The organism is Embleya sp. NPDC050493 (assembly GCF_044458105.1).
Lineage (GTDB): Bacteria > Actinomycetota > Actinomycetes > Streptomycetales > Streptomycetaceae > Embleya.
On sequence record NZ_JBITHP010000004.1, the window covers coordinates 422502 to 480172 of the forward strand.

Sequence of the window (57671 nt, forward strand, 5' to 3'; positions counted from 1 at the left end):
GCGCCGGTCAACTCTCCGTGCTGAACTCCGCGACCTCGTTGGTGACCATCAGCATCGGCGGCAACGACGCGGGTTTCGTCGACACCATCAAGACCTGCGTGCTCGCCTCCGACAACGACTGCTCCGTCGCCGTCGCCAAGGCCAAGACCTACGCCACCGAGAAACTCCCCGCCGACCTCGACGCCACCTACGCACAGATCCGCAACCGCGCGCCCAATGCCCGCCTGATCGTGCTCGGTTACCCGCGCCTGTTCGAACTCGGCTCGTGCTTCCTGGGCCTGAGCAAGTTCAAGCGCACCATCCTGGACCAGGCCGCCGACACGCTGGCCGAGGTCACCCGGCAACGCGCCGCCGCCGCGAACGCCGATTTCGCCGACGTCCGTACCCGCTTCGCCGGACACGGCGTCTGCGCTTCCAACGCCTGGATCCACGGCGTCACACTGCCCGTCGAAGAGTCCTACCACCCCACAAGCAGCGGCCAAAGCCAGGGCTACCTCCCCGAACTCCAAGCCCAGACCGGAATCCGAGTCGGCTGATCCCGCAGCCCACCCGACAGGCGCCGGCCACTCCCAAGCCGCCGCGGCCGCCCCGATCGCCAACGCGCTCGGGGACGGCCGCGCGCCCGAGGGCGGGCGGCGCACACCCGGTCGCGCACGCCACCCGCGCGCCGGCTACCGGTCACCCGGTGCGCAGTGCCACCCTGGACGGCATGAGCGACCGACCGGTGATCACGACCGCCTTCCAGGGCCGGACCATCCAGCTGCCCGGCACCCTGGCCGACATCCGCGCCGCCCTTCCCGAAGACCGGCGTGCCGCCTTCGACGACGAGATCAATCACGCGCCCCTGCGGCAGATCGCCGCCATCGCCGTCCACTGGGCATCCCCGCCCGAGCTGAACGCCCAGGTCGAGGCCGACGCTGCTCGCGTCCGAAGCGGTGACATGTCCGGCCTCACCAACGCCGACGGCACACCCTTCACGCCATGAGCGGGTACCGGGTCGCGTACACCGACCTCGCCAGGTCCGGCTACGCGGCCCTCGACGCGAACCAGCGCAGGGCCTTCGATGGTGACGTCGCAGCCATGGCCCGCGACCCCTATGCCTGGGGCGACCCCATCCGCGGAAACCGCGACCGGCGCTCCGCCGCGCTCGGCGGTGTCATCACCGAGTACGAGATCAGCGCGGGCGTCCTCACCGTGACGATGCTCAAGGTGGTCGGGATCTGATTCACCCGCTCGCCGGTTCCGCTCAGCGGGCGAACCCGCGGGCGATCACCATGCGTTGGATCTGGTTGGTGCCCTCGAAGATCTGCATGATCTTGGCTTCGCGCATGTAGCGCTCGACCGGGAACTCGCGGGTGTAGCCGCAGCCCCCGAAGACCTGGACCGCGTCCGTGGTGACCTTCATCGCCGCGTCGGTGGCGATCAGCTTGGCCACGCTGGCCTGCCGGCCGTACGGGCGGCCCAGGTCGCGGCGGCGGGCCGCGTCCAAATAGGTGGCGCGTGCGGAGTCGACGGCGGCGGCCATGTCGGCCAGCAGGAAGCCCAGGCCCTGGTGGTCGACGATTCGGCGGCCGAACGTGGTGCGTTCGTTGGCGTAGTCCACCGCCGCGTCCAATGCGGCCTGGGCCAGGCCGGTCGCACACGCCGCGATGCCCAGCCGGCCCGAGTCCAGCGCGCTCAACGCGATGGCCAGACCCTGCCCCTCGGCGCCGATCAGGCGGTCCTGCTCCAGGACCGCGCCGTCCCAGAACGCGCTGGTCGTGGGCACCGCGTTGAGGCCCATCTTCTCCTCGGGTCGACCGAACTCCAGGCCCTCGACCGCTCCCGGCGCCAGGAAGCAGGAGATGCCCCGACTGCCCTCGCCGGTCCGGGCGAACAGGGCGTAGAAGTCCGCCTTGCCGCCGTGCGTGATCCAGGCCTTGGTGCCGTTGATCCGGTAGCCGTCGGCGACCGGGCGCGCCTTGCAGATGATCGCCGCCGCGTCGGAGCCCGCGTGCGGTTCGGACAGGCTGTAGCCACCGATCAGCCGACCCTCCAGCATCCGCGGCAACCACCGCTCGCGCTGGGCGGGCGAACCGTAGGTGGCCACCGGGAAGCAGGCCAGCGTGTGCACGCTGGTGGCGACCGCGACCGCAGCCCAGCGCGCGGCGAGTTCCTCCAGCACCTGGAGGTAGACCTCGTACGGCTGACCGCCGCCGCCGTCCTCCTCCGGGTACGGCAGGCCCAGCAGGCCCACCTCGCCCAGGACGCCGAACAACCCTTCCGGGTAGGACTCCTCGCGCTCGTGCCGGGCGGCCACGGGCGCGAGCTCGCGGTCGGCGACGGTACGGGTGAGATCGAGCAGGTCCTCGGCTTCCCGAGTGGGCAGGAGGCGGTCGACGGTCACGGCTGCTCCGGAGGTCGGGGAGGAGGCGGGGGAGGGGAGGAGGTGTGCGGGAGAAAGGCGGGCCGGCCCGGGTCGCCCGGGCCGGCCTCGGCGAACGGGCGGGTCAACCCGCCGTGACGAGCTCGGTGCCCGAGGTGCCCGAGGTGCCCGAAGCGTCCGAGTCGTCCGAGGTGCCCGCGACGGCCGCGGGTGCGGTCAGCGCGGCCAGCGCGGTCCGTACCGCCGTGCGGTATTCGGCGACCCGGGCGAGCTTGATCTCCTCGTAGCCGCGGATCGTCTCCGGGAGCGCCACCAGCTCGACCACCGCGTCGACGTTGGCCGAGGACAGCTCGCGCAGCGCCGTGCGGACCAGATCCCGGTACTGCGGCACCAGTTCGCGCTCCACCCGACGCACCTCGGCGTAGCCGAACAGGTCCCAGCGGGTCCCGCGCAGCCCGCGCGCCGCGCGCAGCGCCCGGAAGGCCGGACCTGCCGTGCGGCGCAGCCGGATCTTGCGGTTCATCCCCAGGTAGCGCAGCACCGGCGGGTGCAGCAGCACCGAGACCGCCGCGTCCGGACCGAACTCGGCGTCCCGCCGGGCCTGTTCCACCGGGTCCAGGTGCAGGCGGGCCACCTCGTACTCGTCCTTGTACGCCATCAGGTGGTGCAGCGCCTTCGCGTAGGCCACCGCGACCCGCTCACCCGCGGCCGCGCCCGCCCGCTCGACGGCCAGGGTCCGGATCGTGCGCACGTCGTCGGCGTACCGGCGGGCGTAGGTCGCGTCCTGGTAGCCCGTCAGGTCGGCGATCCGCGTGCCCAGCACCTCACGCAGCTCCGCGTCGCCGCCCGAGCCGTCGGCCAGCGCGACCGAGGCCGCGTCGACCTCGACCACCGCGCGCGGCGGCGCGGCGACGGCGGCGGCGAGCACCGCGGCCGGGTCCACGGCCATCGCCCGACCCCAGCGGAACGCCGCCAGGTTCTTGGCCACGGCCGCGCCGTTGAGGTTGATCGCCTGCTCGATCGCGTCCGCGCTCAGCGGCAGGCAGCCGTGCTGGAACGCGGCGCCGATCAGGATCATGTTGGCCGGCATGTGGTCGGCGAACAGCGCCTCGGACAGGCCCAGGGCGTCCAGGTACAGGTTGTCGGCCTGCCGGGTGGCCGCGTCGATCCGCTCCAGCGTCTCGGTCGGCGAACCGGGCAGTGCGATCTGGTTGGTCACCATCGCGGCGGTCGGCACGATCGCGGTGTTGACCACGGCGATGGTGCGCTCCGGGTCGGCGGTGGCCAGGTTGCTCGCCGCCGCGGTGCCGAGCAGGTCGAAGCCGATCAGCACGTCCGCGCCGGCCCGCGAGGCGCGCAGCGCGCCGTCGATCGGTCGGTTCGAGATGCGCAGGTCGGACACCACCGGGCCGCCCTTCTGGGCCAGACCGGTCTGCTCCAGGCCGGCCGCGTGCAGCCCGTCCAGGTGCGCGGCCATCTGCAGGATCGAGGACACCGTCACCACACCGGTGCCGCCGATGCCGGGCATCCGCACCAGCAGGTCGGTGTCGGCGAACCGGGGCTGCGGCAGGGCCGGTTCGAGTGGCAGGTCCGGTATCTGCCGGGCCTTGCGGGTACCCGGCTCGACCAGCAGGAAGGACGGGCAGTCACCCTTGAGGCAGCTGAAGTCCGAGTTGCACGAGCCCTGGTGGATGTGCGTCTTGCGGCCGAACTCGGTGTCCACGGGCTGCACCGACAGGCACGTGGACTTGTCGCCGCAGTCTCCGCAGCCCTCGCACACCCGCTCGTTGATCACCACCTTCTCGGCCGGCGTCGGCAACTGCCCACGCTTGCGCAGTCGGCGCTCCTCGGCCGCGCAGCGGTCGTCGTGGATCAACACGGTGACCCCGTCGAGCGCGGCCAACTCGACCTCGGCCGTCGAGAGTTCGTCGCGGTGCCGGACACTGGCGATCGGATCGAGCCGAACTCCGCGGTAGCTGCGCGGGTCGTCGGTGGTGACCACCACCCGGCGCACCCCCTCGACCGCGAGCAAGCGGGTCAACGCCGGTACGTCCAGGCGGCCTTCGGCCTTCTGACCACCCGTCATCGCGACCGCGTCGTTGTACAGCAGCTTGTAGGTCATCTTGGCGCCGGCCGCGACGGCGGCCCGGATCGCCAGCGAGCCCGAGTGGTGGAAGGTGCCGTCGCCGAGGTTCTGCACGAAGTGCTTGTCGTCGGTGAACGGCATCAGGCCGATCCACTGCGCGCCCTCGCCGCCCATCTGGGTCAGCCCGAGCTGGTGCCCTCGGCCCTTGCCGTCCAGCGCGATCATCACGTGGCAGCCGATGCCGACGCCGACCAGGGTGTCGTCCGCGGTGCGGGTGGACGCGTTGTGCGGACAGCCGGAACAGAAGTACGGGGTCCGCGAGGCCAGCATCGGCAGCGCGATTCGCGACGGGCGCTTGGGCGCGAGCGTGGCCAGGTACGCGGTCGCGGACGCCGGCAGGTTGTCCGCGCCGATCCGGGCGGCGACGGCGCGGGCCACGTCGTCCGCGCCGAGCGTGCCGCGCGCGGTGAGCAGCGGGCGGCCGGTGTCGTCCCGGCGACCGACGATGCGCGGCGCGTCGGGACGGCGGTACAGCGCCTCCTTGAGGCGGGCCTCCAGGAACGGCACCTTGTCCTCGACCACCAGGACCTCGTCCAGACCGGCGGTGAGCTCGGCCAGTTCGGCGTCGTCCAGCGGGAACGGCATGCCGATGCGGATCAGCCGCACGCCGAGCGCGTCGTCCGCGTCCAGGCCGAGGTCGGCGAGTGCGCGGCGGACCACCGAGAACGACACGCCCGCGGCGAGGATGCCCAGACGGGCGTTCGGGGCGTCGCGCACGATCCGGTTCAGGCGGTGCTCAATGGCATATGCGCGGGCCAGGTCGAGTCGACGGGTGATCAGGTCGTGCTCGGCGTCGAGCGCGGCCGGACCGACCATCGTGGGCAGCGTGCCGCGCTTGGTCGCCGCCGGGACCGGGATGTCCCTGCCCCACTCGGACACGTCCACCGTGGCCGACGCGTCGGCGATGTCGGCGACGATCTTCAGGCCGGTCCACAGGCCGCAGGCGCGGGACATGGCGACCGCGTGCAGGCCGAACTCGACGATCTCGCCGACCGTTCCCGGCGCGAGCAGCGGCATCGACAGGCTTTCCATCATCGGCTCGCACGAGCTGGGCACCGTCGAGGACTTGCTGCCCGGGTCGTCGCCGATCCACGCGACCGCGCCGCCGAGCGGGGCGGTGCCGGCCATCGTCGCGTGCCGGATGGCGTCCGCGGCCCGGTCCAGGCCCGGGTTCTTGCCGTACCAGAAGCCGGTCACCCCGGCGTGCCGGGCGCCCGGGGTCTGGTCCACCAGCTGGGTTCCGGCGACGGCGGTCGCGGCCAGCTCCTCGTTCAGGCCCGCCTGGAACACCACGCCGGCCGGGTCCAGGAAACGCTTGGCGCGGCCCATCTCCAGGTCCACACCACCCAGCGGCGAACCCTGGTACCCGCTGACGAAGACCCGCGTGTCCAGGCCGCGCGCGGTGTCCAGCCGGCGCTGCTCCAGGGTCAGCCGGATCAGCGCCTGCACACCCGAGATCAGCACCCGGCCCTGCTCGGCGGTGTACTTGTCGTCCAGGGACACCGAGGCCGCGGCGGGCGCCGCGGGGGACGGCGATTCGGGGGCCGGAAGCGAAGGCGAAGCCTGATCTGTGCGCACGAAAGCCTCCGTCGAAACCGGGTGGGGTGGGGTGGGGTGCGGTAAGCACACCAACGGCGCCGTCCGGACGCAAGTACCTTGCGGGATCTCGGGTGAAAGACGCAAAGATCTTGCCCCTGCGGCTGATGGGAGTGACTTAGTTTGCGCGCGAAGCAGGTTACCGACGAGTTGGGTTTCGGTGCGTCTCGTTCGACCCGGGTGCTCTCGGGGTAGCCGAGGACCCGGAACGAGTGCGCGCGGGGTGGCCGAAGACCCGGTGTGGGTGACCTCGGAGTGGCCGAGGATCCGGTGCGTCCGGCGCGCATCGCAGGCATCGTGGGTGCGGGCCGAGCGAAGGGCGGTGCGGACGGGATGGACGATCCGACGGTGCGGGAGCAGACGGTCGCGCAGGCGCGGACCCGGGCACCCGCGCAGGACGCGGAGGTACGGGAACTGCGTGCGCTCGGCGAGTTCCGCGATGTCGAGCATCTGTACGGCGGGATCTGGCCGGCCGTGCCGGGCCAGGGCCCGCCGGTGAGCGTCGAACTGCTGCGGGCCTTCGCACACGCCGGGAACTACGTCGCCGGGGCCTATCGGGACGGCCGGCTGGTCGGCGCGGCGGTCGCGTTCTTCGGCGCGCCGATCGGCGAGACGCTGCACTCGCACGTCACCGGCGCGCTGGCCGGAAGCGGCGTGGGCTTCGCCCTCAAGACGCATCAGCGGGAGTGGGCCCTCGCCCGCGGGCTGCGCCGGATCACCTGGACGTACGACCCGCTCGTGCGCCGCAACGCGCACTTCAACCTGGCCAAGCTGGGCGCGCGACCCGTGGAGTACCTGCCGAACTTCTACGGCGAGATGGTGGACACCGTCAACAGCGGCGACGCGAGCGACCGGGTTCTGGCGGTCTGGGAGCTGAACGACCCGAGGGTGGCGGCGGCCGTGCGGGGCGAGTGCATGCCGATCGTGCCGCCTGCGGACGCCGAATCGGCGCTGGCCGTGCGCGACGGCCGGCCGGTGCTCGCCGACACGGACGCCGAGGTCGTGCTCGTCGCCGTCCCGGCGGACATCGAGGCCCTGCGCCGGACCGACCCCGACGCGGCCCGATCCTGGCGAGAGGCCCTGCGCGAGGCACTGGGCGGGCTGCTCGACGGGGGCGCCACGGTCCTGGGCTTCGACCGGGAGGCGGGGTACGTGGTGTCCCGGGCGCGGGTCGGATGACATTGCCGCGAACCTTCGTCATCCGGAACGTGCGGGCCGCCGATCTCGACGCGTGCGCGGCGCTGCTCGCGCTGCACGAGGGTGGTTCCGTGGCCGCCGAACCCGCCCCGCGAGCGCGCGTCCGTGCGTGGTTCGACCGCCCGGACGGCTGTTTCCTGGTCGCCACCGAGCCCTCGGACCGGGCCGACCCGGTGGTCGGCTACGCCCGCGCGGTACACCTGGACCCGTCGCCGACGGCCCCCACCGGCTACTACCTGGCCGGAATCGTGGTCGCCCCCGACGCCCGCCGCACCGGCGCGGGCCTGCGGCTGACCCGAGCCCGCCTCGCCTGGATCGCCGAACGCGCGGATTCGGCCTGGTACTTCACCAACGCCCGCAACACCGCCTCGCTCCGCCTGCACGAATCCCTGGGCTTCCACGAGGAATCCCGCGACTTCGCCATCCCGGGTGTGTCCTTCGCCGGCGGCCGGGGCATCCTGGCTCATCTCACCCTCGACGGCTCCCCGTGTGCGATCGGGAGCCGACGGTAGCCCGCGCGTTACCCGCCGGGTGTGCGCTCCGGCGCCGGGGCGAAGGTCCAGGTGGGGTGTTGTTCGGTGAGGAGGGGGAGGTGGGCGGTCCAGTCGGCGGGCGCGAGGGGTCGGGCCTGGCGTAGGGCGATGGTCCGGGTGTGGTCGATGGAGAAGCCCCAGGAGAAGCCGGCGAGCGGGACGACGTGCGGTTCGATGGTCTCGGCCATCGGGGTCCAGGCCAGGAACGTGTGGGCGAGCCAGGTCATCGGGGCGCGGGTGTAGCGGGCCGGCGAGTCGAAGAGGGTGGGCGCGACGCCGAAGTAGCAGTACGGGGACCCGGCTTCGGCGAACAGCGGGAAGGGATCCATCTCGAACTCCGCGCCGGCGGAAGCACCGTCGGTGGAGCGGACCAGTTGCACCCAGCCGAACAGCGCGCCGTAGCCGCGGGCCGGATAGGCGATGTGCGCGGTGAGGCACGGGAAGTCGCGGGCCTCGGCGGTCTGTCCGATCGCAGCCGGGTCTTCCACGCGCTCGACGGTCACCTGGATCGAACCGATTCTGCCTTCGCGTACGAACGGGAGCCTCATCCCGTCAACCTGCCCGCACGCCGGGTGGGGGGCAAGGCCGAAAGTGGCCGGCGTGTGGCGGCGGCGCTCGGCGCGCGAGCGTGATGGTGGTCGTGGTCGTGGTCGTGGTCGTGCTCTCGGCGAGGGGAGGGAGGGGGGTGGTCTTCCGTCCGCTCAAACCATTTGGTTGAGTCCGTTGATGGTGCTTTCGAGTGCATGACTGCCTCGGATCTGCCCGAATTCGGGCAGATTCTTGCTGTCGGTGCCGGGCGGGTCCAGGATCGGGGTGTGGCCGATGGCGAACTGGTGGAGCGGATCGCGGCGACGACCGGACTGGCGCCTGCCGAGGCGGAGCGGATCGTCGAGGACGTGCTGGCCTGGTACCGCGAGCCGGTCGAGGAGTACGTCCGGCGGCGGCACCGGCATCACCGGGTCTACGGCAAGCGCAATGCCCAGATCTACCGCCTGATCGCCGCCGAACTGGGCGAACGCCTGGTCGCTCCACCGGAGTTGACCGAGCGCCAACTGCGCCGCGTCATCTACGGCTGAGCGGATCGGGCCCTCGCGGCCCGGGTGCCGTCGGCGTGGTTGGGAGGTCGGGAGGCCGGGCGAGGTGGCCGGGCCGTGCCGGTTCTAAGCCATGCCCGCCGGGCGTCCGGGAGCCGTCGGGCCGCCCGAACATGCCAACCCGCCCGAAACATCACGATCGACCGGAAACATACCGACCTGCCAGGAGCAAGGAGCGCAGCAACATGTGCGGAATCGTGGGCTACATCGGCGCGCAGCAGGCCGCCCCCATCCTGCTGGAGGGGCTGAGCCGACTGGAGTACCGGGGCTACGACTCGGCCGGCATCGCGGTGCTGGGCGGGCGAGGTGCGGCCAAGGTGTTCCGACGGGTGGGCCGCGTGCATGCGCTGGCCGCGGCCGTGCCGGCCAAGACCTCGGGGCGGGTCGGCATCGGACACACCCGCTGGGCGACCCACGGCGCGCCCTCGGAGGCCAACGCCCATCCGCACGCGTCGGCGGACGGCCGGATCCAGGTCGTGCACAACGGCATCATCGACAACGCGGCCGCGCTGCGGGCCAGGCTCACGGCCGACGGCGTCGAGTTGGCCTCGGACACCGACACCGAGGTGTTGGCGCACCTGATCGCCCGCTCGACGGAGGACACGCTCGAAGCCGCGGTGGTGGCCACGCTCGCACAGGTGACCGGTACGTACGCGATCGCCGTCGTGGACGCGGCCGATCCGGACCGGATCGTGGTGGCCCGCAACGGCTCGCCACTGGTGATCGGGGTCGGCGAGCGGGAGATGTTCGTCGCGAGCGACGTCTCGGCGCTGGTACGGCATACCAGTTCGGTCGTGCACCTGGACGACGGCGAGCTGGCCACGGTCACCGCGACCGGTTTTCGTACCTTCACCCGGGAGCACCAGGACGTCGCCAAGACGCCCACCACCGTCGACCTCACCGTCGAGGAGCTCGAACTCGCGGGCCACGAGCACTTCATGCACAAGGAGATCCACGAACAGCCGTCCTCGGTACAGCGCATGCTGGGCGGACGTCTGGACGACCGGTTCGGTTCGGCTCGGCTGGACGGGCTCCGGATGGAGCTGCGCGAGCTGCGCAGGTTTCGTCGGGTGAAGGTGCTCGGATGCGGATCCGCCTACTACGTCGGCCAGTTGGGTGCCGCGCTGATCGAGGACCTGGCCCGGGTGCCGGCCGACGCCGAACCGGCCTCGGAGTTTCGCTATCGCAATCCGGTGATCGAGCCGGACACGCTGTACGTCGCGGTCAGCCAGTCCGGCGAGACCGCCGACACGCTCTTCGCGGTGCGTGAGATCCAGCGCAAGGGCGGTCGGGTGGTCGGCCTGGTCAACGTGGTCGGCTCGTCCATCGCCCGGCAGTGCGACGGCGGCATCTACCTGCACGCGGGGCCGGAGGTCTCGGTGGCCTCGACCAAGGCGCTGACCCACATGTCGGTGGGCTTCGCGCTGCTGGCGCTGGCGCTCGGTCGGGTGCACGACCTGTCGCATGCGGACGGGGCGCGGATCCTGGCCGGCCTCCAGGCGCTGCCCGGTCAGATCGCCGAGATCCTGGCCGACGAGCAGACCGTGGCCGACGCGGGCCGGCGGCTCGCGGACGCGCACAGCCTGTTCTTCATCGGCCGGGTGCGGGGCTATCCGGTCGCGCGGGAGGCGGCACAGAAGTTCAAGGAGATCACCTACCGGCACGCCGAGGCCTACCCCACCAGCGAACTCAAGCACGGCCCGCTCGCACTGATCGACGCGGACCTGCCGACGGTGGCGATCATCCCGGACGACGACCTGGTCGGCCGCAACCTGGCGGCGGCACACGAGATCCGCGCGCGCGGCGGTCGGCTGACCGTGATCACCCACAAGGGCGTGGACCTGGGCAACCTCGAAGCCGACCGCATCGACGTCCCGCGCAACGAACCCGAACTCGACCCGATCCTCCTCACCATCCCCACCCAACTCCTCGCCTACCACGCGGCCCGCGCCCTGGGTGAGGACATCGACCGACCCCGAAACCTCGCCAAGTCGGTGACGGTCGAGTAGCCCGAACGCGGGCCCCCGAAGCCGCGTCGAGCCCGCCTTCGGAACAACCGGAGGCGGGCTCGCCCCACGCCCGCCGCACAACTCCCGGCACGGAATCGCCGGCACACCTCGGGCGACTTGCCCCTCGAGACACCCCACGCACGCCCCAGGCACACAGCACCACGCACGGCGTCCCGTGCTGCGCCGTGCCGCACATCGCGTCCCGTGTCGCGCCGCCGCACACCGCGTCCTACGCCGTGCCGCGCACGGCCTCCCGTGCTGCGTCGTACCGCGCATCGCGTCCCGTGTCGCGCCGCCGCACACCGCGTCCTACGCCGTGCCGCGCACGGCCTCCCGTGCTGCGTCGTACCGCGCATCGCGTCCCGTGTCGCGCCGCCGCACACCGCGTCCTACGCCGTGCCGCGCACCGCGTCCTGTGCCGTGCCGACGCCACGCCACGCCACATGCCGTGCCCAACACCACGCGCCCCAGCCCACCCCGCTTGGCGCCACCTCTCGTCTCGCACCCCCGTTGCACGCCTCGCCCCATGCCGGCCCGCCCCGCCTCACGCCGCACCTCCGTGCCACGTCGCGCCGCTCCCCGCTCGGCTCCGAGGGGCTCCGCGCACCGCTCCGCCCCCGCACCACACCCGCGCCGCACCGCTCCGCCCCCCGGGCCGCACGCCGCGCTCCGCACTGGTGCACCCCGTGCCCTGCCCCGGTCCGCTTTGCTTCGCGCCGACCCCTGCCCTGCCCCCGGGCCACGCCGCACCCGCACCCGCGCTCCGCGCCGCTCCGCCCTCGCCCCTCGCCCCGAGGCACCTTCTTTGCGCCCACCCCTCACCCGCCCCCGTGCCGCACACCCGTACCGCACCCGCGCCGCGCCGCGCACCGCACCCGCCTCGGTCGCCCGCCCCGCGAGGTGACCGTGTAGTGATTTGCGTGGATTGAGAGTGTCCCGGGCATGCGTCCTGGGCTGTTGCCCGGGAATCTATCGCGTTACATTGACTGTCGTCAGGATTGGTAGATACTGGCTCCGCGACTCCCGCTGACACCAGGATGAGGTGCGCGCACATGGAGCTGTTTCCTTCTGCTCACGTCGACACGTTCAGTCGTGATCGACTGCCACCGGCCGAGTTGTGGCCCGAACTGCGTTTCGAACTACCGGAATTGCGTTACCCGACCCGGCTCAACTGTGCTCGGGTCCTGTTGGACGACACCGTGGAACGGCTCGGGCCCGACCGGCGGTGTCTGGTCACGCTCGACGACCAGTGGACCTACGGTGACCTGCTGCTTCGGGCCAATCAGGTGGCCCGGGTGCTGACCGAGGACCTCGGGGTGGTGCCGGGCAACCGGGTGCTGCTGCGAGGGCCGAACAATCCGTGGCTGGTCGCCTGCTGGTTCGGTGTGCTCAAGGCGGGTGGCGTCGTGGTCACCACGATGCCGCTGCTCCGGGCGCACGAGCTGACCACGTTGTGCGAGATCAGCGCGCCCACGGTCGCGCTGTGCGACCACCGGTTCCTGGACGAATTGGCGTCGGCCCACGTGCCCGGGCTGACCACCCTCGCCTACGGCGGCGCCGAGCCGACCGACCTGACCAGCCGCTGTGCGGACAAGAGCGGTGAGTTCGAGGCGGTGGACACCTCGTGCGACGACGTCGCGCTGATCGCGTTCACCTCCGGGACCACCGGTCGGCCCAAGGCCACCATGCACTTCCATCGCGACGTGCTGGCCAACTCCGACACCTTCGCCCGGCACATCCTCAAGCCCACTCCGGACGACCTGTTCGCGGGCACCCCGCCGCTCGGGTTCACCTTCGGCCTCGGCGGCCTGGTGGTTTTCCCGCTGCACGTGGGCGCGGCCAGCCTGCTGCTCGAACACGCCACGCCCGAGCGGCTGGCCCGGATCATCGCCGAGTACGGCGTCACCGTGCTGTTCACCGCGCCCACCGCCTACCGGGCGATCATGGGCGCCGGCCTGGCCGACCTGCTCAAGGGCGTCCGGCGGTGTGTGTCGGCGGGTGAGTCGTTGCCCGCGGAGACCTGGCACGACCTGCACGCGGCGACCGGGATCGAGCTGATCGACGGCATCGGCGCGACCGAGTTGTTGCACGTCTTCGTCTCCGCCGCGGACCAGGACATCCGCCCCGGCGCGACCGGCCGCGCGGTACCCGGCTTCGAGGCCGTGGTGCTCGACGCGGACGGCCGACAGGTGCCGGACGGCACGCCCGGGCAGCTCGCGGTCAAGGGTCCCACCGGTTGCCGCTACCTCGACGACCCGCGGCAGACCAGCTATGTGCGGGACGGCTGGAACATCACCGGCGACACCTACATCCGCGACGCCGACGGCTACCTCTGGTACCAGGCCCGCAGCGACGACATGATCGTCTCGTCCGGTTACAACATCGCCGGCCCCGAGGTGGAACTCGCCCTGGCCGCACACCCGGACGTCGCCGAATGCGGCGTGGTCGGCGCGCCCGACCCCAGACGCGGTCTGATCGTCAAGGCGTATGTGGTGCTGCGCGAGGGGGTGGCCGCCGACGCGGAGACCGCCACCCGCATCCAGAGCTTCGTCAAGCAGGCCATCGCGCCGTACAAGTACCCGCGCGCCGTCGAGTTCGTCGCCGCCCTCCCGCGCACCGGCAACGGCAAGCTGCGGCGCGGCGAACTGCGCGCCTGGGCCCAGACCGGCGCACCGCCGGCGCCGGCCGGCCCGATACCCCCGGCCGCGGCCGCGAACTCCCTTGCCCCGGAAGCCTCGTGAAAGGCAACGAGATGCAGGACGCCCGCCCGACCGAGACCGACCGACCCGACCGACCCGACCAACCCGACCCGGCCGACCCGGTCGAGGACTCGGCCGACGCGGCGACGCTGCCGTCCGTGCTGATCGAGCGCCGGGTCGAATGGGTGGACACCGACGCCGCCGGCCACTACCACCACTCGGCCGTACAGCGCTGGGTGGAGGCGGCCGAGGCGGTCCTGCTGCGCCGACTGGGCGTGGCCGACCTGTTCGGCCGGATCCCGCGGGTGCACTACGAGGTGGACTACCGCGAGCGCTTGTGGTTCGGCGAATCCGCGCACACCGCGCTGCGGGTGGTGCGGGTGGGCGCCAGTTCGCTGCACTACGAGTTCGAGGTGCGTGGCACCCAGGGCGTGGCCGCGACCGGCCGCCTGTCCGTCGTGCACTGCCCGCCGGACGCGAAGGGCGCCCTGCCCTGGCCCGACGACATCCGGGCCGCGCTGTCCCGGGGCGGCCCGCAACGGCCGGAGTCGTACGCCTGACCGCACACCGGCACGAGGGCTCGAACGCCGCAACCACGAGCCCTCGACCCGGACCGGATATCGCGCCCTGTTGACGACCGTGGAATTTATTACATACGCTCGGGTAGGCCCGGAACATTGGAGGACGCTGTGCGCATCGCAGTCATCGGTGGCGGGCCGGGTGGGTTGTACTTCGCCGCCCTCGCCAAGCAGCTCTCGCCGGCGGCGGAGATCACCCTGTGGGAGCGCAACTCTCCGGACGACGTGTTCGGCTTCGGCGTGGTCTTCTCCGACGAGACCCTGGACGGCATCGCCCAGGCCGACCCGCAGATCTTCGCCGCGATGTCCGAGGGGTTCGCCCGCTGGACCGACATCGACATCCGCTACGGCGGCAGCACCCTCACCTCCGGCGGGCACGGATTCGCCGCGCTGGGCCGGGAGCGGCTCCTGCGCATCCTCCAGGAGCGGTGCGCCGCGCTGGGCGTGGACCTGCGCTACCGCACCGAGGCCCCGGACGTGACCGAACTCGCGCGCACCCACGACCTGGTGGTCGCCTCGGACGGAGTGCGCTCCACGGTGCGCGAGCGCTACGCCGACACGTTCCGGCCGAGCCTGGACGAACGCGGCTGCCGCTACATGTGGCTGGGTACCGACAAGGTCTTCGACGCGTTCACCTTCATCGTGGACAAGCACGACTTCGGCGTGGTGCAGGTGCACGCCTACCCGTTCGACGACCGGCGCAGCACCTTCATCGTCGAACTGGCCGAGGACGCCTGGCGGCGCGGCGGATTCGCCGAGTTCGCCGGCCGCGACCTGCCGCGCGGCGCCAGTGACGACGCGGGCATCGCGCGCTGCGAGGCGCTGCTGGCCGAACACCTGGACGGCCACCGGCTGATCCCGAACAACTCGCGCTGGATCAGGTTCAGCACGGTGCGCAACGCCACCTGGCATCACGAGAACGTGGTGCTGCTCGGCGACGCCGCGCACACCGCGCACTTCTCCATCGGTTCGGGCACCAAGCTGGCGATGGAGGACGCACTGGCGCTGGCCGCGTGCCTGAACGAGCACGCCGGCATCCCGGCCGCGCTCACCGCCTACGAGGCCGAACGCAAGCCGGTGGTGGGCTCCACGCAGCGCGCCGCGCAGGCCAGCCTGGAGTGGTTCGAGAACATCGACCGCGCGGTGGGCCAGGCACCCGAGCAGTTCGCCTTCAACCTGCTCACCCGCAGCCGCCGGGTCACCCACGCCAACCTGCTCGAACGCGACCCCGAGTTCGTCGCCCGAGTGGACGCGGCGTTCACCGCCGGCCGGCCGGACCGGGTGGACGCGGCGCCGATGTTCCAGCCCTTCCGGCTGGGTTCGGTCCGGCTGCGCAACCGGGTGGTGGTGCCGCCGATGGCCACATATGCCGCCCGCGACGGACTCCCGGGCCCGTTCGAGTCCGCGCACCTGGGCGCGCTCGCGCTCGGCGGCGCGAGCCTGGTCTTCGCGGGCATGACGGCCGTACTGCCCAACGGCCGGGCCACCGAGGCCTGCCCGGGGCTGTGGTCGGACGCGCACGAGGCGGCGTGGCGCGAGGTGGTTACCCGGGTCAAGGAACAGGCGCCGGACGGACCGCTGTTGGGCATCCAGCTCAGCCACGCCGGGCGCCGCGCGGCGACCACCGTGCCGGACGCCGGCGGTCGGAGTGTGCCGCTGGGCCCGAACGGGTGGCCGACGGTGGCCGCGTCGGCGGTTCCCTGGGACGAGAACAGCGACTTCCGGCCGCGCGAGGCGGACCGGACGGACCTGGACGCGATCACCGCGGCGTTCGCCGCCGCCGCCGCGCGGGCCGACCGGGCCGGCTTCGACGCGCTCGAACTCCAGTACGGCCACGGCCATCTGCTGTCCGGCTTCCTGTCCCCGCTGACCAACCTGCGCGAGGACGAATACGGCGGCTCGCTCGCCGGGCGGCTGCGCTTCCCGATCGAGGTGCTGTCCGCGGTGCGGGCGGTGTGGCCGACGAACAAGCCGCTGGTGGTACGGATCTCGGCGAGCGACTGGGCCGAGGGCGGCACCACCGAGGACGACGCGGTCGCGATCGCCCGGGCGTTGGCGGCGGCCGGTGCGGACGCGATAGACGTGTCCTCCGGCGAGGTGGTGCCGCGGGAGCGGCCCGCCTACGGCCGCGGCTACCAGACCCCGTTCGCCGACCTGATCCGCAACGCAACCGGCGTGCCGACCATCGCGGTCGGTGCGATCTCCACCTACGACGACGTCAACTCGATCCTGCTGGCGGGCCGCGCCGACCTGTGCGCGGTGGGCCGTGCCCACCTGTACGACCCGATGTGGACGCTGCACGCCGCCGCCGAACAGGGCTACTCCGGGCCCGGCGCGCCCTGGCCGAGCGCATGGCGTCCGGGCAGCCGCAAGCCGCCCGGCGCGGGCAGCGACCGGGTGCCGCCGCGGCTGCACCTGCTGCGCGAGAGCGTCGAAGCGGTGCCGCGGCGCTGGCGGCCGGAGCACCATTCCCCGTTGGTGGCCGCACCCGGCCGGCGCTGACCCGGACCACGAGGAGCCCGACATGGACAATCCCACCCCGCCGATCGTGCTGACCGGCGAACAGCGCGACAACCCGCCCAGGTTCAAGGCCGCGGCCGTGCAGGCCGCGCCGGTCTACCTGGACGCGGCCGCCACCGTGGCCAAGGCGGTCGACCTCATTCGCGAGGCCGCCGCCAACGGCGCCGAGCTGATCGTCTTCCCCGAGGTGTTCGTGCCCGGGTATCCGTACTGGAACTGGACGATGAATCCGGTCCAGGGCTCGCCCTGGTTCGAACGCCTGTACCGCTCCTCGGTCGACGTGCCCGGCCCGCACGTGGAAGCGCTGCGCGCCGCCGCCCGGGCGGCCGGCGCCGTGGTGGTGATCGGCGTCAACGAGCGCGGCCCGCACAGCATGGGCGTGCTCTACAACACCATGCTGACCATCGACGCGGACGGCGAACTGATCGGCGTCCACCGCAAGCTGGTGCCCACCTGGGCGGAGAAGCTGACCTGGACCGGCGGCGACGGCAGCTCGCTGCGCGTGCACCCGACCGGGATCGGCCCGCTCGGCGTGCTCGCCTGTGGCGAGAACACCAACACGCTGGCCCGCTTCACCCTGCTCGCCCAAGGCGAACTCGTACACGCGGCAAGCTACATCGCACTGCCGGTGGCACCCGCCGACTACGACATGGCGGACGCCATCGCGGTGCGCACCGCCGCGCACAGCTTCGAGGGCAAGGTGTTCTCCGTCGTCGCGTGCTCGACCATCTCGCCCGAGATCGTCGACGCCATCGCCGGCGACGACGCCGAGGTGCGCAAACAGCTCGGCCGCGAACGCAGCGCGCTGTCCGGCATCTTCGGTCCGGACGGCCGCCCGGTCACCGAACCGCTGATCGACGACGAGGGCATCGTCTACGCCGACATCGACCTCGCCAAGTGCATCCAGCCCAAGCAGATGCACGACATCGTCGGCCACTACAACCGCTTCGACATCTTCCGGCTGAACGTGGACAACCGGCCCCGATCGCCGATCACGTTCAGCCACGAGAACGCCCCCACGCCCGTCGCACCTGCCCCCGAGGAGGAGAAATGACCACCCAGGACGACAACATGCTCGGCCGGGCCCGCGTCACCGACACCCCGGAACTGAGCGCCTACTACGCCGAGTTGGCCGAACGTGAGGCCGGGGCGCTGTGGACCGTGGCGAACGAGATCGAGCCGTGGTACCCACAGCCCAAGTCGGTACCCACCCTGTGGCGCTACGCCGAACTGCGCCCGCTGGTGCGCAAGGCGCTCGATCTGGTCAAGGCGGACGACGCGGGCCGCCGCGTGGTGATGCTGGTCAACCCCGGGCGCCGGGACGTCAGCGCGGCGGCGGGCCTGCTCTACACCGGACTCCAGATCATGGGGCCGGGCGAGTCGATGACCGCACACCGCCACCAGGCCGCCGCACTGCGATTCGTGCTGGAGGGCACCGGCGCCTGGACCATCGTGGACGGCGAGAAGCTCAAGGTCGGTGCCCGCGATTTCGCGATCACCCCGAACGGGACCTGGCACGAGCACGGCAACGAGTCCGACGACGCGCCGGTGATCTGGCAGGACGGCCTGGACATCCCGCTGGTCAACGCGCTGGACGCGGGCTTCTACGAAGTACACCCCGATGTGTACCAGGTGCCCGGCAAGGTGGTGAACAGCTCGGTCCTCACCTACGGCGGCAACCTGGTGCCCTACGGCACGGAACGGTGGACCCGGCCGTATTCGCCGCTGCTGGCCTGGCCGTGGGAGCCCACCTACCAGGCCCTGCTCGACCTGGCGAAGGCGAGCGAGGGCTCGCCGTACGACGGCGTGATCATGGAGTACACCAACCCCGTCACCGGCGGCTCGGTGATGCCGACGATGAGCGCGCACATCCAACTCCTGCGCGCCGGACAGGCGACCAGGGCCCACCGGCACACCGGCTCGGTCGTCTACACCGCGGCCAAGGGCCACGGCGTCTCGATCGTCGGCGGGCAGCGCTTCGAATGGCACGAGGGGGACGTCTTCGCGGTCCCGGCCTGGGCCTGGCACGAACACGCCAACCTGGACGCATCCGAGGACGCGGTGCTGTTCTCGTTCAACGACTTCCCGGTGATGCGCTCGCTCGGCTTCCACCGCGAAGAGGCGTACGTCGACAACGACGGACACCAGCCGACCCCGTGATCCCCCGATCGGCGCGCCCGGGCGCCCGATCGTCGATCCAACGATGTGCGACACCCACGACGACCCGGGCGGCGCGACCGCGCCGCCCGGACGCACGGACAGTGAGGACACCCCCATGCGCCTGGTCACCTACACCGTCGACGGTTCGTCGGCCCGCCTGGGCGCCGAGGACGGCGCCCACGTGATCGACCTCGTGGCACTCGCCGCCGCCTCGGGCACCGAACTCCCCGGCGACCTGCTCTCGTTCATCCGCGCGGGCGCCGAGGCGTTCGACACCGCACGGGACCTGCTGAGCGGCGACCCGGCCGGCCGACCCGCCGACGCCCTGCACGCGAGCGCCGACGTGCGGCTGCTGGCGCCGCTGCGGCCCGGGAAGATCATCGGCATCGGGCTCAACTACGTCGAGCACGTGGCCGAATCCAACCGCACCCTGGACACCGCGAAGGAACTCCCCGAGCGCCCGGTGCTGTTCGGCAAGCCCGCCACCGCCGTGACCGGCCCCGGCGCACCCATCCTGCACAACGGCAACCTCACCCAGCAGCTCGACTGGGAGTGCGAACTCGCCGTCGTGATCGGCCGGACCGCCTACAAGGTGAGCGAGGCCGACGCGTGGGACCACGTGTTCGGGTACAGCATCATGAACGACATCAGCGCCCGCGACCAGCGCCGCTCCGGGCAGTGGTTCTTCTCCAAGGGCCAGGACTCCTACGCCCCGTTCGGCCCCGCGGTGGTCACCGCCGACGACATCCCGGACGCGCAGGCGCTGGACCTGTCGCTGCGGGTCAACGGCGACGTCAAGCAGAAGTCCAACACCCGGCACATGCTCTTCGACATCCCGCGCCTGATCGCCGACATCTCCTCCGGGATGACCCTGGAGCCGGGCGACGTGATCTCCACCGGCTCCCCGTCCGGGGTCGGCGCGGCCCAGGTCCCCCCGCAGTACCTGCGCCCCGGCGACGTGGTCGAGGCGACCGTGGAGCGGATCGGCACCCTGTCCAACCCGGTGATCGACGCCCGCTGACGCGCGGCTCGCCCCCACCCTCGTTTCCGGTATTCAGCAGGAGGACCTCCGTGCGTCAACACCCCTACCGCATCGGCCAGATCGTGCCGAGCTCGAACGTCACGATGGAAACCGAGGTACCCGCGATCCTGCGGGCGCGCGAGACGGTCGCGCCGGAGCGCTTCACGTTCCACTCCAGTCGGATGCGGATGACGCACGTCACCCCCGAGCAACTCAAGGCGATGGACGCCGACTCCGACCGCTGCGCCGTCGAACTCTCCGACGCGCGGGTGGACGTGCTCGGCTACGCGTGCCTCGTGGCGATCATGAGCATGGGCCTGGGCTACCACCGGGTGTCCGAGGAGCGGCTGCACAGCCGGACCGTCGAGAACAACGCACCCGCGCCGGTGGTCACCAGCGCCGGCGCGCTCGTGCACGGGCTGCACACGATCGGCGCGCGCAAGGTCGCCCTGGTCGCGCCGTACATGTTGCCGCTCACCCGCACCGTCGTGGAGTACCTGGGCCACGAGGGCATCGAGGTGCTCGACTTCGAGGCGCTGGAGATCCCGGACAACCTCGACGTGGCCGCGCACGACCCGCTGCGCCTGCCGGGCATCGCCGAGCGGCTCGAATACGCGGACGCGGACGCCGTGGTGTTGTCCGCGTGCGTGCAGATGCCGTCGCTGGCCGCGATCGAGGAGGCCGAGCAGCGACTGGGCAAGCCGGTCGTCTCGGCCGCGGTGTGCACCGTGCACCAGATGTTGCGCGCGCTGGACCTGCCCGCCTTCGCGCCCGGCGCCGGCCACCTGCTGTCCGGGAAGTTCGCGGACGCCCCGGCCGCATCCTCGGGTGCCTCCTCCGTCGGCGCGGACTCGGCGACGTGACACCGGGCCGGGGCGACCGCGACCCCCTCGTGCAGCTGCCTGCCGGCACGCTGCGCGGTCGCACCGAGGACGGCCTCGCGGTGTTCCGCGGCATCCCGTACGCGGCCGCCCCGGTCGGCGACCTGCGCTGGCATCCGGCCCGGCCGCATCCGGGGTGGGACGGCGTGCGGGACGCGGCCGCGTACGGGCCGAGCGCGCCGCAGATCGGGCGGGTCGACGCGGTGCTCGGTGGCCACGGTGCGCCGCCGTTCGACGAGGACTGCCTCACCCTCAACGTCTGGACCCCGGGCCCGGACGACGCCCGCCGCCCGGTCCTGGTCTGGATCCACGGCGGCGGCTTCGTCAGCGGCTCCGGCACGTTGCCGATCTACGCGGGCGACACCTTCGCGCGCGACGGCGACCTGGTCGTGGTGAGCATCTCCTACCGGATCGGCGCGCTGGGCCACCTCCTCCTCGGCGCCGAGGAGGAGTGCGGCAACTTCTGGCTGACCGACCAGCTCGCCGCACTGCGCTGGGTCCGCGAACACATCGCGGCCTTCGGCGGCGACCCGGAGCACATCACCGTCGCCGGCCAGTCGGGCGGCGCCTTCTCCACGGCGGCACTGGCCGTGCACCCCGAGGGGCGCGGTCTCTTCCGGCGCGCGATCCTGCAGAGCCCGCCGTTCGGCGTGACCACGCCCGATCGGGCCCGGTCGCTGCGCACCACGGACGCGCTGCTGGACGTAGCCGGCGTCGCCGACATCGCGCAGCTGCGGGCGCTGCCGTGGGAGCGGCTGGTCGAGGCCACGATCGCGATGTTCGGTGTGCAGGCCCGCTGGGGGCGGTGGCCGGTGCCGTTCCTGCCGCTGATCGACGGCTCGACCATGACCCGGCACCCGCTGGCGGCACTGATCGACGGGGAGGGCGATCCGGATCTGGACATCCTGCTCGGTTGGACGGCCGACGAGGCGGGCTTCGCGTTCGGCGCGAACGACATGTACGCGAACGCCACCGCCGAGCAGGTCCGGGCGCGCTTCGCCGAGTCGTTCGGCGCGCGAGCGGGCGAGGCGTACCGGATCTTCGCGGCCGAGCGCCCGGATGCCGACCCGCTCGGACTGCTGACCGACCTGGTCTCCGACGAGCTGTTCCGACTGCCGGGGGCGGCCCTCGCACAGGCGCGCGCCGAGCAGGGGCGGCCGATCCGGGTCTACCAGTTCGACTACGCGACCCCCGCGTACGAGGGCCGGCTCGGCGCGGCGCACTGTCTGGAGCTGCCCTTCACCTTCCGCAACGCGGATCGCTGGGCACACGCGCCGTTCCTGGCCGGAGTCGAGCCGCAGATCCTGGACGAGCTGGGCACGGCGATGCACGACGCCTGGATCGCGTTCGTACGCACCGGCGACCCGAATCACGCCGGGCTGCCCGCGTGGGAGCGGTACACCACACCCGAGCGGGCGACCATGCGGTTCGCGGCGACGAGCACGGCCGGGACGGACCCGATCGGGGCGGCCAAGCGTGGGCTCCATGGCGGTGACGGAGCGGACGGGAGGGCCTGAGCAGGTCGGGGTCGGCGCATCGGGGGCGGTGGGTTCGCGCGCTTCGACCCTCGCGCCGGGCCGGTGGCCGGCGTGTCGGGGGCGGTCGGTTCGTGCGCGTGGGCCATCGTGGCGGGTGGGGCGATTTGCGCGCTTCGACCAATGATCGCCACGGTGGAATACTGGCACGCCGTTCCCCATGGAAGGAGGCCCTGGATGGGCTTCGGGCCCAAGTCCATGGCCACGCTCGGCAAGGCGATCACCGGCCGTGATCTTTCCGCCACGCATTCCGCCGGAGCATGGGGAGCATCCGCGGCACCCCGCATGCGCCGGGCCTTCGGGAGCCCCAGCCGGGCGGACATTCTCGTCGTGGTCGTGGCGATGGCCGTCGACCTGCTGGGCTACGCGGTCACCGTCCGCGGTCCCGGGCCCGGCGAGACGGCGGGCAACATCGCGTTCCTGGTCGCGTCGGCGCTGTGCCTGATCGCGCGTCGGCGCGCTCCGGTCCGGGTGCTGCTGCTGGTGCTCGTCCTCCAGGTGGGTCTGAACCTGTACAGCGACATCGGGCAACGCTTCGGCTTCACCTTGGCGGTCGCGTTGTACACCGTCGGGCTGTCCTGCCGGCCCAGGACGGTCGCCGCGGCCGCGGTGCTCACCATGGCCGCACAGACGTCCGGGTACCCCGACGCGGACGTGCCGCTCTTCTTCAGCGCCAGCGGCGATCTCGTGGCGACCGTGTTGGTCGTGGGCGCGAGCGTGGCGGTGCGGCACTGGCAGGGCCAGGTCGAGGTCAACCGCGAGCTGCTGGCCGAGCGTGCGCTGACCGAGGAGCGCCGGCGGATCGCCCGCGAACTGCACGACATCGTGGCGCACCACATCACCACGATGCATCTGATGTCCGGCGGCGCTCGGGCCAGCCTGGAACGCGACCTCGACGCCGCGCGCGGCGCGCTGCTCACGCTGGAGGCATCGGGTCGGGTCGCGCTGGACGAGATGCGCCAGCTGCTCGGCGTCCTGCGCAGCGACAAGGATCCGGAAACCGCGCCCTCGGCCCCACAGCCCGGCGTCGACGACCTCGACCGGCTGATCGCCGAATCCTGCCTGGCCGGCCTGCCGACCGAGCTCCGGGTGATCGGCACGCGCCGCGAGTTGCCGTTGCCGGTCGGCCTCGCGCTGTACCGGATCACCCAGGAGGCGCTCACCAACGCCCGCAAGCACGCCGGCAGCGGGGCCATGGCGCAGGTGCGACTGGAGTACCTGCCGGATGCGGTCGCCATCGAGATCCGTGACGACGGTGGCAGCCGCGGCGGTGACGGCGGGGGCTACGCGACGACCGGCGGTGGGCACGGGCTGCTGGGGATGCGCGAGCGGGTGGCGGTGCACGGCGGGTCGTTCGAGGCGGGGCACGTCGCGGGCGGTGGATTCCGGGTCGCGGCGAGCATCCCGGTGGCGGCTGTGGAACCGGTCGTCGAGCCGGTTGTGGGGCCGGTCGGTGGGTCGGGCGCGGGGACGGTCGCCGAGCCCGTTGTGCGGCAGGTGGCCGAGCCCGTTGCGCGGTCGGGCGGTGGGTCGGCCGGGGAGCCGGTCGGTGGCTCGACGGGGGAGCCGGGGGCGAGGGCCGTGCCCGCCGCGCTCACCCACCTGAGCCCGGTGGAGATCGAGCTGCTGCGCCTGATTGCCGCGGGCAGGGCAGGCGGCGAGATCGCCGAGGCGATGCGGATCGACGGCCCGACGGTCGCGCGGTACGAGAGCGAGCTGCTGGGCAAGCTGGCGCTTCGGGACCGTGCCCAGGCCGTGGTGGTGGCGTACGAATCCGGCCTGGTCCGGGTCGGTCACACCACCGCGACGCGCTGACGCCGACGGGTTCGCGGCGGTGACCTCGTGGCGGCGCGCTCGTGGTGCGCCCGTGGCGGGATGCGGGCACTTGTGCGTTCGCACCAAGGGTCGCCCTCGGGTTCGTCGTCACGGCCATGAGCCGGAGGGCCTCGTCGGCGTAGCGTGCCGGTACGCCGCCCGGCCCACTTGCGAAAGAGGTCCCATGACCGCAACCGTCGAACCCGCGTACTGGAATGCCCGCCTCGTCGAGCTGATCGCCGAATACGAGGTGCCGGGCGCGAGCCTGGCGTTTCTGCACGAGGGGGAGGTGCACTCCTTCGCCGCCGGAGTGCTCAACAAGGACACCGGAACGCCGGTCTCCACCGACTCGCTGTTCCAGATCGGCTCGGTCTCCAAGGTCTGGACGGCGACCCAGCTGATGCTGCTCGTCGAGCAGGGCCGGCTCACGCTGGACACGCCGGTCGTCGATCTGCTCCCCGAGTTCAAGGTCGTCGACGCCGAGGTGACCAAGACGGTGACCGTGCGGCACCTGCTGACGCACACCTCCGGCATCGACGGCGACCTGTTCACGGACACCGGGCGCGGCGACGACTGTCTGGAGAAGTACCTCGCGGCCTGCGCCGAGCTGACCCAGATCCACCCGATCGGGGAGTCGTTCTCGTACTGCAACTCCGGCTTCGTGATCGCCGGGCGGATCATCGAGCGGCTGACCGGCAAGACCTGGGACCAGGCGCTGCGCGAGCAGATATGCGAGCCCCTGGGCCTGACGCACACCTGGACGCTGCCGGAGGACGTGCTGCGCTTCGGCGCGGCGACCGGGCACGTCGAGGACGGCAACCCGACCCCGGTCTGGGGCCTGCCGCGGTCGATGGGGCCCGCCGGGCTGATCTGTGCGCGGGCGAGCGACGTGGTCGAGTTCGGCCGGGCCCACCTGGGCACCGAACTGCTGGCCGCGCCGGGCGAGATGACCGTGCCGCAGGTGCGCCTGCCGAACCCGTACACGCTCGCGCCGGAGTGGGGGATCGGCTGGATCCTCGACGAGTGGTCCGGGCACCGGGTGATCCTGCACGCGGGCAACACCATCGGCCAGTCCGCGATGCTCTGGGTCGTGCCGGACACCGGCACCGTGGTCTGCCTGCTGGTCAACGGCGGCGACTCCGGGGCGATCCAACGCGCGCTGGGCCGCGAGCTGTTCGCCGCGCTCGCGGACATCGAGATGCCGGAGCAGCTCGGCCCGCCCGAGACCCCGGTGGACGTGGACGTCACCGGGTACGTCGGGACGTACGAGCGGGTGGGCTGCCTCGCCAAGGTGAGCGTCAACGACGACGGCAAGCTGCACCTGCACATCGAGGTCACCGGCGCGCTGGCCGACATCTCGCCGGACATGCACTGGGACCTGGTACCCGTCGACGCGACCACCTTCGTGGGCCGCCGCGAGGGCAGCCCGCTGTGGGACAACGTGGTCTTCTACGAACTCGCGGACGGCTCCCGGTTCATCCACATGGGCGTACGCGCCACCCCGAAGACGGCCTGACCCCCCTACTTCGCCGGCCACCGCGCGGGTCACGCCCGCGCGGTGGCTCGGACGAAGCGGGCCCGGGGGGCGCGGCGCACGGCGAAGGCGTCTCCCCGCCGTTCGGCCCGGGGCGCATGACCCGGCGGTGGGCCGGCACCTCCACCGGGTGGCCCGGGAGCAGGGGCGGGGCCACCGAGATCCCGGCCTTCCTCCCCGTACCGACCCGCCGGCGAGGCGGCTGCGCCGCACCGGGACCCGGGCGGCGATCCGACCGGCGATACCCGACGCGGCGACGGCCCGCCGGGTGGTGCGGGTGCGGGTCCGGGCTTACGGTCGAACGAGTGGGCGGGAACACCGCCCGCGTGGGCGGCCCGCCGCCCCTCCCGCCGGACGGCGCCGCAGGGACGCGGCCCCGGCAGCGCAGGACCGCAGGACCCATCATGGCGAAACCGTACGCGTCACCCTCGCAGACCGCCGCGGCCTCCCAGCGAAGCGGCGGCAGTGGCGCCGCGCTCGCGGTGATCGCCTCGTGTCAGTTGATGGTGGTCCTGGACATCACCATCGTGAACATCGCCCTGCCGCACATCCAGCGCTCGTTGGAGTTCTCCACCACCAGCCTGTCCTGGGTGCTCAACGCCTACACGCTCACCTTCGGCGGCCTGCTGCTGCTCGGTGGGCGGGCCGGTGACATCCTGGGCCGGCGGCGGGTGTTCATCTTCGGTGTGTTGTTGTTCGCCCTCGCCTCGCTGCTCGGCGGATTCGCGCAAAGCGCCCCGCAACTGCTGGCCGCCCGAGCGATCCAGGGGGTCGGCGGCGCGATCGCCTCGCCCACCGCGCTCGCGCTGATCACGACCACCTTCGCCGAGGGCCCGGCCCGTAACCGGGCCTTCGGCGTGTTCGCCGCGGTCTCCGCAGGCGGCGGCGCGATCGGATTGCTGGCCGGCGGAATCCTGGTCGAGTGGCTGGACTGGCGGTGGGTGTTCTTCGTCAACGTGCCGATCGGCGTCCTCATCGCCCTGGCCACCCCGCGCTACATCCGCGAGTCCGAGCGACATCCGGGCCATTTCGACCTGCTCGGCGCACTGACCTCCACGCTCGGGATCAGTTCGCTCGTCTACGGCTTCATCCGCGCCGCGCAGGAGGGCTGGCGGGACGCCCTGACGCTGGCCGCGTTCGGGGCGGCCGTGGTGCTGCTCGCGCTGTTCCTCGTGATCGAGCGCAACTCCCGGCAGCCGATCACTCCGCTGGCGATGTTCGCCGACCGCAACCGGGCGGGCACCTACGGCATGATGTTGTGCCTGGCCGCGGCGATCTTCGGGATGTTCTTCTTCCTGACCCTGTTCGTGCAGGACATCCTGGGCTTCAGCCCGCTGCGGGCCGGTCTCGCGTTCCTGCCGATCAGCGCGGTGATCGCGGTGGGCGCGGGCGTCACCTCGCAACTGTTGCCGCGTTTCGGACCCAAACCGTTCATGGTCGTCGGCGCGCTCCTGGCGGCGGCCGGTCTCGCCTGGCTCACCCGTACCGACATCCACAGCACCTACGCCGGGAGCATCCTGGGGCCGACGCTGGTGTTCGGCGTGGGCATGGGCATGCAGTTCGTGTCACTGACGCTGATGGCGGTGTCCGGCGTCGCCGCCCGGGACTCGGGTGCGGCGTCCGGCCTGCTGAACGCGATGCAGCAGGTGGGCGGATCGCTCGGACTGTCCATCCTGGTCACCGTCTTCGGCACGGCAAACCGCAACGAGGCCAAGGAACAGGTGCCCGAGTTCCTCGCGCAGGCGAGCCCGGCCGAGCGGGCGAACTTCGAGCGCACGGGCGAACTGCCCGCCCCGTGGAGTCACCAGGTGCTGACCACGGGCATCTCCGCGGCCTTCGTGGTGGCCGCGATCTTCGCGGTGATCGCCGCGGTGGTCGCCCTGTTCGTCATCCAGGTGCGTGCCTCGGACCTGGAACGACTGCGCGGCGGAGGCCCCGGGCCGACCGGGTGACCCGCCGCCGATGACGACGGATGCGGCGCCGTCGTGGTCGGTGGTGCGCTCGTCTCCGGCACCGGGGGGATGCGGTGCGCGTGGGCGGCTTCGCCGCATCCCCCGGGGCAGGCACGGGCGTGCCGGGCGCCTATGCGGCGGACTTCAGCCAGTCCTCGTAGGTGATCTCGCCGAGGACGGCACCGTCACCCGGTACGAGCGTCGACTCGTCGGGTACGGCCCCGAAGTAGTGCGCAAGCGGGTCGGTGACCACCTCGCGCGGATCGCCCCAGGTCGCCAACGCCTTCCGGAAGAACTCGTCCATCCGGTACCGCGTGGGGCCGGCGATCTCGATCATCGTGTTCAGCGGCGTGCCGACCGCGATCCTGCCCACGTTCCGCGCGACATCGTCGCCCGCGATCGGCTGGAAGGCCACCGGCGCGATGTGCACCTCGTTGCCGGTCGTCGCCTCGTCGGCGATCCGCCGGGCGAACTCGTGGAACTGCGTCGCGTGCACGATCGAGAACGGGATCGACGATTCCCTGATCAGCTGCTCCTGGGCGATCTTCGCCCTGAAGTAGCCGATGTCGGGGCGCCGGTCGCTGCCCACCACCGACAGAGCGATGTGGTGGCCCACGCCGGCCTCCTTCCCGGCAGCCAGCAGGTTGCGGGTGGAGGTGGTGAAGAACTCCAGTACCGCGGCGTCCTCGAAGGACGGGGAGTTCGACACGTCGACGACCACGGACGCGCCCGCCAGGACCTCGGCCAGCCCCTTGCCGGTAAGTGTGTCGACGCCGGTGTTCGGCGCTGCCGCGACCGCCTCGTGTCCGTGCTCGCCCAGCTTCGTCACGAGCTTCGAGCCGATCAGGCCGGTCCCTCCGATGACCACGATCTTCATGCCAGGCCCTCCTGTTCGCCGGGACTTTGTCCGCGCCCGGTCGTCAGCTAAGACCGGACACCCCGAGCGGCTGTGACAACTCCGCCGAAAAAACTCGTGCCGCGCGGATCTCGGGCGCCCGTGTCACAGACACCGACGACGTCGCCTACCGCTGCTGACGATGGTGCAGATGGCGGGTGTGCCGGTTCTCGCCGCCGGGGTGCCGGCCACCGCGAACGACTCCGACTACCGGCTCATCACCGTCGCAGCCGTCCTCCTGGTCGTCATCACCTTCCCCGCCGCGTCCCGGCGCCACTGAACGCCCACCGGAACAGCGCGACGACACCCCCGAGCCCCTCGACGATCGGCGAACGAAAAGCCGGTGGCGGGTCCTGGGCCACGCGGCCCGCTCAGTCCTGTCCGGTGTACAGGCGCAGCGTGATCGGGCCGGCGGCGAGGGCGATGACGGCGGTCGCGGCGAGGGACCAGGCGACCGCGGCGCCGGTGTCGCCGGTGTCGTTCATCAGGTCCCGGGCCGCGGTCGCGACATGGCTGAGCGGATTGACGTCGACGAACGCCCGAAGCCAGCCGGGCATGGTGCTGGGCGGCACGAACACGTTGCTCGCGAACGAGAGCGGCATGAGTACGGCGTTGGCGACGCCGACGACCACGGCCGGGTCGCGCACGGCCGGCGCGAGCGCGGCCCACACCAGGGACAACGCGAGTCCGAAAGAGACGACCAGAGCGACCGCGGCGAGTACGCCCGGCGCTCCGCCGTCGGGGCGGTAGCCCATCGCCAGACCGAGGCCCACCACGATCACGGACGCGAACAGGTAGCGGGCGGCGTCGCTGAGCAGGCTGCCGACGACGAAGGCGCCGCGCCAGACCGGCAGCGCGCGGAAGCGGTCGAAGGCGCCGCTGCGTACGTCCTGGGCGAGGCGGGCGCCGCCGTACATGGTCACGACGGCGATGCTCATGCTCAGCACGCCGGGCAGCAGGTCGGTCAGGTAGTCGCCGGTCGAACCGCTCAGGGCGCCGCCGAACAGGTACGTGAACAACACGGTGAACAGGATCGGGATCGCGGCCGCGTCCACGAGTTGCTTGGGATCGTGTCCGAGCTTGAACAGGGCCCGCACGCCGAAGGCGGCGGAGGCGGTGAGCGCTCCGGCACGGCGGCGTTCGCGACCCTCGGCGAGCAGCACGTCGATCGGGTCGACTCCCGATGCGGTGGGCGTCGTCGCGGTGGCGGGGATGCTCATGTGCACGCGTCCTCGTGGTCGGCGGCCGGGCCTGCCGTACGGCCGGTCAGTGCGAGAAAGGCCTCGTCCAGGCTGGGGCGGCCGAGGGAGAAGTCGGCGATCCCGACCCCGGCGTCGGCGAGCCGGGTCATGGCGTACCCGACCCGGCGACCCACGTCGGTTGCGCCGGCGGTTCCGGTCGGGGTGGCGAGCAGCATGGACAACGCCAGTGGGTCGGCGGCGAGTCGGACCGTCCCCGCCAACGCCTCGGCCAGTACCCGCCGTGCCGTCGGGCGCTGTTCGCCGTCGAGGAGCCGCAGGTGCAGGGTGTCCGCGCCGACGCGCGCCTTGAGCTCGGCGCTGGTGCCCTCGGCGACGATCCGCCCGTGGTCGACGACCGCGATCCGCTCGGCGAGTCGGTCGGCTTCCTCGAGGTATTGGGTGGTGAGCAGCACGGCCGTTCCGGCGGCGGCGACCCGCTGGACCAGTTCCCACACCCGGTTGCGGCTGCGCGGGTCCAGACCGGTGGTCGGCTCGTCGAGGAACAGCAGGTCGGGAGTGGTGATCAGGCCCGCGGCGATGTCGAGCCGGCGGCGCGTGCCGCCCGAATAGACTCCCTCCTGCTGAACGCCACCGCGACCCAGATCCCGCGACCCGACGACGACCCCCACGACTTCGGGCCCCCACGCCTGGAACGCCTCATCCAACGCGGCCAGCACACCGGCGACTTCGACCCCGCCCTCCCCGCCGCCTGGCTCGCCGCAGCCATCTTCGGCCTCCAACACACCGCCGTGGCACAGATCGCCGGCGAACGCCTGGCGGCCGACGAGGCGGAAGCCCTGTGCCTGGCCGGCGCCCTGCGCCTCTGCGGCGCGGCGCCCAAGGGCGCGACCGAGTAGTACGGGCGGTCCGATCGCACACAGGACGGCGGTGACGATCGCGGTCCCCACCGCGGCCCCGAACGATGCGCTGCTCGCGCGGGAGGCAGCGTGGTGGCTCAGCCGCCGAGCGAGTCGGTCACCAGTGTGAGGACGGTGTCGGTCAGGGCGCAGGTGTCCAGCGTGGCGCTGCCCTTGTTCGACTCCTGGCTGACGTCCACGCTGACGAGTTGGGCGTCCCACGCCGTGGCGGATGTCTCGCGGACGTAGGTCAGCGACGCGATGCAGAACGATGTCCTTTTGGCGTCGGACAGTTCGATGCCGTTCATGCCGCGCACCGAGATCGGCTTGGAGTCCGAGGCCACCTGCTCGGCGTCACGCTTGTAGGTGATCGCGACGGTGTAGGTCGAGTCGCCGTTCACCAGATCGATCGAGCAGCGGTAGGGCAGGTTGCGGCTGGTGCCCCGGTACGTCCAGCCCTGGACTTTGGGAGCCGACGCGTCGATCGAGTTGCACGGGTCCTTGCCGATGAGTGTGTGTCCGGTCGGGGCCGTCGCGCGCGGCGCCAGTTTGGTGACCTTCGGGGCGATGAGGACCGCGTACGACTTGGCCGTCGCGCAGCCCTCGGCCCACGGTGCCTGGTCCGATCCCTTGTTGGGGTAGTGCCGGTTGACTTGCACCGCCGCCCCGAACCCGGTGTCCCCGAAGGGGAGGGTGACCGTGCAGGTGTTGGCCGACGCGGACGCCTGCTCCTGGAAGAGCGCGACGCCGTCCACCGGGACGGGGGTCAGCTTGGCGCGTTCCTCGGCGGTGAGCGGGACGCCCAACTCGACCCGGAACCGCACACTGAGGTCGGTCGCACCGCCGTTGCTCGCCACGATCTGGCACTCGGTGAACTTCTGGGCCTGGCGTGTCGTCTCGACGACGACCGAGCCGAAACGCTTCGGGAACTCACGGTCGAGCATCGCGCAGGGGTCCGTCGCCCGGATCTGCGACATGAGCGGGACGGTCGCCTCGCGGGTCTCGGCTTCCGCGGAGGTGGCGGGGACCGCGTCGGCTCTCGACCCGGATCCGCCGGCGGGTGAGGCAGGGGGTGCGGTCGAGTCCCTTTTCGCGTTCGGGCCGGCACCGGGGGGCGTACTCGAACCCAACCGACTGCCTGCGGCGCCCTCGCTTTTGTTCCCCGAGTCGTCGCCGTCCGCCCACTGGAGGGGGAGAACGATCGCAAGTGCCGTCGCGGCAACGGCCGCGACAGCGCCGATCACGAACTTGCGGCGCGGGGCTGCCGGCTTCTCGGGCGCGGGCGCCGGTGCGGGTGCGGGCGGCGAGCCGGGCAAGACAGGGGCAGGGAGCATCATCGGAGGCATGCGCGGAGGGGCCGGGATACCGCCCGGGACACCATCCTCGGCCCTGCTGTCGGTCCCGAGGGCAGCGAGGCGTTCACGTACCTCCACCGCGCTCTGCGGCCGGTCCTCGGGCGCCTTGGCCAGCAACGCGAGAATCAGCTGCCGCAAGTCCTCCGGCAGCCCCCGCCGTTCCGGACCCGGTGGACTGGGCAGCGCGGTCAAGTGCTGCATGGCGATGCCGTACATGGACTCGGCGTGGAACGGCGGCCGCCCGTCGACCAGGGCGTACAGCAGGCAGCCCAGTGAGTACAGGTCGCTGCGGTGGTCCGCCTTCTCGCCGCGCGCCTGCTCCGGGGACATGTAGTGCGGGGTGCCCAGGATCGCGCCGGTAACCGTCATCGGCGTGTGCCCGGCGTCCGGTTCGACGATTCGGGCGATGCCGAAGTCGAGTACCTTGACCGACCCGTCGGTACACAGGAACACGTTGGCGGGTTTGATGTCGCGGTGGACCACACCGCGCGCGTGCGCGTGTTCGAGCGCGGTGCACACCGCGCTGCCCCAGGCCACCACGTCGGCGACCGGCACCGGAACTCCGGTCATGAGACGGGCATTCAGCGCGGTGCCGGCGAGCAGTTCCATCACCAGGTAGGGCGTCATCCGCCCGCCGACCTCGGCCCGCCCGAAATCGTGCACGGTCACGATCGCCGGGCTGCCCAGCGCACCCACGATGCGCGCCTCGCGCTCGAAGCGGTCGGGCGCGCCGCCGGGGTTCGCGGCGTACGACAGCAGCTTGACCGCGACATCCCGCCCGATGCGCTCGTCGCGGCAACGCCACACATCGCCCATCCCACCGCTGCCGATACACACGACGCAGCGGTAGCGGCCGTCGAGGAGCAGACCTTCCACGGTGAATCCCCCGGTAGTGGTTCGAGCGCCCATCGCGGCCGCGCCGCGATCAGGGTACGGGCACCGCGGGAAGCCCCCTCAGCCCGGGGCGCAGCGCCTCCGCAGCCCACGCCCGCCGCGAATCCCGCGGTCTCCGCCTCGGTCGATCCCGCGCGGACGGGCGACTCGATCGACGACACCCCGGCGGTCGCCGAGTACCGCGAACCGGGAGGCGATCGACAGCCACAGACCCCGTCAACGACGAACACCCGCCTCGGCCGAAGCCATGCACGGGTGCCGATCGACGCAGCCCCGAAACCAAGGATCGTGGGGCAATGATGTGTGTCCGAGGGGGGACTCGACCCATATCCCCAACCGCTCCACCTGAGCGGATCCTTCGCACCCGTTGCTGCGTCCCACGCTAGCGCTGCCATCTGCGATGGCGCGTCACCCACAGGCGTGAACCTCGCCCAGCCGTGGAGCCGGCCATGAACGGCCCTGTGAACACTCAGGCGTCCTCACCCCTACGCGCCGTCACCTGGATCATGGGCGCCGTCATCGGCCTCACCTTCCTCTTCGGCTTCGGAAACGTCTGGGCGCTTGCGCTGCGCCTTGAGGTAACGCCTTGGGTGGCACCGCTCGTTGCCCCGGCCGTGGACCTGTCGATCCTGGGCCTGCTCCTCGCCGTCCGACACCTCGCACTCACCGAAGCTCCACCCGAGCAACTGCGCCCGGCGAGGCGATAACTGGTCTTCCTCAAGCATGATCACCCTCGCCCTGAACGTGGCCGAACCGGTCATCGCCGGGCAGTACGGCAAGGCTGCTTTCGACGCGGTCGGGCCGTTGCTCTTGATCGGCTGGTCAGAGGTGGGTCCGGGGCTGCTCCAGCACTTGAAGCCGCAAAACTCACAACTGGCCCCGGTGCCGGACCAGTCGACGCCGGCGAGTGCTCTACCTCCGGCCCGCACGGAGTCTCCCGTTGGCGGCGATGGTTCGTGGTGCCTGGATCCACAAGAATTCGTGGTGGTGAACGGCGGTACGACGAACACTTCCCGGCTCTTGGAGCAGGCTCGCCGGGAGGATGCTCTGCATTGGGCGAGCCATCACCGACCCATCTCCGCGGAGACACTACGAAAGAGACTCCACATCGGGGCCGGCAAGGCCAGAACGCTCGTGACAGATCTCCGGCGCGAGAACACGCACCGCGTGAGTGGTGTCGCACGCGGTTCTCTGACAGCGTCGGCCTGAGGGTCGATCCAGGGGACCATCTTCGGCAGCTGGCCCTCGCACGCGTGCGGTGGCGGCGGCGGGCGCGGGCTGCCATGTGCTCGTTGGGCTTGCCGCGTCGATGCCGGATCACGGCGACCTGTCCCGAGGAATGCCTCCAAAGTCGGGTAGGCGACTCCGCCGCTGGTGATCCCGACGACGCAGCTCAGCGAAGCCCACGCGTCCGCAATACTGCGACGAACGGCAGGGCCCGGGCCATCACCCCTCCGGGGCCTCGTGGCCACACGCCGCAACACAGCCACGGTGCCAACGCGTCATCGCCTCCACCATTGTGAGCGACGCCGTGCAAACCAGTTCTCGGTTGGCGCATCCTCGACAGCCGGCCGAGGTGTCGGCTGACTTCGATACTCACGCTCGGCCTTGTACGGGCTCCAGTCGCCCAGGTGCGGGCGCAGGTCGTCAGGGCCCGGTTCGAAGTCGAACGGCGTGCACTCGAGCCCCGACTCCGACGTGGGATCGAGGCGGTCCGCTTGGCGGCGTCCCCAGGCGATCCATTGCCGGAGCGTGTCCGAGCGATCCGACTCCGTGCAGTGCGCGGCGCGTTCTTCGAAGGCGTTGCACAGTGCGCGTATCTCCATAGCGGTGTGCCAGGCTTCGAGCGCGTTCCCGAACGCCTCGCGGCGATGAGCGACTGTGGCCTTCTTGCGCGCCTTGCGCATGGCCTCTTCCCAGCCGGCCTGTCGAGCCTGGTCCTCGCGCCGTTGCCGCTCAAGCCATTCCTCGTGCTTCTTGAGCCACGCGAGATGAGCCTGGTGCTTGGCTTCGGCCGCGGCTTCAAGGTCGTTGAAGAGTGTGCCGACCTGCTTCTCGAGTGGGTGCCGCTTGGTGTCGGCCCATTGGTGGGCAGGTGTGGTCGTGTACGCGTCGGCCCGCGCTTCCAGCCTCAGACGCCCGGACGGGACGTGATCGAACTCGGGTAGCCGCTCCCAGCTGAAGCGCCGTTGCCGACGTCGTTCCTCCGCCGTGGACACGTGTGGGACTTTGTCCTTCTCTTCAACGAACACCAACTCGCATTGGTAGTTGTTGACGTTCAGGATCGGCGTCGGGTGCTTGCGCTTCCGTGGCACCGACAGTCGGTGGCCCCGTTCCTGTGCCTCGTCCGCGACCAGTCGAAGTACCTCCAGCGCGCGGGGTAGCACCTCCTCGGACACCGGGTACTTGGTCGGATCGTTCCGCATGGCTGCAACGACGGCACCGACTTCGGTAATGACGCGGCTGCGGCTGAGCCGCTCCCGGTTCCAGGAGGTCTCGTCGGGATGCGCGTCCTCGGCCAGCTGGATGACTAGCGTCCCGCTGTCCCGGCCGGTGTGCCGCAGATGATGCCCCTTGGGCACCAATCCTGCGCGTTTGGCCAGGTTGATGGTTCGGCGCAAAGCGGCCCGCGTTTCAGCGTCCGGATCCTCGATGCGCAGCGTGCCCCCGGCCGCTTTGACCCGGTCGACCAGATCCCGTGCGGCAGCTGGTGTCGCGCCCCTGATACGGGCGCCGGTAGGCGCCGTAGGTCCGGAAAGGCGTGAAGACTCCGGTTGAGCGAGCGGCTTGGGGGCGGCGCCAGGACGGGGGACGCTCGCAGTCCGGCGGCCGGCGGTCGGCTGCTGTCGGGGCGCCGGTTCCGGGCGATCCGGATGATGGCCGTGCTCGAGGCGGAACCGTCCGGCGTCGGTGATCGACGCCCGGAACACTCCGCCGCGTTTGCTGACCGTCACCAGCCCGCGGTTGCTCAGCGCGTACGCCGACTGCCGGTACGGCAGATCAGCGGCGGCGCTGAGGTCTGCCCCCGCACCGACGCGCTTGAGCAGTTCGTGTTGGGCGGAGTTCAGCGGATCCCACTTGCGCATGATTCCAGGCTGACACCGAAGAGAGACACAGCGGCAGCACTTCGCATAAAGAGCGTGCGCACCTCTGCGCCACCTCCGGGTCACTGTACCTGGCAATGGCTCGCGCGCCTTGCCTGATAGCTGCCGTCGCATGGACACAGACAGCATGCGGAGCGTGGTCGGCACGCGTTGCCCGGACGCCCGTTGTTCGCGTCGCTGGCGGCTCGGTCGCCAGCGGACCTGACGTGCCGCCTTGGCCGCGTCCGGGGAGCGTATGCGCAGATCCGCGCCGGCAAAGACAAAACCAGACTATCGGGTTGTCTGTGTTCAGGGCCGAGAAGACAGATTTCAGGGGAAAGCCCCCGCGAATAATCGAAGGAGTGCTCCATGACTGAAAATTCCGTCGCCCCGGCCCCTGACCATGAGGAGTCTGCGCCGAGGCGCTGTCCGTTGTGGTGCAGCGGGGACGGACAGGCACACAACGCCGGAGCCCACATGGGCAAGGGCGCGGAGCTGTCCGTGCCAAAGCGCCACATCGGCTCGACGACTCCCTTGCTCGCGGCCGAAATCCTGCGACTCTTCGAACAGCAGGACGCCAGCGAAACCCCGCAGGTCAACTGGTCTGCGGTCGGCGACCTGGACCTCTCGGAGGGTGAACTCAACTCCATCATCACGAACATCGAGCGGTTCGCACTGCAACTGCGTTATGTCAAACGCGAGTTGACTATCGCGCGGGTCGCAAAGCCGATGCCCGCCCTGGATGGCCCGTACGTTCAAGAGCCGCCAGCGTCACGCAGCGCGACCACCATGCCGTGTCCATCATGGTGCACGAGCTACGGCATCGCGCATGACGAGCAGTGGCTGGAGGACCGTGACCACTACGGACCGTCTCCGGAAATCGAGCTGTCCCTCGAAAACCCCGGCCGCGACTTCCTGAAGAACCTCATGCCCGCGACGGTGAGCGTGTCTTGCAAACAGCGCGCGTTCATGGACAGCCCCGAAATCGAACTCGAACTCGGCACCGACCGCGGCGCGTTCTGCCGGATCTCCCTGGGAGAAGCCCGTGAGCTGCACGCCATCCTCGGCGGGATGATCAACGACGCCGCCGCACACGCACGCCCCGGATTCCTTCCCCCGCTCGACGAGCTGCTCGCCGACGCCGGAGCGAAGGTCCTGGAAGACCCGAACCTGGACTGCCGATCCCGGGGCTACGGGGTCAGCGATCGCGAGGAACCGCGCCGTGCATGGATCTGCCTGCCACAAGGACTCTCGCCCGCGCTGCGTGAGGAGTACGTGCGGATCCTGCTCGCGGAACTAGAACACGGTCCCTCCGACACGCTCTGCGAGAACGCCGACCCGATCCGCTTCGTCGGCGACTGCCATGCAAGGAAGGCACTCACGGCACGCGTCAAAGCCGCGTAGCCAGCCACATCAAACGTATCCCGGTTCGCGGCATCAATCCCAAAACTCCGCAGCGCAGACACGGGTGAAAAAACCGTAAGCACGCTTACCCGACAGCCCATGGAGCCAACAGGCGAACGAGCATCAAGAACAGTTGTCGGTGTGCGACTGCCGATGCTATTTCTTCATCCTGGCGCCCGGGGCAGCCAGGATGAAGAACGGCTCGATGCTCGCACCCATTCACGAACAGCGCGTCGAAGGTGTTTGCCTACTCCTCCGAGGACCGCAGCGGGATCGGTGCATCGAAGACGTCGACAACGAACTCCGAGGTTCCGCTGCCCTCGAAGTCAACGTCCCTGTTGCTGTGAAGCAGCGTATGGACTCTGACCCAATGCCCTTTGGCGCTCTCGGCGTCCGCCACCCCGAGTGCACCACGAACGGGTCCAAGATCGGCGAGCGGCTGTTGGCTCGTCCAGGTTTCCAGAAGCTTCACCTCTTCGGGAAGCGCCCATGTACGCGGCTCGGCACTGGCCGGCACGGAGACCTCGTCGTTGCGCAACTGGATTACCCAACCGATTTCGCCATCGTTGTTGCGCTCGTTCGACATGCGAATACCGAGCCCGATCATGTAGGCGCCCTCCAGGTAATCCTCGATCTCGTCGTCAAGCCGGCTGAAGTAGACGGCCGTGCGAACGATGTCGATCGGTCCGTATTCGGTGAAGGCTCCGACCTCGAGTGGGCAGTTATCCTTGAGGTACTTCTGCGCGGCCATACACACCGGCCTGGGAACGCGGTCCAACATTGCTTGGAGAGCCGTGTCGTCCCGGTCGGCCAGGTAGCTGTTGAGGGCCCCGACGAGGTCCTCAGTCAGATGGAGATCACCCGCCCCCAGCGTAGTAACCGCCTCCAGTCGATCGTGGGGGTCCTTGATGAGGGCGAATACTCTGCTCCGGCTCGGGCTCGTGTGCGCGATGAACGAATAAACCATTACCTGTCCCACCAGACGTCTCAGAAGCGGCTACACGACGCACCTGTGCGTCGGCGCCGCCGAAGTAAAGGAAGCCCGCGCATTGACGTGTCGTTCGAGCTACCAGCTCGTTCGCATGGTCAACCAGGCGGGTCGCTGTCACACCCGGCACTTCGGCCCGGGTCTGCATAGCGACGACAAGCTACCAAGGCCCGGCCGTGGCGGCAACGCCGAACAAGCGTGAGAGCTCAGATGCTCTGGGGTCGAGGCCCGGCCCCAGGGGCAACGGCGCCGCGGTGTTGACGCCGAATCCGAGCCGGTGACCTCACGGTCAGAAGGGCACCCGTACGGCGCGCTTCGTGATGCGAGGATCCATTGACGCTGTTCGCCGGGGCAGGTTGCCTTCCACGATCCTCTTCCCCGACTCGGCATTGCCCTTTACCGTCGAAAACATGGCCAACGGGGTGTTCCATACCGGCTACGGCGTAACCGTCGATCTCACCCACGCGGACCTGGGCAATCCGGACCGCCCGACTCTGTTGGAAGAGATCACCACGTCGGTGAAGCAGCGGGATCGGACACTCCTGCAGTGTCTGCAAGACCACGCCGGGGGCGATTGCGTGTGCGCATTGTCCGACAAGACACCGTGGATGTTCGTGCGCCGGCAGCACGTGAACGGCGCGACGATCCTGGTCGCCGTCCACCTACCGGTCACCCACGTGGCGACGCCTGAGGAAAGCGACAAGCACAAGGCGATGAAGGAGCGTATCGCCCGTGCCGCGTCCCGACACGGACTGCACGTCGAAGTGGAGGCGCGCTCGACGGACGGTCGAATCGTCACCGACGTACTGGTCGGCGGAACCGAAGGCCGCCGGATCGGCTGGGAGGCCCAGTACTCCCCGATCAGCGCCACCACCGTCCGACGCCGCTCCGACTCTGCGCGTGACAACGGCATCACCCCTTTGTGGGTCACCGGCGACGACAAGTCCGCGCTCATCGACCGCGCGCCCTGGGCCCGTGTCGACAACGTCCCTTGGCAGCGCATCCTCTCGCCCCTTGCCCTGCTCGTTCGGGCCGGCGTACGACACCTCCAGGTGTGGAAGTGCACGGCAGGTAGCGAGCGCCCGTGCCCCGAGGGCCGCGGCGCATGCGAACGGTTCCACAGCGGCTGGTTCCTGCCCGCCTTGTGCCTGCCCCAGGAACGGGCCACCGCCCTGGACGAGCTGGTCGTCACCAGCGCCGACGGCGAACACGTGGCCGTACGCACCCGCAACCGACAGGATGCAGGGCGCGTCGCCCATCTCTGGGCCCCCGCGGACGACGTCCGCCGATGGCAGGCCATCATCGGCGAAGAAGAGGAGAAGGAGGACGATTCCGCGTCCGACACGTCGGACACCCTCACCTTCACCGAACGGGAACTGGACAGCTCCTGCCGCTACGGCGACCGAAGTCGGCCCACCGATGGCCGAGCTCCGCGCCGCGACTCGGCGGACGCGGCTGGACTACACACTTTCGACGAGGCGCCTGCCGTACTCTTCCGCAGTCCACGGCAACCGGTACGGCTCCATCTGACGGACCGTGAACGTGCGACGATCGCAAGGCAATTGCGCTGCCCGTCATGGGAGATCGGCCCCTGCGTGCTTTGCGCAGAGCCCATTCATCGCTACGGACGCAATTGCGGAATGACGTGCCTCACCTGCCAGAGGGCGTCCAACCGAAGATAGGTTGCCGAGAGTCGAAGTCAGGCCTGAGTCAGGGCCGGATCCCCGCTCTCGCGAACCGGGACGGCGGACGCCAGCGCTGCGGCGCCGCGCTGTTGCGGCACCTGAGGGGTCAACCCGGCGGCGGTCGAGGCGATGAAGGAGGTCGGCATCGACATCTCCAACGCGACCCCCAAGGTTCTCACCACCGAGGCCGTCCAAGCCTCCGACGTCGTCATCACCATGGGCTGCGGCGACGCCTGCCCGATCTTCCCCGGCAAGCGATACCTCGACTGGGCCCTGGACGACCCGGCCGGCCAGGGCGTCGAGGCGGTGCGGCCGATCCGCGACGAGATCGAGAAGCGCATCCGCGTCCTGATCGGCGAACTGACCGGCGACCCGGCATAGGGCCGGACCGGGGCCGTCAAGTCCGTCGTATCGCCGGCTCGGTTCGATCCTCGGCGCGGGTCGGCCGGCGGTGCGGTCCTCGTGGCTGGCCCCTGCCGTGATCACAGTGGGGTGTCGGACGTCGAATAATCCCGGCCCGGTGTCCGCAACTGCCGCTACCGTCATGCCATGTCATGGGATGCCGGAAATGGCCTGGCCGATCCGCGTGGTGTGATCGGGGTTTCGCGATGACCGAGTTGATCAGCCGAGCCACTCGCAGCATCTTTCGGCGTCTGATGACCGACAGCTACGTCGGCGAGATCGCCACCGCGTTCCAGGACGAGGGGTTCGCACCGAATCCCGACAGCACCTACGAGGACTCGAGCATCCGCCGACAGACCACCCAGACCTATCTGGAGTCGGTCGACTGGACCGACCCGGGCCATGTCGGCCGGGTCCTGCGCGTGTTCGAGCGGCTGCTCGACGACTGGGACCCGGACGGGCTGCGGAGCCTGCGCAACGCGCTCCTGCGCGACGGCTACGCCACCGATCCCGAGACCGGCCACATCACGCCCGTCGGCGCGCGGCTGGCGGTGGGCAACCTGGCACACCTCAAGGACGCGTCCGCGATCCGCGAGCAACTCGCCCGGATCCAGCGGGCCGTGCTGGACGACCCGGCCCTGGCGGTGGGCAGCGCGAAAGAACTCATCGAGTCCACCGCCAAGGTCGTCCTCACCGAACGCGGCGTCCCCGTCGACGACACCATGGGCATACCCGCCCTGGTCAAGGAGGCCCAGCAACTCCTGGACCTGCACCCCTCGGCCCACACGCCCGGGCCCGACGGCAGCGACGCCATCAAGCGCATCCTGGGCTCGGTGTCGGGCATCGCGATCGGACTCGCGGAACTGCGCAACCGCGGCTACGGCACCGGCCACGGACCGGCCACCACCCGCGTGGGGCTCCGGCCCCGACACGCACACCTCGCGGTCAACGCCGCCCTGACGTGGTGCCAGCTCATGCTCGACACCCTCGCCGACCCCGAAGCCCCCTGGCAGACCCGCGCCCGAGCCGAGGCCGCCGCACAGGCCGGCCCGCCGTGACCACCAACGACCACACCGTGCCGCAGATGTACCTGCGCCGGTTCGCCGAACAGCGCCGCAACCGCGGCCACTTCACCGTCGCCCGCCCGGTGGAGGACCCCACGAAGTCCTTCGAGTCGAACGTACGCAACGTCGGCGCCGTCAAGGGCTTCCACTGGGCGGTCGACGACCGGGGCCGCGAGCATCACGACGCGGAGAAACTGTTCACGCGCATCGAGACCGCGGCGACCCCGGTGTTCAGCACCCTGTTGGACGACGCGGACCACGCGTTGCCGCACCGGCCGCTGTCGAGATCGGACCGCCGGCGGCTGTCGTGGTGGATCGCCGCGCAACTCCTGCGCACGACACGGCAGCGCAAGCGCTTCGCGCACCTGGCCGCCGCCGCGGACGGCGCGGCCCTGCCCGCGTCCGCGGGGGTGCGGTCGTTCGCCGCGAACAACCCGCACCTGCAATTCGTCGGGGAGTTGCTGGAACCGGTCGCGCGAATGGTTCACGATCGTCCGTGGGGGTTCGGTTTCAGTGACGTGTGCCTGCTCACCGGCGACGTCCCGGCGGTGATCCTCAACGGTCACGACCACCGCGACCAGATCGCCTCGGCCGCCCACTGGGACATCCTCCTCCCGCTGGATCCACACCGGTTCCTCTTCCTGCCCGGCCCCGGAATGCTGGACGACCCGGCCAAACGCCTCGACCACCGCCTCCACCTGCCAGGCTGCATGAGCCTGTTCCTGAGCGATGCGATCTTCGAAGCCGCGGACCGGCAGATCTTCCGCCACCCACACCACGACCCACTGCGGCACAAACAACTCGAACTCGCGGCCCGCCTGCCCACTCCGTGGACGGACGGCCGGGATCGTGAGGGACCCGGCTACGTCCTCGAATACCCCGTGATGCCACGAGGGTTCACGATCGAGCGACGCTGGACCCGGGAACACCCGCCCGATCGCGAATAGAGCACGGGCGGGCCTCCGATCACGGCCCTGGTCGTCAGCCGACCGGTATCACCGTTTTCAGGATGCTGCCGACCAGGCCCAGGCGATCGTGGACGAGGGTGAACCAGGCCCAGGTGCCGCGCTTGTCCTTGGTGAGCAGGCCGGCGTCGACCAGGAGCTTGAGGTGGTGGCTGATCGTGGGCTGACACAGGCCGAGGGAGTCGGCGAGGTCGCACACGCACGCCTCGCCGCCCGGGGCGGCGGCGATCAAACTCAGCAGTTGCAGGCGAGTGGGGTCGGCGACGGCCTTCAACGTGGTGGCCAGGGTCTCGGCGTCCGAACCTGCGAGAGGCACCGCGCCCGCGGTGCTGTGGCATGTGGTGTCCTGCTCGCTTGTGGTCACCTTTGCATCGTTCACCATCTAACTTTACGGAAGGTGAACCGAAACCCGGTCCGAGGTGAACGCCGCCCCTAGGCGCCGCATAGGAGCCGGTAACCCAGGCCCCGCACGGTGTCGATCCGGCAGCAGCTCGACGGCGGCTCGGGCAGGCGTCGGCGCAGGCGGGCCATGTGGACGCTGACGGTGTTCGAGTCCGGCATCCGTAGACACTCATCTATCTTCTCTGGTGGCGGCTGTCTGTGACACCGATCGAACTTGACGCCTTGAACGCTGTTCCTCGTCATTTCACGACAGAACCGGGCCGCGACCGTGCAATTCTCCTGAGCTGCCAGGAGCCGAGGTGTGTGGTTGGCGTTGCGCACTCGCGGCGTGAGTATGTGGTGGATCTCGCGACCACCACCCACGTCGAGGCGGCGTCTCGGCCACGCGTTCAGATTCCGGTCCACCTCCTGTAGTGACCGTTCCGAGTCCGGTTTTGCGTCGGTCGCAGCACGACAGCTCGCCGGTCGGTTCCGCAGATGCTCCGAGTCGGGCTCTGGTGGCGCCGAAGGCACCGCGTCCGCGACGAACCCACCGCGGCGGCCTGCACGGCTGAACGGTCAGTTCCACTCGATCGTTTGATCTACCACCGCACAGGGTGACCCAGCTGGCATCTCCGAGGCAGGAGTGAAAAACCCGAGCAACTTCTCGTTGATCTCGTTGGTTGCCAGGGCCCCGACGCGACCGCGGCACGTCGACAACCTTCTCGGGCACCTGCCGAGTCCACGGGTCGGAACGCCCGCCTATCAGGGCGCGGAGAACCAATCGTTCGAGGCGAATCCGGTGTTTGCCGACCGGGCGGGACCTTGTGATGAAACCATCGCATGACGTATTCGGTCGAAGCGGGCAGGAGATTCCTGTGCACACCAGACGTCCACATCAGGCCGCGACTCACGAAGTGACCCGAGACGCTGAAGGCGTCCACGACCACGAGATCGATACACGCGCCTGGACAAGACCCACGGACGAGGAAGTGATCGCGGCATTGGACGAGTGCAGTGGGCCGGTAAGTACCAGCGTGGTGGCCTGCAAGGTCCAAGCCATGCGGAGAAGGTCCTCTCCCAACTCCTTCGAGCACGTCGCGAGAGTGACTCTCAAGCGCCAACTCGACAGCCTGGCCACGAACGGGCGGATCGTATCGGCCACCGCGGAGCAACTGCGAAGTATGGGTATGCAGCCGCCTCCGGATTGCGCCCCGATCTTTTGGTACCTGCCCTGGAAATCAGCGCTGCGGCGGTTCGGCGACAGCCTCATGCTCGCCAAGGACGGACTTCGCCGAGCGGAAGAACAAGCCCTGTTGGCTCTACGTGCCCGCCACACCGAAGAGTTCGAAGAGATCCTCAATTCCATCCTCGACGAGATTCTCCCCGCTCTGCCCGAGAGTGACTCTCTCAGCCCCAGCTTCGAGGCGCCGTGACGCGCCCCCGCCCCTCGTGGCATGGCAGGCAATCGGCGGCACTCGCCCCTGCAACCCAGACTCTGGGCACAGACGATTCGAAGTAGACGCCGGTCACCGCTCACCCCGGATACGGATCGACACGTCTTCTGGGCTTGGGCCGGAACACAGGCCCTGACGGTGAGTGGCATATTCCGGGAGGAAGCGCTCCGCGATCGCGTTCGAAGATCAAGGCGAGACCGACACGCCGACCGCCCGGGGCGATCGAGACTGCCGATCCGAGCTGGTCACGACCACGAGGATGATTCGGCGGCCTTGGAGGCGAACAGGCCCTACCTGTCGGGGTGGTAGCGTTTTTGGCCAGACGGCTTCGGTCGTCGATCGGTAGGTGCGCCAGGGGGGGCCTTGCGCACCGGTCTTGTCTCGTTGCTGCTCCGCGTCGCCAACTGGGTTCCACGGGTGACCGGTGTCGAGCCAACCCCCCTTTCCTACTGCCAGGAGCGTCATGTATCTGCTCAGAATCCGCGTCAAGAACTTTCGCAATTTCGCGGATCTGGAGATCGACCCGCTGCCTACCCCTGCGGTGATTGTGGGAGAGAACGGGATCGGCAAGAGCAACCTGCTCGATGCGCTGCGTCTGCTGCTCGACCCGGATTTGCCGCGCCGCAAGCGGAAGTTGCAGCCGGACGACATCCACTCCGGAGCGGGCAAGCTGGCGGACGGAGTCGAGGTGACCGTCGAGGTGGACCTCGCCGGCTTCGACGACAGCTTCGACGCCCGCGCGGAGCTGGAAGGGGCGATCATCAGCGAGGAGCCGTTGGTCGCTCGCTTGACGTATGTCTTCGGCCCCAAGGAGTCGTGGACCGGGTCGACGGTGCCGTTGACCGTCGACGATTACGACTGGAAGATCTTCGGCGGCGACGATCGTCAGCGGGGCATGGTCGACGCGATGCGCTACGTCGGCCTGTCGGTGCTCCCGGCCCTGCGCGACGCCGAAGGAGACCTGGCCCGATCGGACCGCAGCCCCCTCACCCGGATGCTGCGAGAAATGCCTCCGTCGCCAGCGAACGTCGAGGCGGCCCTGAGAACCATGCAACAGGCGCGCTTGGACCTGGGCAAGGACCCGAATGTCCGCAAGATCGCCGAACTGATCGGTGCCCGCGTCGCCAAGATGGGAGGTCCGCGCGCGAGTCTTGAACCCACGTTGGCATTCATCGGTCGCGACGACGAACTCCTGCGCAGCATACGTATATTCATAGACGGAGCTGCCACGTGCGGGGTGGATCGGGCCTCGACCGGCACCGCGAACGTCTTGTATCTCGCCTTGCTCTTGGAGCGGCTGCAACTGCGCCGAGGCGCCGTCGACGGCGAGGACACGCTCCTCGCGGTGGAGGAGCCGGAAGCTCATCTGCACCCGACCCTGCAGCGACACCTGTTTGCCCACCTGCTGGGTGAGCCCACTCGACTCGTCCTGACCACACACAGCCCCCACATCGCGGCGGTCAGCCCGTTGGAGAGCCTCGTCCTGCTGATGGAGCAAGACGAAGCCACGGTGGCGCGAGTGCTCCGTCCGGGCTTGCTCGCTCCGACCCAACTCGCCGACATGCAGAGGTACATGAACGTTCACCGCGCCGAGATGTTGTTCGCGCGGGCCTCCATCCTGGTCGAGGGCGCGGCCGAGACATACATCCTGCCCGCGATCGTGCGTGCCGCCGGATTCGACCTGGACACCCACGGCATCGTCGTGGTCAACGTCGAGGGAACCGACTTCCTGCCCTACGCGCGGTTGTTGGGGCCTTCCGGCTGGAACCGACCCTTTCGGATGCTCACCGACGGTGACGCAACCGACCACGAGGCACAAACCTCGCGTGAACCGGGGCTCGCCCGCGCCAAGGACGTCATCGGTGTCATCGGCAAGGCCGGGGATACGACGGCTTTCACCAACGACCTCGACAAGCTCTGCGAGGAACCGCTGCCCGCCTTGAGCGCCGGACGCCCCGGACGAGCGGCACTGGTCTCCACGGCTGCCGAGTTCGGAGTCTTCGTCAGTTGCGACACCCTGGAGATCGACATCCTCCCGCTCCTGGCACAGGAGATGAAGGAAGCGTTCAACGAATTTGCCGAGGGTCCGATCCGCCGCTCGAACTTCGCCGACGCCGTGGACCGTGCCGCCCTCGAAGGCACAGAGGAAGACCGCAAGTTCGTCCTCGCCAGGATCGACGAGATCGGCAAGGGCCGCTACGCCCAACGGCTTGCCGCCCACGTCGAAGGCATCGACTTGTCCGCCCGGATTCGTATGCTGCTCGGCAACGCTCCGGAGGACAAGCCCGTATCCACCGCAGACCTTCTCGCCTTGCACGGAAGCGGGCCGCTCCTGGCTCTGCTGGACACCGTCCGGCGTGAAGCGGAGGGGCTGGGCCTGTCCCCGACACCGAACGAGATCCAGGAGGCCGCAGGTACCGGCGAGGCGTCGGCTGAGGAGGTACCCCCGGCCGTTCCGGAGCCGGTGACCGCGACTCCCTGACCCCACACCCGGCGAGCCGCCCCCGGAAGGAGAGATCATGAAAGACCTCGCGACCGGACCGGGCAAACTCCGCCGCCCCGACACCCTGCTCGCACCGGAACTCGCACGCGAACTCGCCAGTCTCCACAGCGACCAGCGCGACGCCGCCTTGACCGGAGGCAACCTGCTCATGGTTGCCGGCCCCGGCGCCGGCAAGACCCGAACCGTGGCCGCACGGATCGCATACCTGCTCGCCACCACCAGTACGCGCCGCGGGGTTGCCGCCCTGAGCTACACCGACAAGGCGGCATCCGAGGTGACCGAAAGACTCCGCCGACTGGGAATCGCCCCCGGACGCCGGCTGGCCAGCGGTACCGTCCACTCGTTCTGCCTGATCCACATCCTCAAGCCCTACGCCCGATTCACGAGCGTTCCCCCTCCCCAGGGCTTGACCGTCCTCGACGACCGGTCCTGTAGCGCGCTGTGGAGAGCGGCCGGATACGAGGCCGGCTTCCGCGTCGACCGGAACGCAATCACGGAACTTTCGAAGGCCCGTCGCCTCCTCGCCGTGGGCCAGTCCACCGCAGTCCGGGCGGACTACGCCGAGGCCGTGCGTTGCTACGAACAGAAGCTCGTCGAGAGCCACGCCATGGACTTCGACTCGATGCCCATCCGAGCCCTGCGCGTCCTGCGCGAGAGCAAGCAGGCGGCACAGATGCTCACGGCCCGCTTCCCGTACCTGGTGGTTGACGAGTATCAGGACATGGGGCCCGTACCGCACGCGATCGCCCTCGAACTGCTCGGCGCGGGGACCCAACTGACCGCACTGGGGGACTCGGATCAACTGGTCTTTGCCTTTCAAGGCGCGGACAGCCGCTATATGGAGGAACTGGGAACCAGAGACGACTTCACGACGATCCGACTGTCGGTGAACTTCCGGAGCGGCAGCGCGATCGTCGCTGCGGGCCACCAAGCACTCGGTCGGGCGCGCGACGACCGGGCCGATATCGCGCGTGGGACCCCGGGCACCGTCACCAGAATGCACGTCACCGGGGGAATCCACGAACACGCACGAGTAACGGCCGAGATGGTCCGTGCGCGGATAGACGCGGGCACCCGCGCCGAGGACATCGCCGTACTGCACAGGGGCGGACAGAGCACACCGGCCCTGCTTACCTCGGCGTTGGAGCGAGCTGGCATCGCCTGTGACGTGGAGAAGTCGCGACGGATACCCGACGGGCCGCTGATGAACCTGGTCTCACGTTGCGCGGCCCGCCGCCTCGCGGGTCCCACCCTCGGCGCGTCTGCGAACGCGGACAAGACCGACCAGCGTCGTGCCGTAGCACCACATGTGCGCAGGCTCGGCAGTGACTGGCAGCGGAAACTTGTCGAGTCCGGTCACAGCTCAGCCGAGAAGACACCCAGGGCTTTGTACATCGCACTCCTGACCGTCCTGGACGCACCTGACCGGGAGGATGCACCTTCGGATGCAACGGCTTTCATGAGGGCCCTGGCGGAACTCCTCGACTTGGATCACCTCGCAGCCGGGAGTTCGGACCAGCGCGACCGGTCGGTGCCGGCGGACTTGCGTACCTTGTGTGAAGCCGGATTGACGATGGCCGAACTATCCGGGGAACGCGCTCCCGGACAAGTCGCGGTCACGACCTACCACAGCTCCAAGGGAAGGGAGTTCGATGTGGTCGTCCTTCCCTGCCTCGTCAACGGAATCCTGCCGCACTATCACGAACGCGGCGTCAGGCTCGGCCACGCACGCAACGCGTTCTACGTGGCCGTGACGCGGGCCCGTCACGAAGTCGTACTCGTCAGCGGAGACCAGTACACGGACAGCAATGGAAGAAGCCGGTACGAGGGCCCGTCACCATTTCTCATCGGAATCACCGCCCATCGAGACGATCGTCCCGCCTAGAAGTCGTTTCATTTGGCGTGTTCGCTATTCTGGCGTGTGTGACGACGCTTGTGGAGCGGTTGGTGCCGGACGAGTTGTGGGAGTTGTTCGAGCGCGTGGTGCCGTCGAAGCCGACCCGGCCGCAGGGCGGTGGCCGTCGAAGGTACGGGGATCGCGAGGTGTTGGCCGGGATCGTGTTCGTGGCGACGTCGGGTTGCACGTGGCGGCAGCTGCCGCCGGTGTTCGGCGCCTCGTGGCAGACGATCTACCGGCGGTTCGCGGAGTGGAGTCGGGCGCGGGTGTGGGCGAAGCTGCACCGGATCCTCCTGGACGAACTCGGCGCACGTGGCGCGTTGGACTGGTCGCGGTGCGCGGTGGACTCGGTGAACATGCGGGCCCTCAAAAAGGGGAGTTGACGGGTCCGAATCCTGTGGATCGGGGCAAGTACGGGTCGAAGATCCACCTGCTGACCGAACGCACCGGTCTGCCCCTGTCGATCGGGATCTCCGGTACGAACACCCACGACAGTCAGGCCTTGATACCCCTGGTCGAGGGCATCCCGCCGATCCGCTCCCGCCGCGGACCCCGCCGCCGAAGGCCTGCCAAACTCTACGGCGACAAGGCCTACGACCACCGCTTCATCCGCGCGTTCCTGCGCAAGCGACGCATCACCCACCGCATCGCCCGCCGCGGCATCGACTCCTCCCAACGCCTGGGCCGGCACAGATGGGTCATCGAGCGGACAGTGTCCTGGCTCAACGCGTTCCGTCGTCTTCACCGCCGATACGAAATCAAGGCCTCGCACTTCGGAGCGTTCGTCAGCATCGCCGCCGCATTCATCTGCTACCGCAGATACGCCAAATGAAACGACTTCTTAGTAGCGGCCAAGTTCCGCCGGCCGGTGGCGCCCGACATGCCTGCGATGTCCAACGCTCCTTTTCCCCGGGCCTTTTGTCATGTACGAGGCTCAGCCGTTCGAGCGGTGCTGGGGAGTGGGTGCGAACGGGATGACCATCCGAATGCCTTGCTCAAGGACTACCGGATATGGCGCGCAGGACCGCGGCTCAGTAGGGCAGTCCGAAGCCGGACTCCACGTCTCCACCGTCGGATTCGACAGTGATCGCACGGCGGAGTCGATGGTTGAAGAGGAGTCCGAGTTCGGGCCGGAGCCGACCAGGGGTCCGGACCCGGACCGTCGTTGGGCGGACTCACCGAACCGAGACGCGCCTCGCTCCGTTCGATCTCCGTCCGATGACGCCTGTGCCCGCACTCACTGCCCCGGGGCGTGCGACGGCGTGGTCATCAAGCGCCAGGGACAGACTCTGCACTCGACACGGTACGTAACCGGCCATCGCGACCCCCGCGTTCTGTCCATGACGCCTCTCGTCTCGACTCGCGGAGAGCGCCGTGGGTGATGCCGGAAAACCCGCCCCGCAGCACCCACGTTTTGCCTTCACTGCGCAAACCTCACCGGCGCTCCGTGAGACCATGGATGTCGAGCAACTCGTCGAAGACCAAGACGAATCGACGCCGCGGATCGAACGATCGCATCACGCCGGTCGACCCCTCGATCTGCCGGGCGAGACTCGGGTCGACAACTCCGAGCCCTCCGTGAGGGTTGTGGTTCCCGAGGCTCCGCCGGTCGTGACGGCGCCGGTGGCGAGAGCTCTCCTGCGCCTGCTCGTGTCGGTGCGGGATCAACGTCAGCAGGGGCGAAGTACCGGTGGCTCATCCACCGATGACGAGGAATCGTCGTGACGACTCTGTTTGCCTTCGCCGGGCGCGTATCCACTGAGGATCAACAAGACCCCGATGCATCCCGAAACTGGCAACTCGGTCGCGCCCAGGCCCTCATCGAGCCCACCGGCGGCCGGGTCGTGGCCGAGTACTTCGACGTCGGGGAATCACGGTCCCTGCCGTGGAAGCGCCGACCTCGCGCGGCAGCCCTGCTACGGGCGCTGAAGGACCCGGACCGCGGCTTCGACGCGGTCGTCATCGGCGAACCCCAACGCGCCTTCTACGGCAACCAGTACAGCCTCACGCAACCCGTATTCGCGCACTACGGCGTCGGGTTGTGGGTGCCCGAGGTCGGCGGCCCCATCGACCCCACCTCCGAGGCCCACGACATGATCATGTCGGTCTTCGGCGGGATGTCGAAAGGCGAACGCAGCCGCATCAAGGTTCGCGTGCGCGCCGCGATGGCCGCCCAGGCCCGCATCGAAGGCCGCTTCCTCGGCGGTCGCCCCCCGTACGGCTACCGCCTCGTCGACGCCGGCCCGCACCCCCACCCGGGGAAGGCCGCCGACGGGCGGCGCCTGCACCGCCTGGAACCCGACCCGGACACCGCACCCGTCGTCGTGTGGATCTTCACCGAGTACCTCGCGGGCCGGGGGCTCTACGCCATCGCCGAGGAACTGACCCGTTCCCAGATCCCTTGCCCTTCGGCCCACGACCGCAAGCGCAACCCGCATCGCCCCGGCCTCGCATGGTCCAAGGGCGCAGTCCGGGCCATCCTCACCAACCCCCGCTACACCGGCCACCAGGTGTGGAACCGGCAACGCAAGGACGAAGTACTGATCGACGTCGAGGACGTCGCCCTTGGCCACGAGACCCGCATGCGGTGGAACAACCCGGACGACTGGGTCTGGTCCACCGGCCTGGCACACGAGCCGATCATCGACATCGAGACCTTCCGCCGAACGCAGGTGATCCTCTCCGGCCGCGGCAGCACCCGGAAGACGCGCGACCGTCACCCCACACCCCACTGCTATCAACTCCGCCGGCGCCTGTCCTGCGGCATCTGCCGGCGACGCATGCAGGGCCAGCAGAGCAAGGGGCTCCTCTACTACCGGTGCCGCTTCCCCAAGGAGTACGCCCTCGCCGGGAGGGTCCAGCACCCGGACAACGTCTATGTCGCCGAGCGGGATCTCATCCGGCCGCTCGACGCTTGGCTCGCCGGTGTCTTCGCCCCCGAGTGCCTCGCCGACACCATCGAGCAGATGTACAGCGCACAGCCCGACCCCGACCAATCCCTCGCAGCGAAGGAGGCAGCTCTGGTGATCACCGACTGCGACCGAAAGCTCACCCAATATCGCGCGGCCCTCGAAGCCGGCACCGACCCCCAGCTCATCGCGACCTGGACCGCAGAGGTTCAAGCCACCCGCGCCCAAGCCCTCGCCCGCACCCACAGCCTCACGGGCGGTCGACGCATGGAGAGGGAGGAGGTGGAAGCCCTCGTGCGTGACATCGGGGACATCCCGGCTGCGCTCGCCGAGGCGGAACCACAGCTCAAGGCCAGCACCTACGACGCCCTTGGGCTGCAGCTCACGTACGACCCCGGAACGCAACAAGTGCGGGTCGAAGCAAGCTTCGACCCGCACAAGTTGGGGTTATGGTCTGTGTCCGAGGGGGGACTTGAACCCCCAAGCCCTTTCGGGCACTAGCACCTCAAGCTAGCGCGTCTGCCAATTCCGCCACCCGGACCGGGTGGTCTCCGCGTGTGTTTCGTGCGGCGACGTGGAGAACCATATCAAAGATCCGGAGGGGAGTCGGACCGGGACCAAAGGGGGCTGACCTGGGGCTTGGCGGAGGTGGTGGATTCGGGGCGGGGCGGGAGCGGGGTGGGTTCGCCAGGGTTCGCCATGCCCCGTTCGGTGGATGGGGTACGGCAGAAATGGTTGGCGATGTCGAGCGACGACGTTTTCGTGAGTCGGAGGCCCTTCAGCTACCCGACCGCGCCGAACAGTGCCTTGTAGCCGGCCTGATCGAGGCCGGATTCGGACGGTCGGCCGGCCGGTCTGAATCGGTGCCAACTGCCGTGTTCGAAACGCCTGTTCCCGTGCCTCCCCTCCTGCTGCCGCTCAGGCCGGACCGAGCAGTCGCGCCTCTTCTGTCGCCGACAGGCCGCCGGACAAGGGGGGTTCGCCTCGGGCGCGGTCCCAGGCCAGTACGTCGGCTGCGGTCGTGGACAGTGGGGTGGTCGGCAGTCCGGCGGCGCGGGCGCGGGCGGCGCTGCGTTGGCGGGTGTGCCATTGCTCCTTCGGGCAGACCAGGGGGAACGGGCCGGGGACCGCGTCGGGGGAGACCGGCACGATCTCCACCTCGGTGCCCGCCACCTGTGCGCAGACGCCGATCAGGTCGGCCAGCGTGGTCGGTTCGGCCGGGCCGACCGCGTGGAAGGCGCCCGGTCGGTCGTCGATCAGCAGGCGGGTGACCAGGCGGGCCAGGTCGCGCGAGTCGACCACCTGGATCGGCTGTTCGGGTCGGCCCGGCAGTGCGATCCGTCCGCCGCGGGCGGCCCGGCGGGACCAGTACGTGAAGGTGTCCTGCACGTCGTGCGGGCCGGCCACCTTGCCCGGCCGCACGATCGTCGCGCGCTCGCCGTACCGGGCGAGTACGTCGTCCTCGCAGGCGACCTTGCATGGTCCGTAGGTGTCGTTGTCGAGCACCTCGGTGTCGCGAACGGGTGCGCGCCGAGGGGTGTCCTCGTCCGAGCCGGGGCCGATGCCGGACTGGACGTAGACCGCGTGGCTGGAGACGAACAGGTACCGGCCGACCCGGTCGCCGAGTACCGCCATCGCCTGTCCGACGTGGCGCGGGACGTACCCGCTGACGTCCACCACAGCGTCCCACTCGCCCTCGCGCAGCGCGGTGTAGTCGCCGGTGTCGCGATCGCCGATCCGTCGGGTCGCCTCGGGGAAGAGTTCCGTGCCGGTGCGGCCGCGGCCGAAGAGGGTCACCTCCGCGCCCTCGCGCAGCGCGTCCTCGACGATCGCTCTTCCGACGAACGCGGTGCCTCCGAGTACAAGAATTCGCATGGTTCGTGACCGTACCGGGTCGGGCGGGCGGAGCGTGGCGACCGTGGTCCTGTCAATTGTGGTTGACAGGCACTCCGTGTCAACGTAGGTTGACATGCATGACCGAAGCAACCGACCTCGCCAGCCGTGCGGGGGATCGCGATCCACGGGTGGGCCTACGGGCCGTGGCCGCGCTGCGCCGGCTGCTCGAACAGCTCGAGGCCGTACAGGTGCGCAGTGCGCGTGTACAGGGCTGGTCGTGGCAGGAGATCGCCGCGGAACTCGGAGTGAGCCGGCAGGCAGTGCACAAGAAGCACGGGAGGAACTGATGTTCGAGAGGTTCACGGGCAGCGCTCGGGGCGTCGTGTACGGGGCCATCGAGCATTCGCGGCGGGCCGGGCACGCCTGCGTGGAGGAGGAGCACATGCTTGCGGCGCTGTTGGACGCGGAGGGTACGCGGACCTCCGTCGCCCTCGCCACGATCGGCTTCGTGGCGAGCCGCGACGAGATCGAACGCGGGTTGGCCCGGGCCCGGCGGCGCGGCGGCATCTCGCAGGCCGACGAAGCCGCGCTCGCCGACCTCGGGATCGACGTGGGCGAGATAGTCGCGCGCGTCGAACAGACGCACGGCGAGGGTGCGTTGGCGCCGGTTCGGCGGACCCGGCGGCTGTGGCCGTTCGGCGGGGGGCGGACCGGGCACGTGCCGTTCACGTCGGGTGCCAAGAAGGTGCTGGAGCAGTCGCTGCGCGAGTCGGTCGCGCGCGGAGAACGGCACATCGGCGACGAGCACGTCCTGCTCGCGTTGACGGCCCGGCCGGGGGTGGTGGCGGACCTGCTCGCGGAGTACGGCGTCACCCACACGGCGGTGCTGAGGGCACTGGCGCCCAAGGCCCAGGCGGGTTGACCGGCGCCTTCGTCCGACATCGACCCGACGCCAAAGGACGGCGAGAGCCGGGCCCTTCACGAGCCCGGCTCCCACACGTCCGCCGACCACCCCGACCGGCCTACCCGGTGACGGGGCGACCGGCCCACCTACCGACCAACAGGCCTACCGTCCAACAGGCCTACCGTCCAACAGGCCTACAGGCCAACAGGCCTACCGACCCACAGGCCCATCCACCGACCGGCCTCACTCCACCAACCCGGCCCGCCGCAGCGCATCCGCGATCGCCCCGCCGCCCCCGGCCGGCCCCTGCGGACCCCGGGTCTGCTTCGGCGGCGTGCCGCCCCGTCGTCCCTGACCCCCGCCGCTCCCACCGGCCGCACCACCGTTGCCCCCCTGACGCGCACCGCCCTGCCGGCCGTCTCCCGACCGCCCACCCCGCTGCCCATCGCCGCGCTGCCCGTCACCGCGCCGCCCATCGCCCTGCGGCCGACCCTCGCGCGAGCCGGCTTCGGGACGCGACCCGCGCTCCGGGCGCGGCCCGCGCTCGCCACGATCCGTGCGCGACCCGCGCTGTTCCGCCTCGTCCTCCAGGCGCAGCGTCAGCGAGATCCGCTTGCGCGGGATGTCCACGTCGAGCACCTTGACCCGGACCACGTCGCCCGACTTGACCACGTCGTGCGGGTCGCTCACGAACGTCTTCGACATCGCCGAGACGTGCACGAGGCCGTCCTGGTGCACGCCGACGTCCACGAACGCGCCGAACGCGGCCACGTTGGTGACCACGCCCTCCAGGAGCATCCCGGGTTGCAGGTCCGACAACTTCTCGACGCCCTCCTTGAAGGTCGCCGTCTTGAACGCCGGTCGCGGGTCGCGTCCCGGCTTCTCCAATTCGCGCAGGATGTCGGTCACCGTCGGCAGGCCGAACTTCTCGTCGGTGAACGCCTTCGGGTCCAGCGCGCGCAGCCGGGGCGCCGCGCCGATCAGGGTCCGGACGTCACCGCCCGCCGCCGCGGCGATCTTGCGCACCACCGGGTACGCCTCCGGGTGCACCGAGGACGAGTCCAGCGGGTCGTCGCCGGCCGGGATCCGCAGGAAGCCCGCCGCCTGCTCGAACGCCTTCGGGCCCAGCCGCGCGACGTTCTTCAGGTCGCGCCGGGTCTTGAACGGGCCGTTGGCGTCCCGGTGTTGCACGATGTTCTCGGCCAGCGTCGCACCGATCCCGGAGACCCGGGTGAGCAGCGGCGCGGACGCGGTGTTGACGTCCACGCCGACCGCGTTCACGCAGTCTTCGACCACCGCGTCCAGCGACCGGGACAACTTCAGTTCGGACAGGTCGTGCTGGTACTGCCCGACGCCGATCGACTTCGGGTCGATCTTGACCAACTCGGCCAGCGGATCCTGGAGTCGGCGAGCGATGGACACCGCGCCGCGCAACGACACGTCCAGGTCCGGGAGTTCCTGGGAGGCGAAGGCCGAGGCGCTGTACACCGACGCGCCCGCCTCGGACACCATCACCTTGGTCAGGCCCAACTCCGGGTGCTTGGCGATCAGTTCGGCGGCCAGCTTGTCGGTCTCGCGCGAGGCGGTGCCGTTGCCGATCGCGATCAGGTCCACCCGGTGCGCGGCGGCCAGCTTCGCGAGGGTGGCGATCGACTCGTCCCAGCGGCGGCGCGGCTCGTGCGGGTAGATCGTCTCGGTGGCGACCACCTTGCCGGTGTCGTCGGTCACCGCGACCTTGACCCCGGTACGCAGACCCGGGTCCAGGCCCATCGTGGCGCGGGTGCCGGCCGGCGCCGCGAGCAGCAGGTCGCGCAGGTTGGCCGCGAACACCCGGACCGCCTCGTCCTCGGCCTCCTGCCGCAGCCGACCGCGCAGGTCGATGCCCAGGTGCACCAGGATCCGGGTACGCCAGGCCCAGCGCACGGTGTCCGCGAGCCACTTGTCGGCCGGGCGGTCCCGGTTGACGATGCCGAACGTGTGCGCGATCGAGCGCTCGTACTCGGTCGGTCCGTCGACCTCCTCGTCCGTCGAGGGGGCGAGGGTGAGGTCGAGGACGTCCTCCTTCTCGCCGCGGAACATGGCCAGGATCCGGTGCGAGGGCAGTCGGGTGAACGGCTCGGCGAAGTCGAAGTAGTCGGCGAACTTGGCGCCCGCCTCCTCCTTGCCCTCGCGCACCTTGGCCACGACCCGTCCGCGGGTCCACATCTTCTCGCGCAGCGCGCCGATCAGGTCGGCGTCCTCGGCGAACTTCTCGACCAGGATCGAGCGCGCGCCGTCCAGCGCCGCCTGGGCGTCGGCCACGCCCTTGTCCGCGTCGACGAACGCCTCGGCCGCGGCGGCCGGGTCGCGCGAGGGGTCGTTCAGCAGCCCGAGCGCCAGCGGCTCCAGCCCGGCCTCGCGGGCGATCTGCGCCTTGGTCCGGCGCTTCGTCTTGTAGGGGAGGTAGATGTCCTCCAGCCGGGCCTTGGAGTCGGCGGCCAGGATCTGCGCCTTGAGCGCGTCGTCCAACTTGCCCTGCGCCTCGATCGCGGCGAGCACGGCGGTGCGGCGCTCGTCCAGCTCGCGCAGATACCGCAGCCGCTCCTCCAGATTGCGCAGCTGCGTGTCGTCCAGGGTCCCGGTGACCTCCTTGCGGTACCGGGCGATGAACGGCACGGTCGCCCCACCGTCGAGCAACTCGACCGCGGCCCTGACCTGCCCCTCCCGAACCCCGAGCTCCTCGGCGATCCGCCGATGCACATCCACCCGCGCGACCTGCTCCGAACCCTGCTGCCCAGACACCGACATCGTCACGTCCCGATCCACCTCATCACCATGCCTCACCCCCGGCATTCTCCCGGGCCCGCCCACGTTTGTCGTGCAGCGGGGCCGTGGTGCGTCCCGCGCGAACACTCGCCGCGGCCCGCTGCTCGTACGCCGAGAACGAAATCCGGACGAGGCCGGCCGCGCCGATGGCTACGACGGGTCCTCGCGCAGGGCCGGGACGCGGGTGGGGCGGCGGCGTTTTTGGGCTTCGAGGAGGGGGAGGGTGCGCATCGGGACGACCTCGGACAGGACGATCACGCTCGTGGAGCGGACCACCTCAGGGATGCGGTTGATGTCGATCAGGATCTGTTGCAGGTCCTGGTTGGAGGTGGCGGCGATCCGACAGTGCACGTCGCCGATGCCGGTGGTGCCGTACGCCTCCAGGACCTGGGGGACCGCGCTCAGTGCGGTGGCCACGCCGGACAGGCCGCCCTGGGCGATCTCCAGTGTGACGAAGGCCAGAACCGGGTATCCGGCGGCGACCAGATCGACCTCGGGGCCGTAGCCGGTG

Annotated in this window: 48 protein-coding genes, 1 tRNA gene and 1 pseudogene (2 of these 50 cut by a window edge); 34 read left to right on the forward strand and 16 right to left on the reverse strand. The window is 70.2% G+C overall.

Translation table 11 applies throughout. From position 1 onward, the window contains the following. The 3 genes from ACIBM5_RS11740 to ACIBM5_RS11750 form a co-directional block, all read left to right on the forward strand. Window positions 1-536, forward strand: partial view of an SGNH/GDSL hydrolase family protein gene (locus tag ACIBM5_RS11740; protein ID WP_396006675.1) — the 3' portion only. It extends 274 nt beyond the left edge of the window; 536 of the gene's 810 nt are visible here — the last part of the coding sequence; the start codon falls outside the window, past its left edge; the stop codon is at window positions 534-536. 173 nt (window positions 537-709) lie between these two features. Beyond that, window positions 710-985: a hypothetical protein gene (locus ACIBM5_RS11745; RefSeq protein WP_391585115.1), complete on the forward strand. Its 276-nt coding sequence runs from the start codon at window positions 710-712 to the stop codon at window positions 983-985. Continuing rightward, a complete protein-coding gene (locus ACIBM5_RS11750) occupies window positions 982-1224 on the forward strand; it encodes a type II toxin-antitoxin system RelE/ParE family toxin (protein ID WP_396006676.1) in 243 nt (80 codons plus the stop codon). The genes ACIBM5_RS11745 and ACIBM5_RS11750 overlap by 4 nt, the downstream gene beginning before the upstream one ends. A gap of 22 nt (window positions 1225-1246) precedes the next feature. On the opposite strand, the gene ACIBM5_RS11755 is transcribed toward ACIBM5_RS11750, so the two are convergent. Both ACIBM5_RS11755 and ACIBM5_RS11760 read right to left on the reverse strand, forming a co-directional pair. Beyond that, window positions 1247-2386, reverse strand: a complete 1140-nt coding sequence (locus ACIBM5_RS11755) for an acyl-CoA dehydrogenase family protein (protein ID WP_396006677.1) — start codon at window positions 2384-2386, stop codon at window positions 1247-1249. 103 nt (window positions 2387-2489) lie between these two features. Beyond that, complete coding sequence (locus ACIBM5_RS11760; protein WP_396006678.1) at window positions 2490-6089, reverse strand: indolepyruvate ferredoxin oxidoreductase family protein; 3600 nt, start codon at window positions 6087-6089, stop codon at window positions 2490-2492. A 258-nt stretch (window positions 6090-6347) separates the two neighbouring features. Between ACIBM5_RS11760 and ACIBM5_RS11765 the strand changes: the two genes are divergently transcribed. After that, a complete protein-coding gene (locus tag ACIBM5_RS11765; protein ID WP_396006679.1) occupies window positions 6348-7286 on the forward strand; it encodes a GNAT family N-acetyltransferase in 939 nt (312 codons plus the stop codon). Beyond that, complete coding sequence (locus ACIBM5_RS11770) at window positions 7283-7816, forward strand: GNAT family N-acetyltransferase (RefSeq protein WP_396006680.1); 534 nt, start codon at window positions 7283-7285, stop codon at window positions 7814-7816. Before ACIBM5_RS11765 ends, ACIBM5_RS11770 begins: the two co-directional genes overlap by 4 nt. Before the next feature lie 8 nt (window positions 7817-7824). On the opposite strand, the gene ACIBM5_RS11775 is transcribed toward ACIBM5_RS11770, so the two are convergent. Next, window positions 7825-8385 carry a hypothetical protein gene (locus ACIBM5_RS11775; RefSeq protein WP_396006682.1) on the reverse strand — a complete coding sequence of 187 codons (561 nt, stop codon included), beginning with the start codon at window positions 8383-8385 and terminating at the stop codon, window positions 7825-7827. 195 nt (window positions 8386-8580) lie between these two features. Between ACIBM5_RS11775 and ACIBM5_RS11780 the strand changes: the two genes are divergently transcribed. The 13 genes from ACIBM5_RS11780 to ACIBM5_RS11840 all read left to right on the forward strand — a co-directional run bounded on the left by ACIBM5_RS11780 (window position 8581) and on the right by ACIBM5_RS11840 (window position 27635). Then, complete coding sequence (locus ACIBM5_RS11780; RefSeq protein WP_396006683.1) at window positions 8581-8913, forward strand: hypothetical protein; 333 nt, start codon at window positions 8581-8583, stop codon at window positions 8911-8913. 203 nt (window positions 8914-9116) lie between these two features. After that, a complete protein-coding gene (glmS, locus tag ACIBM5_RS11785; protein WP_396006685.1) occupies window positions 9117-10940 on the forward strand; it encodes a glutamine--fructose-6-phosphate transaminase (isomerizing) in 1824 nt (607 codons plus the stop codon). A 1052-nt stretch (window positions 10941-11992) separates the two neighbouring features. Beyond that, window positions 11993-13681, forward strand: a complete 1689-nt coding sequence (locus tag ACIBM5_RS11790; protein WP_396006686.1) for an AMP-binding protein — start codon at window positions 11993-11995, stop codon at window positions 13679-13681. After that, window positions 13678-14199: an acyl-CoA thioesterase gene (locus ACIBM5_RS11795; protein WP_391585125.1), complete on the forward strand. Its 522-nt coding sequence runs from the start codon at window positions 13678-13680 to the stop codon at window positions 14197-14199. Before ACIBM5_RS11790 ends, ACIBM5_RS11795 begins: the two co-directional genes overlap by 4 nt. Window positions 14200-14328: 129 nt before the next feature. Continuing rightward, entirely contained in the window at window positions 14329-16719 is a 2391-nt protein-coding gene (locus tag ACIBM5_RS11800) for an FAD-dependent monooxygenase (protein ID WP_396006687.1), read from the forward strand. A 22-nt stretch (window positions 16720-16741) separates the two neighbouring features. Beyond that, window positions 16742-17791 carry a carbon-nitrogen hydrolase family protein gene (locus tag ACIBM5_RS11805; protein WP_396006688.1) on the forward strand — a complete coding sequence of 350 codons (1050 nt, stop codon included), beginning with the start codon at window positions 16742-16744 and terminating at the stop codon, window positions 17789-17791. Further along, window positions 17788-18897: a cupin domain-containing protein gene (locus ACIBM5_RS11810; RefSeq protein ID WP_396006689.1), complete on the forward strand. Its 1110-nt coding sequence runs from the start codon at window positions 17788-17790 to the stop codon at window positions 18895-18897. Before ACIBM5_RS11805 ends, ACIBM5_RS11810 begins: the two co-directional genes overlap by 4 nt. A gap of 43 nt (window positions 18898-18940) precedes the next feature. After that, window positions 18941-19918, forward strand: a complete 978-nt coding sequence (locus tag ACIBM5_RS11815) for a fumarylacetoacetate hydrolase family protein (protein WP_396006690.1) — start codon at window positions 18941-18943, stop codon at window positions 19916-19918. Window positions 19919-19968: 50 nt separating this feature from the next. After that, entirely contained in the window at window positions 19969-20781 is an 813-nt protein-coding gene (locus ACIBM5_RS11820; protein WP_396006692.1) for an Asp/Glu racemase, read from the forward strand. Window positions 20782-20810: 29 nt separating this feature from the next. Next, complete coding sequence (locus ACIBM5_RS11825; RefSeq protein ID WP_396006693.1) at window positions 20811-22316, forward strand: carboxylesterase/lipase family protein; 1506 nt, start codon at window positions 20811-20813, stop codon at window positions 22314-22316. Between the two features lie 195 nt (window positions 22317-22511). Then, window positions 22512-24149: a hybrid sensor histidine kinase/response regulator transcription factor gene (locus tag ACIBM5_RS11830; RefSeq protein WP_396006694.1), complete on the forward strand. Its 1638-nt coding sequence runs from the start codon at window positions 22512-22514 to the stop codon at window positions 24147-24149. A gap of 184 nt (window positions 24150-24333) precedes the next feature. Beyond that, entirely contained in the window at window positions 24334-25665 is a 1332-nt protein-coding gene (locus tag ACIBM5_RS11835) for a serine hydrolase domain-containing protein (protein WP_396006696.1), read from the forward strand. Window positions 25666-26087: 422 nt separating this feature from the next. Next, on the forward strand, window positions 26088-27635 hold the full coding sequence (locus tag ACIBM5_RS11840; RefSeq protein WP_396006697.1) for an MFS transporter: 1548 nt from the start codon (window positions 26088-26090) through the stop codon (window positions 27633-27635). A gap of 130 nt (window positions 27636-27765) precedes the next feature. Here ACIBM5_RS11840 and ACIBM5_RS11845 read toward each other — a convergent pair whose 3' ends face one another. Beyond that, complete coding sequence (locus ACIBM5_RS11845; protein WP_396006698.1) at window positions 27766-28512, reverse strand: SDR family oxidoreductase; 747 nt, start codon at window positions 28510-28512, stop codon at window positions 27766-27768. Window positions 28513-28681: 169 nt separating this feature from the next. Here ACIBM5_RS11845 and ACIBM5_RS11850 point away from each other — a divergent pair, with 169 nt between their 5' ends. After that, complete coding sequence (locus ACIBM5_RS11850; RefSeq protein WP_396006700.1) at window positions 28682-28810, forward strand: hypothetical protein; 129 nt, start codon at window positions 28682-28684, stop codon at window positions 28808-28810. A gap of 91 nt (window positions 28811-28901) precedes the next feature. On the opposite strand, the gene ACIBM5_RS11855 is transcribed toward ACIBM5_RS11850, so the two are convergent. The 3 genes from ACIBM5_RS11855 to ACIBM5_RS11865 all read right to left on the reverse strand — a co-directional run bounded on the left by ACIBM5_RS11855 (window position 28902) and on the right by ACIBM5_RS11865 (window position 32859). Next, window positions 28902-29750, reverse strand: coding sequence for an ABC transporter permease (locus tag ACIBM5_RS11855; protein WP_396006701.1), 849 nt, complete (start codon window positions 29748-29750; stop codon window positions 28902-28904). Next, entirely contained in the window at window positions 29747-30511 is a 765-nt protein-coding gene (locus ACIBM5_RS11860) for an AAA family ATPase (protein ID WP_396006702.1), read from the reverse strand. The genes ACIBM5_RS11855 and ACIBM5_RS11860 overlap by 4 nt, the downstream gene beginning before the upstream one ends. A 215-nt stretch (window positions 30512-30726) precedes the next feature. Further along, entirely contained in the window at window positions 30727-32859 is a 2133-nt protein-coding gene (locus ACIBM5_RS11865; protein ID WP_396006703.1) for a protein kinase, read from the reverse strand. Between the two features lie 467 nt (window positions 32860-33326). Between ACIBM5_RS11865 and ACIBM5_RS11870 the strand changes: the two genes are divergently transcribed. Further along, complete coding sequence (locus tag ACIBM5_RS11870) at window positions 33327-33584, forward strand: hypothetical protein (protein ID WP_396006704.1); 258 nt, start codon at window positions 33327-33329, stop codon at window positions 33582-33584. Between the two features lie 16 nt (window positions 33585-33600). Beyond that, window positions 33601-34086 (forward strand): hypothetical protein, encoded by a 486-nt coding sequence (locus ACIBM5_RS11875; protein ID WP_396006705.1) that lies wholly within the window; start codon window positions 33601-33603, stop codon window positions 34084-34086. Between the two features lie 293 nt (window positions 34087-34379). Here ACIBM5_RS11875 and ACIBM5_RS11880 read toward each other — a convergent pair whose 3' ends face one another. After that, window positions 34380-35963 (reverse strand): hypothetical protein, encoded by a 1584-nt coding sequence (locus ACIBM5_RS11880; RefSeq protein WP_396006706.1) that lies wholly within the window; start codon window positions 35961-35963, stop codon window positions 34380-34382. 366 nt (window positions 35964-36329) lie between these two features. Here ACIBM5_RS11880 and ACIBM5_RS11885 point away from each other — a divergent pair, with 366 nt between their 5' ends. After that, the gene (locus ACIBM5_RS11885) at window positions 36330-37364 is read left to right on the forward strand and encodes a DUF6907 domain-containing protein (RefSeq protein ID WP_396006707.1); all 1035 of its coding nucleotides are present in this window, start codon (window positions 36330-36332) and stop codon (window positions 37362-37364) included. A 247-nt stretch (window positions 37365-37611) separates the two neighbouring features. On the opposite strand, the gene ACIBM5_RS11890 is transcribed toward ACIBM5_RS11885, so the two are convergent. Then, window positions 37612-38331 (reverse strand): hypothetical protein, encoded by a 720-nt coding sequence (locus ACIBM5_RS11890; protein ID WP_396006708.1) that lies wholly within the window; start codon window positions 38329-38331, stop codon window positions 37612-37614. Window positions 38332-38762: 431 nt separating this feature from the next. On the opposite strand from ACIBM5_RS11890, the gene ACIBM5_RS11895 reads away from it, so the two are divergent. Next, on the forward strand, window positions 38763-40034 hold the full coding sequence (locus tag ACIBM5_RS11895) for a hypothetical protein (RefSeq protein ID WP_396006709.1): 1272 nt from the start codon (window positions 38763-38765) through the stop codon (window positions 40032-40034). A 17-nt stretch (window positions 40035-40051) separates the two neighbouring features. On the opposite strand, the gene ACIBM5_RS11900 is transcribed toward ACIBM5_RS11895, so the two are convergent. Continuing rightward, a complete protein-coding gene (locus ACIBM5_RS11900) occupies window positions 40052-40183 on the reverse strand; it encodes a hypothetical protein (RefSeq protein WP_396006710.1) in 132 nt (43 codons plus the stop codon). On the opposite strand from ACIBM5_RS11900, the pseudogene ACIBM5_RS11905 reads away from it, so the two are divergent. The 3 genes and pseudogenes from ACIBM5_RS11905 to ACIBM5_RS11915 form a co-directional block, all read left to right on the forward strand. Then, a pseudogene (locus ACIBM5_RS11905) lies at window positions 40143-40418 on the forward strand (phosphotyrosine protein phosphatase); the annotation flags it as partial. The gene ACIBM5_RS11900 and the pseudogene ACIBM5_RS11905 overlap by 41 nt on opposite strands. Before the next feature lie 227 nt (window positions 40419-40645). Further along, entirely contained in the window at window positions 40646-41497 is an 852-nt protein-coding gene (locus tag ACIBM5_RS11910) for an abortive infection family protein (RefSeq protein WP_396006711.1), read from the forward strand. Then, window positions 41494-42450: a DUF4238 domain-containing protein gene (locus ACIBM5_RS11915; protein WP_396006712.1), complete on the forward strand. Its 957-nt coding sequence runs from the start codon at window positions 41494-41496 to the stop codon at window positions 42448-42450. The genes ACIBM5_RS11910 and ACIBM5_RS11915 overlap by 4 nt, the downstream gene beginning before the upstream one ends. Before the next feature lie 34 nt (window positions 42451-42484). On the opposite strand, the gene ACIBM5_RS11920 is transcribed toward ACIBM5_RS11915, so the two are convergent. Both ACIBM5_RS11920 and ACIBM5_RS11925 read right to left on the reverse strand, forming a co-directional pair. Further along, entirely contained in the window at window positions 42485-42847 is a 363-nt protein-coding gene (locus ACIBM5_RS11920) for an ArsR/SmtB family transcription factor (RefSeq protein ID WP_396006713.1), read from the reverse strand. A gap of 53 nt (window positions 42848-42900) precedes the next feature. Beyond that, complete coding sequence (locus ACIBM5_RS11925; protein WP_396006714.1) at window positions 42901-43029, reverse strand: helix-turn-helix domain-containing protein; 129 nt, start codon at window positions 43027-43029, stop codon at window positions 42901-42903. A gap of 698 nt (window positions 43030-43727) precedes the next feature. On the opposite strand from ACIBM5_RS11925, the gene ACIBM5_RS11930 reads away from it, so the two are divergent. The 6 genes from ACIBM5_RS11930 to ACIBM5_RS11955 all read left to right on the forward strand — a co-directional run bounded on the left by ACIBM5_RS11930 (window position 43728) and on the right by ACIBM5_RS11955 (window position 52116). Next, window positions 43728-44285 (forward strand): hypothetical protein, encoded by a 558-nt coding sequence (locus ACIBM5_RS11930; protein ID WP_396006715.1) that lies wholly within the window; start codon window positions 43728-43730, stop codon window positions 44283-44285. A gap of 484 nt (window positions 44286-44769) precedes the next feature. After that, on the forward strand, window positions 44770-46788 hold the full coding sequence (locus ACIBM5_RS11935) for an ATP-dependent nuclease (protein ID WP_396006716.1): 2019 nt from the start codon (window positions 44770-44772) through the stop codon (window positions 46786-46788). Between the two features lie 37 nt (window positions 46789-46825). After that, window positions 46826-48694 (forward strand): ATP-dependent helicase, encoded by a 1869-nt coding sequence (locus ACIBM5_RS11940; RefSeq protein WP_396006717.1) that lies wholly within the window; start codon window positions 46826-46828, stop codon window positions 48692-48694. A gap of 50 nt (window positions 48695-48744) precedes the next feature. Next, a protein-coding gene (locus ACIBM5_RS11945; RefSeq protein ID WP_396006774.1) for an IS5 family transposase occupies window positions 48745-49538 on the forward strand; the annotation gives its coding sequence in 2 pieces (ribosomal slippage) (window positions 48745-49078 and window positions 49078-49538; 795 coding nt in all). 542 nt (window positions 49539-50080) lie between these two features. Further along, window positions 50081-50431 (forward strand): hypothetical protein, encoded by a 351-nt coding sequence (locus tag ACIBM5_RS11950; RefSeq protein ID WP_396006718.1) that lies wholly within the window; start codon window positions 50081-50083, stop codon window positions 50429-50431. Beyond that, the gene (locus ACIBM5_RS11955; RefSeq protein WP_396006775.1) at window positions 50428-52116 is read left to right on the forward strand and encodes a recombinase family protein; all 1689 of its coding nucleotides are present in this window, start codon (window positions 50428-50430) and stop codon (window positions 52114-52116) included. Before ACIBM5_RS11950 ends, ACIBM5_RS11955 begins: the two co-directional genes overlap by 4 nt. On the opposite strand, the gene ACIBM5_RS11960 is transcribed toward ACIBM5_RS11955, so the two are convergent. Further along, a tRNA-Leu gene (locus tag ACIBM5_RS11960) sits at window positions 52073-52156 on the reverse strand. The two genes, ACIBM5_RS11955 and ACIBM5_RS11960, sit on opposite strands and share 44 nt — an antisense overlap. 377 nt (window positions 52157-52533) lie before the next feature. Further along, the gene (locus tag ACIBM5_RS11965; RefSeq protein ID WP_396006719.1) at window positions 52534-53490 is read right to left on the reverse strand and encodes an NAD-dependent epimerase/dehydratase family protein; all 957 of its coding nucleotides are present in this window, start codon (window positions 53488-53490) and stop codon (window positions 52534-52536) included. 98 nt (window positions 53491-53588) lie between these two features. On the opposite strand from ACIBM5_RS11965, the gene ACIBM5_RS11970 reads away from it, so the two are divergent. Both ACIBM5_RS11970 and ACIBM5_RS11975 read left to right on the forward strand, forming a co-directional pair. Next, on the forward strand, window positions 53589-53798 hold the full coding sequence (locus tag ACIBM5_RS11970; protein ID WP_026218136.1) for a helix-turn-helix domain-containing protein: 210 nt from the start codon (window positions 53589-53591) through the stop codon (window positions 53796-53798). Beyond that, window positions 53798-54373, forward strand: a complete 576-nt coding sequence (locus tag ACIBM5_RS11975; protein WP_396006720.1) for a Clp protease N-terminal domain-containing protein — start codon at window positions 53798-53800, stop codon at window positions 54371-54373. The genes ACIBM5_RS11970 and ACIBM5_RS11975 overlap by 1 nt, the downstream gene beginning before the upstream one ends. Before the next feature lie 225 nt (window positions 54374-54598). Here ACIBM5_RS11975 and ACIBM5_RS11980 read toward each other — a convergent pair whose 3' ends face one another. Both ACIBM5_RS11980 and ACIBM5_RS11985 read right to left on the reverse strand, forming a co-directional pair. Further along, a complete protein-coding gene (locus ACIBM5_RS11980) occupies window positions 54599-57142 on the reverse strand; it encodes a Tex family protein (RefSeq protein WP_396006776.1) in 2544 nt (847 codons plus the stop codon). A 168-nt stretch (window positions 57143-57310) separates the two neighbouring features. Then, on the reverse strand, window positions 57311-57671 hold the 3' portion of the coding sequence (locus ACIBM5_RS11985; RefSeq protein WP_391589799.1) for an Lrp/AsnC family transcriptional regulator. It continues 173 nt past the right edge of the window; only the last 361 of its 534 coding nucleotides appear in the window; the start codon falls outside the window, past its right edge; the stop codon is at window positions 57311-57313.

What these genes read in the sequence shown, in the direction of transcription:
- ACIBM5_RS11890 (WP_396006708.1), bottom strand. Translation starts at nt 38,331, where the DNA reads ATGGTTTATTCGTTCATCGCGCACACGAGCCCGAGCCGGAGCAGAGTA.
- ACIBM5_RS11965 (WP_396006719.1), bottom strand. Translation starts at nt 53,490, where the DNA reads ATGCGAATTCTTGTACTCGGAGGCACCGCGTTCGTCGGAAGAGCGATC.
- ACIBM5_RS11925 (WP_396006714.1), bottom strand. Translation starts at nt 43,029, where the DNA reads ATGCCGGACTCGAACACCGTCAGCGTCCACATGGCCCGCCTGCGCCGA.
- ACIBM5_RS11815 (WP_396006690.1), top strand. Translation starts at nt 18,941, where the DNA reads ATGTGCGACACCCACGACGACCCGGGCGGCGCGACCGCGCCGCCCGGA.
- ACIBM5_RS11885 (WP_396006707.1), top strand. Translation starts at nt 36,330, where the DNA reads ATGACTGAAAATTCCGTCGCCCCGGCCCCTGACCATGAGGAGTCTGCG.
- glmS (WP_396006685.1), top strand. Translation starts at nt 9,117, where the DNA reads ATGTGCGGAATCGTGGGCTACATCGGCGCGCAGCAGGCCGCCCCCATC.
- ACIBM5_RS11745 (WP_391585115.1), top strand. Translation starts at nt 710, where the DNA reads ATGAGCGACCGACCGGTGATCACGACCGCCTTCCAGGGCCGGACCATC.
- ACIBM5_RS11855 (WP_396006701.1), bottom strand. Translation starts at nt 29,750, where the DNA reads ATGAGCATCCCCGCCACCGCGACGACGCCCACCGCATCGGGAGTCGAC.
- ACIBM5_RS11835 (WP_396006696.1), top strand. Translation starts at nt 24,334, where the DNA reads ATGACCGCAACCGTCGAACCCGCGTACTGGAATGCCCGCCTCGTCGAG.
- ACIBM5_RS11875 (WP_396006705.1), top strand. Translation starts at nt 33,601, where the DNA reads ATGATCACCCTCGCCCTGAACGTGGCCGAACCGGTCATCGCCGGGCAG.
- ACIBM5_RS11870 (WP_396006704.1), top strand. Translation starts at nt 33,327, where the DNA reads ATGAACGGCCCTGTGAACACTCAGGCGTCCTCACCCCTACGCGCCGTC.
- ACIBM5_RS11775 (WP_396006682.1), bottom strand. Translation starts at nt 8,385, where the DNA reads ATGAGGCTCCCGTTCGTACGCGAAGGCAGAATCGGTTCGATCCAGGTG.
- ACIBM5_RS11895 (WP_396006709.1), top strand. Translation starts at nt 38,763, where the DNA reads ATGGCCAACGGGGTGTTCCATACCGGCTACGGCGTAACCGTCGATCTC.
- ACIBM5_RS11770 (WP_396006680.1), top strand. Translation starts at nt 7,283, where the DNA reads ATGACATTGCCGCGAACCTTCGTCATCCGGAACGTGCGGGCCGCCGAT.
- ACIBM5_RS11790 (WP_396006686.1), top strand. Translation starts at nt 11,993, where the DNA reads ATGGAGCTGTTTCCTTCTGCTCACGTCGACACGTTCAGTCGTGATCGA.
- ACIBM5_RS11935 (WP_396006716.1), top strand. Translation starts at nt 44,770, where the DNA reads ATGTATCTGCTCAGAATCCGCGTCAAGAACTTTCGCAATTTCGCGGAT.
- ACIBM5_RS11910 (WP_396006711.1), top strand. Translation starts at nt 40,646, where the DNA reads ATGACCGAGTTGATCAGCCGAGCCACTCGCAGCATCTTTCGGCGTCTG.
- ACIBM5_RS11830 (WP_396006694.1), top strand. Translation starts at nt 22,512, where the DNA reads ATGGGCTTCGGGCCCAAGTCCATGGCCACGCTCGGCAAGGCGATCACC.
- ACIBM5_RS11900 (WP_396006710.1), bottom strand. Translation starts at nt 40,183, where the DNA reads ATGCCGACCTCCTTCATCGCCTCGACCGCCGCCGGGTTGACCCCTCAG.
- ACIBM5_RS11880 (WP_396006706.1), bottom strand. Translation starts at nt 35,963, where the DNA reads ATGCGCAAGTGGGATCCGCTGAACTCCGCCCAACACGAACTGCTCAAG.
- ACIBM5_RS11970 (WP_026218136.1), top strand. Translation starts at nt 53,589, where the DNA reads ATGACCGAAGCAACCGACCTCGCCAGCCGTGCGGGGGATCGCGATCCA.
- ACIBM5_RS11805 (WP_396006688.1), top strand. Translation starts at nt 16,742, where the DNA reads ATGGACAATCCCACCCCGCCGATCGTGCTGACCGGCGAACAGCGCGAC.
- ACIBM5_RS11750 (WP_396006676.1), top strand. Translation starts at nt 982, where the DNA reads ATGAGCGGGTACCGGGTCGCGTACACCGACCTCGCCAGGTCCGGCTAC.
- ACIBM5_RS11850 (WP_396006700.1), top strand. Translation starts at nt 28,682, where the DNA reads ATGGCGGGTGTGCCGGTTCTCGCCGCCGGGGTGCCGGCCACCGCGAAC.
- ACIBM5_RS11975 (WP_396006720.1), top strand. Translation starts at nt 53,798, where the DNA reads ATGTTCGAGAGGTTCACGGGCAGCGCTCGGGGCGTCGTGTACGGGGCC.
- ACIBM5_RS11810 (WP_396006689.1), top strand. Translation starts at nt 17,788, where the DNA reads ATGACCACCCAGGACGACAACATGCTCGGCCGGGCCCGCGTCACCGAC.
- ACIBM5_RS11845 (WP_396006698.1), bottom strand. Translation starts at nt 28,512, where the DNA reads ATGAAGATCGTGGTCATCGGAGGGACCGGCCTGATCGGCTCGAAGCTC.
- ACIBM5_RS11940 (WP_396006717.1), top strand. Translation starts at nt 46,826, where the DNA reads ATGAAAGACCTCGCGACCGGACCGGGCAAACTCCGCCGCCCCGACACC.
- ACIBM5_RS11780 (WP_396006683.1), top strand. Translation starts at nt 8,581, where the DNA reads ATGACTGCCTCGGATCTGCCCGAATTCGGGCAGATTCTTGCTGTCGGT.
- ACIBM5_RS11840 (WP_396006697.1), top strand. Translation starts at nt 26,088, where the DNA reads ATGGCGAAACCGTACGCGTCACCCTCGCAGACCGCCGCGGCCTCCCAG.
- ACIBM5_RS11980 (WP_396006776.1), bottom strand. Translation starts at nt 57,142, where the DNA reads ATGTCGGTGTCTGGGCAGCAGGGTTCGGAGCAGGTCGCGCGGGTGGAT.